Here is a 57,671-nt window from a genome sequence, read left to right as displayed (position 1 = left end):
TCCGACAAGGTAGCGAGGCCCATGGATTAGTTGCATGGCATGTCGATGAAAATGTACTATCACTCTATCAAACTGCCGGTTTCCGCCCAAATAACGTTGAAAACTGGATGAACAAACGATTCCAATATAACCAGACGCAAACAGCCAGCAACGGTACGGTTGTGACACATTACGGCTTATCTGTACTTCAGGCTGATGGAAAGTATGATCTTGAAAAGAACGTCAACCGCGGTGATGCCGGCGATTTCTTTAAAACTGGCAGCCAAATTACGCCGGTATCCGGAAACGTCCACTCAGGTTCCTATTATTTCTGGAAAGGCTTCAGCAGTGTACCGGCTGATTCGGGAATCCATGTAACGGATGTAAAGGAAAATTCAGACGGATCCATTACTGCGAAATTCTTCTATAATTTTAATGAATCACAAAAATAGCAAAAAACCCTGGGTTCGCTTCGGTGAATGCAGGGTTTTTTCATTTTCAGTACCAAAAAATTGTTAGCAAACCGAGGGCCAAGAAGTTTTTTTGTATAACAGAGGAAATGATTTATGAGAAGTCGTTGCCCAGTTCTTCATAACTGTTTAAGTATATTAAAGCTTTTTCCCCATAAGATGGTATAAAGGAGAGTGATAGGATGGCAGTTCATGTTGTGAGTGCTGGTGACACCTTATGGAAGATTTCCGCGACGTATGGTGTTTCAATTCAGACCATTATAGAAGTAAATGGGTTAACAGCTGCAGGTGCCCTTGTACCCGGGCTTGCACTATATATTCCAGATAACATGCTGCCACACCGCACTCATAAAATAAAAGCAGGTGATGTGATATGGAAATTGGCCCAGGAGTTTCAGATTGCTCCTTCAACAATTATCCAAGCCAATCCAGGCATTAAACCATCCCGGCTTTCGATAGGGCAGATTATTACAATTCCAACACCATTAAAATTAGCCATCCAAACGTTAGGTTTTATGATGCCCTCGACAGTCAGTGCAAATATTGCTACACTCAATTATCTTGGAAATCAACTGACATACTTAGCTGCTGTCGCCTATTCACTAACAGAGCAGGGCTGGGCATATAATCTTGTGGATGACAGTGCAATTGTCACTAGAAGCAGGCAATTAAATATTACGCCATTATTAGTCGTACAAAATATTACGTATGAAGGTTTTAGTGCAGAGCTTGTGGGCAGAGTGCTAGAAAATCCAACATTTCGTAAAAATTTAACTTCTAGTCTTGTTAATTTAGCGAGACAGCGAAGATTCGGCGGCGTAAGTGTAGATTTCGAATTTATCCCGCCGGCCAGACGTCATGATTTTATATTATTTTTAACAGAATTAAAAACGGCATTGGGAAACCTAATACTTCATGTGAACCTTCCCGCAAAAACACAGGATCTTCCAACCAATCGGATTATCGGTGCTTACGACTATGCGGCGATTGCAAAAATAGCTGACATTGTTGCAGTCATGACGATGGATTATGGGTACGCCGGAGGTCCGCCTGACCCGGTATCACCGATAAATTGGATGGAAAAGGTCATTCAATACTCAATTACCCAAATTCCTCATGCTAAAATGCAAATTGCCTTTCCGCTATATGGGCATGATAAAGTAGTTCCGTCTAACAAAACGATTGTACTGCCGGTTCTTCATGCTCAAAACCAGGCTATTTCTAAATGGGTGTCAATCCAATTTGATAACACCTCTAAAGCACCGTGGTATCGCTACTGGCTGGGAGGTGCAGAGCATACTGTTTGGTTTGAGGATATTCGAAGTTATATAGAAATGTATAAACTAGTCGATCTTTATCAACTAGCTGGAACCACCTATTGGGAACTAAGTTATCCAGCACCGCAAAATTGGGCATACTTAAGAAAGAATATATCTGTTAAGAAGCAATAGAGCCGCTTCGCTGTATAATGCGGAGCTGTTTTTATTTGGAAAGGGAGTTGGTTAACGAGTGTTTAAAAGGAGTAAATATTTCACGATAGTAATATTCATCATGCTGACTTCTATCGTGCCTTACACAAGTTCCCCCTTTGCAGAAGCTAAAGAAAGCGCGGGGGGTTGGACGCAGCAGCTGGATTATCTATTAAAGAATCAAGCGGAGCTACAAGGGGCGCTTGCCGGAATTAGTGTCCGGAATGCGGCGGACGGAAAATTACTTTATGAGCATCAGGGAGATATTCGTTTAAGACCCGCTTCAAATATGAAGCTTTTAACCGCGGCAGCTGCACTTAAAGTATTGGGGGAAGATTACACGTTTCCTACTGAACTGTATTCGGATGGTCCGGTGAAAAAGAAAGCACTAGCTGGCAATCTCTATTTGAAGGGGAAAGGCGACCCAACTTTACTGAAAGCTGACTTTGTTAAAATAGCATTGTCACTAAAAGAGCGAGGAATTAACAAAATCAAAGGGAACATAATTGGTGATGATTCTTGGTATGATGCTGTTCGCTATTCAGTAGATCTTCCATGGAGTGATGAGACCACATACTATGGGGCGCAGATTTCCGCTTTGACGGCTTCGCCAAACTCGGATTTTGACGCTGGAACTGTAAAGCTTGAGGTTAAGCCGGTGGACCGAAAAGGGGACCGGCCTAAGGTAGAGATAACCCCTGATACTGGCTATCTTGCTGTAATAAATCACGCTGTCACAGTTGATAAAGATGGAAAAAAGAAAATCACAGTGGAACGAGAACACGGCAAGAATACTATTGTGATAAAAGGAACCATACCAATTACAACAAAAAGCGTAACCGAATGGGCTGCTGTCTGGAATCCAACTCGTTATGCATTAACTCTTTTTAAAGAGGCTCTAGAAGATCAGGGGATCAAAGTTGAAGGGAAGATGAAGACCGGTTTGGTGCCTGACACCGCAACATTGATACATATTCACCGCTCCATGCCGTTATCTGAGCTGGTAGTTCCATTTATGAAATTAAGTAATAATACGCATGCTGAAATACTTACAAAGGAAATGGGAAAAGTAGTTGAAGGGGAGGGCTCATGGAAAACGGGTTTAACTGTACTAAAATCAGAGCTCTCTAAACTTGGAGTAAATCCTAATACAATGGTTTTGCGGGACGGGTCAGGAATCTCACATGTTACCAGCATCCAAGCGAACCAAATTTCACAGCTGCTATATGCAGTGCAGAAAGAAAAATGGTTTCCTGTTTACTTGAATTCGCTGCCAATTTCAGGGAAACCGAAAAAAATGACAGGCGGGTCGCTAAGATATCGCATGAAAACACAAGGTCTTCAGGGAAAGGTCCTGGCAAAAACGGGAACTCTTTCAACGGTGAGTTCACTATCGGGATATGTAGATACCAAAAGTGGACAAAGATTGATTTTTTCCATTATATTAAATAATTTGCTGGATGAAGAGAAGGGAAAGAAAGTAGAAGATCAGATGGTCTCCATCATCGCCAATCAATAGCGGAACAATAAGTTTTCATTTTCCTCTCAAAAAAATGGTTATATAATAAATATAAAACGCCGGCAGGAGAGGAAAATGAAAACAGTTAAAAATCAAGGCCAGCTGCTTTCGGAACGATTTGAAGTAGCGTACAATCAGGTACATGATTCGCTTAGGAATATAGTAAAAATTAATGATGATAGATTCGTAGTATTAGTAAAGGTCGGTGCGAAAAAATATCAGGTAATCGAAACCTTTAAGAAGGATCTTGAACAGTATGCAAGACTGCGAAATGCGATTGTCCATGAAAAAATGGAGGTCGGTTTTTATATCGCTGAGCCGAATGCAAAGGTCGTCAATCATATTGAAAAAATTGCTGGTATATTAAGCCGGCCAAACTATGCGCTGACAATTGCATCAAAAAAAGTTGTTTTCTTTGATGATCACGATAAGATTTTGAAGGTAACGGAAGCAATTAAAGAACACGGTTATTCTAAATTTCCTATTTACAAGAACAAAAAATGTATCGGTTTGTTAACATCCAGCTCGATTGTAAAGTGGATGTCGCAAAATATGGAAAATGGTTTGGTGAATTTAGCTGATATTCGTGTTTCCGATATCATGAAGTTTGAAAAAGATCATCCGATCGATTTTGTTTCTAAGGAAAGTAATATTTTTGAAGTAGAAAATATCTTCGAGAAATTTCATAGCAAAAAGCGGAAACTAGAATGTGTGATTATAACTGAAAATGGCAGTCCTGAGGAAAAGCCATTAGGGGTCGTGACACCTTGGGATTTAATTGAAATAGATTATACAATAGAATAGAAGGAAATGATTGGTTTTCCTCCTTGCATAGAACAAGATATTTTTATACAATAATAATATATTGTTTTTAAAAATTTTATTTATCAGCGGCAGAGTAACTTCTGCCGCTTTCTTAGAAGTTTTATAGTCTGAAAATTTAAAAGGTTGCAAAAAGGAGAAGAGGCATATGGTTACGTCAGAGCTGCTAACGGGGCTAAGCTCTATCATTCTAGAGGAACAGATACAAGGCGGCAGTCACAGCAGTCCTTTGTTGGGAAACAATGGCCGTATTACAGTTTTTCCTAAAACGGAACAGGAAATTGCGGACATCCTTCAATATGCCAATGAAAAGGCAATGAAAATAAACATAATAGCGGGCGGGACGAAGAGAGGCTTTGGCGGTATCGAAGAATCTGCCGATATCCTGCTGTCACTGGAACAATACAAAGGAGTAGTAGAGCATTCACCAGGTGATATGATTGTAACGGTTAAGTCCGGCACTACATATCAAGAGCTACAAGATTTTTTAGCAGAACATAAACAAAAAGTTCCACTTGATCCGGCTTTACCTAAGGAGGCCACGATTGGCGGCGTTATCGCTGCTAATGATTTCGGGCCCAAACGGCTCGGTTATGGTTCTGCCCGCGATATGGTGATTGGGCTTAGAATGGTTTATCCGGACGGCACCATCATCCGCTCTGGCGGCAAGACGGTGAAGAATGTTGCCGGATATGATATGAATAAATTATTTATCGGCTCAATGGGGACACTTGGAGTCATCTCAGAAATTACCATCAAACTACGTCCTCTACAACAATATGAAAGTTTAATTCTATTATCCTTCCCAGATGGAAACCTCGAAGATATTCACACATTTACCATCAGCTTATTAGATTCAGTTATGGAACCAGTAGCACTTGAATTATTAAATCCACCATTGGCAGAAATAGTAACAGGACATCGGGCTTTTACATTGGCGATCAGCTTTGAGGATGTCGAAAGCTCTGTACGTTATCAAGTCGATTATGTGAAGCAACACAAACCCTCTGATGCCTCTATTTCAATTTTAGAACAAAATGATGCACGGAGTTTTTGGGATAACTTAGCAGCGGTTTCACCTAATGGACAGCAAACGGTCTCCGAACAGACAACAAAAGCTGCTTTAAAAGTCGGTGTAAAAAATTTAGATGTAGTATCGGTAATCAAAGAAAGCCAGCTACTTCAAGATTCCCATCATCTAAAAGCGGAAGCACATGGAGGGCTTGGTACGGGCTTATGTAAAGTTTATTTGACAGGAACAAAAGATGATGTCGTTTCAGCCATTACTTCTTTACGGTCGTTTGCAGAGCACCTGGGTGGATATGCAGTTGCAACTCATCTGCCATTGGCACTTCGCCAGCAAATCAAAGTATGGGGTGAAAAACCGAGTCACTTTTTCTTATTAGACGGTATTAAAGCGAAAGTCGATTCAAAAAGAATCCTAAATAACGGACGTTTTGTGGGGGGGATTTAACGATGAGCATACCGAATATCGAACAGAAACCTGCCTGCACGACAGGAAGCTTAGGCAATTATTTATGGAGCGACCCGCCGAAGGAAAATAAATGGGCGGATTGTGTACATTGTGGTTTATGCTTGGAAGCCTGTCCCACATACGAACAATTAGGACAGGAGCAGCATTCACCGCGCGGCCGCGTCCATTTGATCAAATCGGTTGCGGAAGGAAAGTTGTTCGTAAATGAAGCATTTGCTGACCCGGTATTTCAATGCCTTGACTGCCGCGCCTGCACAACTGCGTGCCCAGCCAGTGTTGATGTAGGCGGCTTAATTGAAGAAGCACGAGGGCAAGTAAGACAGGCAATGCCGTTGACTGGCTGGAAATCAATGACGAGCAAATTTTTCCTTGAGACCTTATTTCCACACCCTGAACGGCTCCATGCTGCAGGAAGTTTACTGAAATTTTATCAAAAGAGCGGACTGCAGAAATTAGTGCGAAAAACCGGTCTAATTAATATCATGCCAGATCATTTGGTGGAAATGGAATCAATTATGCCTGAGGTGAAGACACCTGTAAGGAAAAAATATAAAAATGAAAAAGTGATCAAGGCTAAGGGTGAAACTAAGCGGGAAGTGGCGATGTTGTCGGGATGCATTATGGATGTCATGTTTAGTGATATCAATGAGTCTACCATTAATGTGTTAACCCGTAATGGAAATGACGTGGTGATTCCGAAAAATCAAACCTGCTGCGGTGCCCTGCATGTACACGCGGGTGACCGAGAGATGGGGCGGAAGCTGGCGAAGCAAAATATTGAAGCGTTTAAGGATGCTGAAAAGGTCATTGTCAATGCGGCAGGATGCGGCTGTATGCTGAAGGAATACTCGGAATTATTCCATGATGAACCGGAGTGGCAGGAAAAAGCAAAGGAATTCTCAGCAAAGGTCGAGGATATTTCAAAGTTTCTCTATGATATAGGCTACGAAACGCCTAAAGCTGAATTAAATAAGCGGATCACATATCATGACGCCTGTCATCTTGCCCATGGTCAGGGAATCCGCGAAGAACCGCGTGACCTTCTGCTCCATATTCCAGGTGTAGAAATGGTTCATATGCCGAATGCGGACCGCTGCTGCGGCAGTGCCGGGATTTATAACCTGACAAATCCGGAAATGGCTGGTGCTGTGCTGGAGAGTAAGATGGCCAATGTCCCAGATGATGTTGAAATGATCTCAATGGGTAACCCTGGCTGTATGCTGCAGATGGCGGTGGGTGTACAAAAGCACGGCAGGAATCAGAAAATTGTTCATACGGTACAATTGTTAGACTGGGCATATCAAAGAGAAGACGAATTAGGGGGCGGTGAGTGATGGTGAGAAATAAAGTCAAGACGAATGATATTCATATAATCAACCTCGCCAAACTCGTCTCAAGCCCTAATGCTATTCTTTATAAGGAAGAAGATTTGCTCGCCTATGACTGTGATGGTTTTACAATTGAACGGCATCTGCCAAGGGCAGTTGTTTTTCCAAAGAATACTGAGGAAGTTTCTCAGATTGTAAAATATTGTGCAGAGAACAATCTGCCGTTTCTAGCCCGCGGTGCAGGAACAGGGCTAAGCGGCGGAGCCATCCCACTAAATAATGAAGTAATTATTAGTCTGGTTCGTATGAAACGGCTCCTCGAAGTAGATTTAGAGAATCGGCGCGCGGTTGTGGAGCCTGGCTTTGTTAATTTAAAACTGACAAACTCGATTTCAGATAAAGGGTATTATTATGCTCCTGATCCGTCGAGCCAATATGCCTGTACGATTGGAGGGAATGTAGCTGAAAATGCCGGCGGTGCTCACTGTCTAAAATACGGGGTAACGACCAATCACATTTTAGGACTTGAGGTTGTCCTCCCAAATGGGGAGATCATTGAAATTGGCAATGGCGGCATTCCCGATTCTCCAGGCTATGATTTGCTTGGACTTTTAACCGGTTCGGAAGGCACGCTTGGGATTGTTACGAAAATAACAGTAAGGATTTTAAAAAATCCGGAAGCAAAGCAAACGGTGCTGGCTTATTTTGATAACATTGAAGATGGAAGCCAGGCGGTATCTGATATTATTTCAAGCGGCATTGTTCCTGCGGCGCTAGAGATGATGGATAAAACTGCGATTGAAGGTGTCGAAGCAGCCGCTTTCCCCGTCGGCCATCCAAAAGACATTGAAGCAGTATTGTTAATCGAGGTTGATGGCATTGCAGCCGGGATTGAAGGTCAAATTGAGATGATTTTGGACGTTTGCCGAAAGTGGAACGTCCGTGAAGTAAAGGCTGCCCGTGATGAAGCGGAAAGAGGACGATGGTGGGCGAATCGGAAAACTGGTTTTGGTGCAATGGGGGCCATATCTCCGGATTATTTAGTGCAGGATGGTGTGATTCCAAGGAGCAGGCTGCCTGAAGTGCTGGCGAAAATTAACCATATTAGTAAGGAGAGCGGGTTAAGGATCGCGAATATCTTTCACGCCGGTGATGGAAATCTACATCCTCTTGTTCTGTTTGATTCACGAATCCCAGGTGAAACCGAGAAGGCCATTGAGGCTGGAAGCGCGTGCTTAAAGGTTTGTGCGGATGTTGGCGGGTCGATTACTGGTGAACATGGGGTGGGAATCGAGAAGAAAGAGGAAATGCGCTTTGTGTTTAATGATGAGGAAATCATAGCGCAAACCAATATCCGCGATGTCTTTAATCCCGATCACTTGTTGAATGCAGGCAAGCTATTTCCAACCCCTGGCCGCTGTGCCGAGGTGAAACGGGAATTATCTTCTAAAAATTAAAATCATTCCACTGGCAAAGGCCAGTGGGATTTTTTTCTGATAGTTGTCTTTTAAAGACAATCAGCCAATGGTAATCCATCCCAACTTAAAAACTCCATGAAAAAACAGCGGAGGAAAGAAACCCCGCTGCCAATTATCTTCTGCGCCATTTATATACCCACATATTGCTGTCTTTCCAACAGCTCTTCGTTTGATGTCTGCCACGAGCTGTATTTCGCCATTCAGTACAACATAAATCCATCTGACGAGAAGTTCTTTTCCGAGAAGTTTTTTTCCGGGAAGTATGTCTGCTTGAAGTTCTAGGATGGGAAGTTTGCCGTGGACGGCTAGAAGTCCGTTTCCGCGTTGTTCTTCGGTTTCGGTTCGGATCCATGAACATGAAATCACCAAACCCGCCCATTCTTACCTCTTCTGCAGCCGATTGAATTTCTTCCGGGGAAAACTCTTTTTCTTCGTCCATTTTTTGCACCTCCATTTAAATTTGAAAAGGGAGTACGAAAAAGTGCCAAATTGCCTGACTGGAAAAACTCACTCTTCTTGTATCACTGTACGTATGTAAGCCGCTATTTGTATGGGCTGGAAGCCTATAAAAAGAAAAATTGCTGAAAAATCGTGACCGCTGCATTTTTCCAACATACGAATAAAAAGAGGGAGGGAGGAAAATGGACGAGACGGCCAATTTACCGCTATATAAACTGTTCATCAAACCAATCGATTTAAAGGAATTAAAGCGAAATATTTGGATTGATGAACCGCTTCCGGCCCAGTTAAGGATCGATGGGAAACGGCTCGAGATTGATGTAGCCTTCCGCGGCTCCCATATCCGTGACTTTCCGAAAAAGTCCTATCAGGTAACATTTTATAAACCGAAAAAATTTATGGGCTCACGACAGATTCATCTGAACGCTGAGTATAAGGACCCCTCTTTAATTCGAAATAAACTATCGTTTGATTTTTTTTCTGAAATTGGTGTGTTGGCGCCGCAGTCACGGCATGTATTCTTAACCATTAACGGGAAGGATGAAGGGGTTTATTTAGAAATTGAATCGGTTGATGAGAACTTTATCAGAAGAAGAGACCTTCCAGCTGGCAGTATTTTTTATGCGGTGGATGGGGATGCGAATTTTTCGCTGATGAGTGATTTGGAAAAAGAAACAAAGAAATCATTGAAGGCAGGCTATGAAACAAAATGGAAGGATTCGCAGTTAGCTGAGTTTCAATTACAGGAATTGATTTATAAAATCAATACCATTTCTCCGCTGGAGTTTGAAAGGGAAATTCCGAAGTATGTGAACGTTCAACAATATCTTCGCTGGGTAGCGGGAATTATTTTCACTTCAAATTATGACGGCTTTGTCCATAACTACGCCCTTTACCGAAATGGCGAATCAGGCTTGTTTGAGGTAGTCCCATGGGACTATGATGCGACATGGGGCCGGGATGTGAATGGAAAAATAATGGAGGCAGATTATGTTCCGATAACGGGGTTTAATACCTTGACAGCACGCTTGCTGGATGTTAACGAGTTTCGCAGACAATACCGCATGATGCTGCAGGAAATCATGAGTGATCAATTTACTCATGATTATATGATGCCAAGGGTAGAAAAACTGCTGGATTTGATACGCCCATTTCTGTCTGATGATCCTTATAAAAGGGATCACATAGATCTATTTGAAGGAGAACCGAAAGTGATCTCCGATTACATTGAAGAAAGAAGAAATTACTTGTTTAGCAAATTGCATAAGTTGGAATAGGGATAATTATGAGTGGAGTTTTCTTTGGACAATAGCCAGGAAAGTCTAACACATAGTCTTTAATAAGGCTTCTTGAGGACAAAACTAGTCTTGCAAACTTTTAAATTGTCTTTAATAAGCCTTCTTAAGGACAAAATTAGTCTCATGGGATCTTTAAACTGTCTTAAATTAGGATTCTTGATGACAAACTTACAGTAAAATCTCCTAAACTGTCTTTAATAATAGTAGGATTTATTCCATAATTAATCGAATTGTTATTTATAGCCAATCTATCAGGAGATGAGAATCTTATGAATATTTTTTTCGAACTACATAAAGACATTCCACGAGAAGGACCAGGAGACAATGAATCTACGAGGAAAGCCTATCAGATGATAGAAAAATTTGTCGATAAACCTTCTATATTAGATATCGGCTGTGGTCCAGGCATGCAAACTCTCGTACTTGCAGCAATAACAGATGGCACGATTGTAGCTACAGACATCACCGAAGGATTTCTAGAAGTTTTTATAAAAGAAAGTGGAAGATAATAAATTAACAGCTATAGTAAAAGTTGAAAAGGCAGATATGAAGGCACTTCCGTATGCAGAGGGACAATTTGATGTGGTTTGGTCAGAAGGTGCAATTTATATCATAGGCTTTGAAAACGGCTTAAAAGAATGGCGAAAGTTTCTTAAAGAAAAAGGTATTTTAGTAGTTACCGAGCTTACATGGATAAAAGAAAATCCGCCGCAAGAACCGCTGGACTTTTGGAATAATGCTTATCCCGAAGCCGATACAATTGAGGGGAATATTCGAAAAGCTGAAGAACACGGCTATAAAGTCATAGACACCTTTGTCCTGCCAGAATCCGGCTGGTGGCAGGATTACTATATTCCATTAGAGAATAGAATCCATATTTTACAAGAAAAATATCAACACGTTCAAGAAGCTTTAAACCAGTTAGCCGAAGCGCAAATGGAAATTGATTTATATAGAAACTACTCCGAGTATTATGGATATGTTTTCTATTTACTGCAGAAGAAGTCTTAAATGGAAGATATATATGTATCAAGATGGAAATTTAATAAAACGGCCTACTGCAAATCCAATATAAAAATATAAATGATACATAGTGGGGAAATGTCGCCTTGAATTATTTTTCAGGCGCCTTTTTGTTGTACTAATGTTGCTTTGTTTTTTATTTGTCAAAATCATACGGAATGTTTTCGAAAATAGCATTATTTTTTGTATAAATCAACCATAGAGTTGGAGTAGTAAAACCTTTAAATTTAAATATATGGAAATTGAATTTTCTGAAAGTAACTGCAATCCAAGTATTAAAGGCGGGTGAGCATATGAATTTTTCATCGGGCAGAGTAGGCCAAATTCCTCCTTATTTATTCGCAGAAATTAATAAGAAAAAGGCAGAAATGATAAATTCGGGAATTGATATTATTGACTTAGGGATTGGTGATCCTGATCTTCCTACGCCAAAACATATCGTTAAAAAATTAATGGAAGAAACGCAGGACCCTGGGAATTTAAAATACCCTAGCTTTGTCGGATGCGTAGAATTTAAACAGGCTGTTGCTGATTTTTATTTCCGTGAATATGGTGTTCACCTAGATCCAGATACCGAAGTCTTAGCGTTGATTGGTTCTAAAGAGGGGATAGCTCACATCGTTCCGACTCTGATTGACCCAGGCGATTACGTGCTGATACCAGATCCAAGCTACCCGGTTTACCGGATGGCAACGCTCCTGGCAAACGGTCAGTACCACAATATGCCATTAAAAAAGGAAAATAATTATCAGCCGGACTTTGACGAGATTCCAAAAGAAGTACTTGAGTGTTCTAAGTTAATGTTTTTAAATTATCCTGGGAACCCGACAGCAGCAACTGTAGATTTGCCTTTTTTTAAAGAGTCAATTCAATTTGCCCAAAAGCATAATATCCCGATTGCCCATGATTCTGCATACAATATGGTGACATTTGATGCCTACAAAGCTCCAAGTATTCTTCAGGTGGAAGGGGCAAAAGAAATTGCCGTAGAGTTTGGTTCGCTTTCCAAAACATATAGTATGACCGGTTTCAGAATTGGCTATGTAGCCGGCAACAGGGAAATTATTAAAGCGCTTTCGATACTGAAAAGCAACACTGATACCGGGCAGTTCACGCCGATTCAAAAAGCGGCTGCATATGCCCTTAATAGCGACCAAAGCTGTGTAACACAATACAATCAAGTTTATAAAAAACGGATGACGGCTTTGCTTGAAGGCCTTAAATCTATCGGTGTCGAAGTGGAGCCGCCAAAAGGAAGCTTTTTCATTTGGGCACCTGTCCCAAAAGGTTATACATCTGCTGAATTTGTTACAAGTGTTTTAGAGCAGACGGGAGTAATTATTACCCCTGGAAATGCTTTTGGTCCATCAGGAGAAGGATATTTTCGTGTATCACTTTCTGTTCCAACAGAAAGATTATATGAAGCAGTTAATAGAATTAAACAAAAGTTAAAAAGTGTTGTAGGTTAATATGTTTAAAACATTGGAGGATTATAGATGAAAAAGACCTTAAACTACATTAACGGTGAATGGTGTGAAGCTTCAACAGGTAAATTTATTCCGGTTTTAAACCCGGCAAACGGTCAAGTAATAGGTGAGGTTACTCAATCCTCGAAAGAAGATGTAGACCGAGCAGTACAAGCTGCTAAACAAGCACAAAAATCCTGGCGCTTAGTTCCTGCACCGGAACGTGCTGAGAAGTTATATAAAGTTGCTCATTTATTAAAGGAAAGAAAAGAGCATCTCGCCCAAGTCCTAACCAGCGAAATGGGTAAAGTCATTGCGGAAGGCAGAGGGGAAGTGCAGGAAGCGATTGATATGGCGTTTTATATGGCAGGGGAAGGACGCCGGTTATTTGGTGAAACAGTTCCCTCAGAACTTCGCAATAAATTTGCGATGAGCATTCGCGTTCCTATCGGGGTAGCAGGACTGATTACACCTTGGAACTTCCCAATTGCCATTGCCTCATGGAAGTCGCTCCCGGCGCTTGTTGCTGGTAACGCTGTTGTGTGGAAACCAGCAACTGAAACACCAATGGTTGCAGAGGAATTTGTGAAAATTTATGAAGAAGCTGGATTACCAAAAGGATTAATAAATCTTGTAAATGGATCTGGAAGTGAAGTTGGAAATGCGATGGTCGACCATCCAGGTATCGATTTAATTTCTTTTACAGGTTCCAATGAAGTTGGAGCCGCCATTAACGGCCGTGCCGGTACACTGTTAAAGAGAACCTCGCTTGAAATGGGCGGAAAGAATGCAATCACGGTCCTCGAAGATGCCGATCTTGACTTGGCAGCCGAAGGAATTTTATGGGGGGCGTTTGGTACAAGCGGGCAAAGATGTACAGCCACAAGCCGGGTTATTGTTCACGAGGCAGTGAAGGAAGCCCTAACAGAAAAACTGCTGTCCCGCATCGGTGAATTAAAGATGGGCAATGGTTTAGATGAATCTGTAAAAGTTGGTCCGGTCATCAATCGTTCTTCACTTGAGCGAATTGATGAATATGTGAAAATCGGTCAAGAAGAGGGGGCAAAACTTTTAACTGGCGGTAAAATTGCCACCGAAGACGGCCTAAGCAGTGGAAACTACTATTTACCTACCATTTTTACGGATGTAACGCCAAACATGAGAATTGCAAAAGAAGAAATTTTTGGCCCGGTTGTATCTATTATTTCCGTTAATAGTTTAGAAGAGGCCGTAGAGGTAAATAACAGTGTAGAATTTGGTCTTTCCAGCGCCATCTATACAGCTGATATTAATCGTGCCTTCCAGGCAATGCGGGATCTCGACACAGGGCTTGTTTATGTAAATGCCGGTACTACTGGTGCAGAAATTCATCTTCCATTCGGCGGCACAAAAGGCACTGGAAATGGACATAGAGATTCCGGCACCGCTTCGCTTGATGTCTTTACAGAATGGAAATCTATTTACGTCGATTACAGCGGAAAATTACAACGGGCGCAGATTGATAACTATTAATTTAAGCTGCAAATAAGAGAAGCAATTAACCTGTATTTCCTAACTAAGTTAACTCAAACGGAAAGGGAAGCAGGTTAATTGTTTATTTTTTAAAAGTTGAGGTGAATAACATGACTTCCCAAATGACTGGCGGACAATACATTGTAAAATGGATGGAACATGTAGAGATTGATCGCTTCTACTTCGTCCCCGGAGAGAGTTATCTCCATGTATTAGACGCATTACGGGACAGTGAAAAAATCCAGGCCATTACCACAAGACATGAATCTACCGCTTCCTTTGCGGCCGAAGCATACGGAAAACTAAAGGGGAAACCAGCAGTATGTATGGCTACGAGAGGACCCGGTGCAAGTAATTTGAGCATAGGGATTCAAACAGCCTTTTATGATCAAACTCCGATGATTGCCCTTATCGGTCAAGTCCCGACGACCATCATGCATAGCGGGGCATTCCAAGAAATAGACTTCGGCTCCTTTTTTAGACCAATCTCAAAAGAAGTTTTCTCAATAACAGCAAGTCATCAATTGCCGGCTATTTTAAATCAGGCATATTGGTTATCGATAAATGGGCGACCGGGTCCAGTTGTAATTACGCTCCCGACGGATATTCTTGGATCTGATATTACGGATACACTTTTGCCGAAGCCAGTCTCTTTAAAATATGGCAGAGAAGAAAATGCAATGGCACATGCGATATTAGAAAGATTAGAAAAGGCTGATAAACCCTTAATTGTATCAGCACTGCCAGCTATGAAAGGAGAAGAGGCCCAGCTGTTAACGGAATTCGCTGAAATGGTCGGGGTGCCTGTATGCGGTGCATGGAGAAGGTTTTCCTCATTCCCTAACGACCACAATAATTTTATTGGCTCAGTTGGTCTCGGTTCGCCTGGAGTGACAACTCAATCAATGAAAGAGGCGGATTGTATCATTGGCTTTGGTCCATCCATGGAAGATGTTGCGGTACAGGGGGGAGCGCTGATTAATCAGCAGGCCAACATTACCCAAGTTGCGAAAAATATTGACAGCGGCAGCGTTAGAAGGAGCGGCGGGGCAGCTTTTAACGGGTATATTGCTTCTGAAGTAGCAGTGCTATATTCTTTAGTACAAATCTGCAAGGCAAACAGCGCAATAGCTAATAAAATTCGGGAGAAAAATTTTACACGCACATTACTCTTAAGGGATTTATTTGAAAACAGGTTTACTAAAGAGGCGGGCAATGTTGAAAAGACAAGCTTGAATATCGTTTTTAATAAGCTGAATGAAGTAATTGAGAATAACGCTATTGTTACAAGTGACGCGGGGAATTTTTCCCACTGGCTGCTTCGTTATATTTCTTTTAAAGATGACCGCGTATACCTTGGGCCAGTTAATGGGGCAATGGGTTACGGCATTGCCTCGGCTCTTGGGGCGAAAACCTGCTTTCCAGCACGGCCTGTATGGGCTTTTGCTGGGGATGGGGGAGCGATGATGACAATTGGAGATTTAGAAACCTTTAAACGAAACAATGTGGACGCCGTCATCGTCGTCATCAATAACGGCATTTATGGAACGATTCGAGCCCATCAAGAAAAACAATTCCCCAACAGACCTTTCGGAACAGATTTAGGTGATGTGGATTTTGTAAAAGTAGCAGAAGGAATGGGTTTGAAAGCCTGGAAAATTGAACGTAATGAACAAATTGATCAAGTTTTAGCTGGGGCAGTAAATGAAAAAGGCCCTCGATTAATAGAAATTATCGCCCCTATTTACCCGATTTCCCTCACATAGAAAATGAAAACAGACCCCAATTTAATGCGCAGGGTCTGTTTTCATTTCCTCATAACATTGGATGGCTGTATAAAGAAGCATACAATGTTCGAACCTATTTGTTTGAAGGGAGGTAATTTCGCTGATTTTTTCAAGTCTGTAAATGATCGTGTTTCGATGGATGTACATATTTCTGGATGCTTCACTTAAATTCATATTGAATTTACAGAAGCCAATAAAGGTTGATGCTAAGATTTCGTAGTTATCGTGTTGGATTAAAGGGGCAATAAGCTTTAGTAGTTTATTCTGATAATGGGTGGTGAGCGCCTCAGGAAGCAGCCTAAATAAAGTTTCCCTTTCATTGTAAATATGAATTTTTTTATCTGGTTCAATTCGTGTTCCAATATTCAGTGTTTTTATAGCATTTTGGTAGGATTCCGTTACATCGCTAAGCTGGTTGCTGACATCTCCAGCCGCAATACTGGCCGATACACGGAATTTTGTATCTAAGAAGGTATTTATTTTTTCAAGCTTTTCTTCCAAACTTTCAATTAAAACGGTAAACGAACGCGGATAGGGAAGTGATTTAATTACAATAAATCGTTCAAGACTTAAAAATGAAATGATATCATCTTTATTTTCCTGAAAAATTAACTGTAAAAAACTTAAAACCTCACGTTGAAAGTATTGCAATGGAAAGTTTTTAAAAAAATTGTCAGCTGCTTTTTTGCATGAAATTTTTTTAGAAAAATGTTTTATATCGATAATTAGGCATATGCGCTTGGTATCGATGTCAAATCCAAGAAGTTTTGCAGATTGATAGATTTGGTTGTTTGTGTATTCTTCATTTTGGCTATAATGAATAAGCTGATGAACAAACATTTCCACCATTTTATCTTTTAGTTCCACCATTTCATTTCGAAAGGCCTCTTGGCACATCATTTCAACTTGATTCTTAACGAGCTGAACGTATTTTTCAACCTCTCTTGGTTCACCGACAATCCCAAGGACGCCAATCACTTTATTATTAAATTTTAAGGGAGCGGACACTCCTGGAAGGATTCTTTTTTCAATTTCATTTTTACAATCTATCATTATATTTTTCTTAATGACTTCAAGTGACGGTTGATGGAAAATTCCAATTCGACTTTTATCAGTAGAGCCTATTATAATTCCTTCATTGTCCGTAATGCTGATGGGATAGTGTAAAATTTCGCTTGTTTTTTCGACGATGTCTTGGGCGATATGCTCAAGGATTTTCATTTCGTCTGCTCCTTTCATAGTGCTTCTGTCTTTCTAACACTAATCATGGTGTTTATATTATGTCTTATTGTAGCGGCTTTATATAAATTGTTCAATGATTCAGAAAATTATTTAGTGAAAAAAGACTAAAACTTGGTTCTGCTGCTTCCATTTTTTTGTTTAAAATACACATATGTTTCTGAATTTTTTTAATTTATTATTAATTCATTGTTAAAGAAGTTTGTTCATCTTAAAAAGGAGGGTCCACCGAATGGAAAAAGAGGCAGTAAGAGTTAGTGAAAATCTAAGTGAAGCCCATACTCTACCATCTTGGCTATATACAAAACCGGAAGTTGTGGAAGTTGAAAAAAGAGTAATCTTTTGTAGGACGTGGCAATACGTAGGGCACGAGAGTCAGTTTAGGAAGCCTGGGGATTATATTACCACAGAAGTGGCGGATCGTCCGATTATCATTTGTCGCGGGCAAGATGGAGAAATACGAGCATTCTATAATGTTTGTACTCACCGTGCAGCAAAATTGGCAGAGGGTGAAGGCAATAAGTCTGTTTTTACCTGTCCTTACCATGCATGGAATTTTCGTATGGATGGATCCCTCTTAAGAGCTCCTAATATGGGCGGCTGTAAAAACTTTGACTATCAAGATTTCTGTTTAAAAACGATCCAGTTAGAAATTGTTCAATCTTTTGTTTTTGTAAATTTAGATCCTGAGGCTCCTCCTATAGCGATACAATATCCTGACCTTTTCCAACATGTAGAAAAGTATGATCTCAGTAAATTAAAAAGAATACGTGTTAAAGAAACAATTTGTCAATCCAATTGGAAGATTGGAATTGATAATTATCTTGAATGCGATCATTGCTCGATTGTTCATAAAACACTAGTTTCAAAGCTTGATATGAAACAATATGATATGACTATGCATGATTATTATTCATATCAAGGGACTCCTCTGAAAGGTCAGACTAGCGAATTTGGTCTTGGCCAAGGGGGCAGATACTACTGGCTTTATCCCAACACATGGTTCTCCTTTGATCCGGGACCAGCAAATCTATCCATTCACCAGTCCATCCCTATAGATCATAAAACTACAAAATATGTATATACAACATTTTTCATGACAGATGAAATGACGAAGGAAGAGGAAGAACTGCTGGCAATGGATGACCTAGTTAGAAAGGAGGATTTAGATATTTGCGAAGTAGTTCAAAAAGGAATAGAAACGGGTGCATATATACAAGGTCGCTTTTCAATAACGGAAAATTTAGTCCATCATTTTCATTTACTTCTTCAAAAAGATTTAGAACACGTTTTACCACTCCCTAAGAAAAATTCAACTACAGCATTATAAGAGATAGAATAGTATGTATTTGCAAGTTTTACATCTTACTGAAAGCGCTTTCTATTATGGGGAATATGGAGAAGGTTAGGTGAAGTGGATGTCGGTAACGCAAGGCAAGTCTACATTAAAACGGGCAATGAAGAGCAGACACTTATTTATGATGTCTTTAGGAGGCATTATTGGTACGGGGCTGTTTTTAGGCTCCGGTTATGCCATTGGGGAGGCAGGTCCTGCTGGAGCTATTTTGGCTTACTTAGTCGGAGGTTTACTCATGTACTTAGCCATGGTTTGTTTGGGCGAATTATCTGTGGTGATGCCGGTTTCTGGCTCCTTCCAAGCTCATGCAACTAAGTTTATCGGTCCCGCAACAGGTTTTGTTGTCGGCTGGATCTATTGGCTAAGCTGGGCACTGTATGTCGGACTTGAATTTGTAGCAGCGGGACTGCTTATGAAAAGATGGTTTCCAGATGTACCTACCTGGATTTGGTGTGCGATTTTCGTGATTTTATTATTTTCAATCAACTCTCTTACGACAAAGGCATTTGCTGAAACAGAGTATTGGTTTGCTGGCATTAAGGTTATTGCAGTTATAGTGTTTATCATTATTGGGCTAGGTTCAGTATTCGGCTTAATTAGTCTGCAAAATGAACCAACACCATATCTATCTAATTTTATTGGTGATGGTTTATTCCCGGCCGGAATGGTGGGTGTCTTTATTTCAATGATGACGGTCATCTATGCCTTTCAGGGCTCAGAAATAATGGGTGTAGCAGCAGGGGAAACAGAAGAACCGGAAAAAAATATTCCTAAAGCTATTCGGACAATTGTATTTCGGATTCTTATTTTCTACGTTTTAGCTATTTTTGTCCTATCAGCCCTTGTTCCTTATAAAAAGGCTGGTGTGTTGGAAAGTCCGTTTGTGACTGTGTTTGATATGGTTGGGATTCCATTTGCTGCGGACATCATGAATTTTGTCATTTTAACAGCGATTCTTTCAGTTGGAAACACCGGCTTATTTGCCTGTACACGTATTATGTATTCTCTTTCTGAAACGGGAATGGCACCGAAAGTGTTAGGAAAGTTGAATAAACGTGGTGTCCCATCTAATGCTTTATTAGTTACATTGGGCTTTGCCTTGCTTTCTCTATTAACAAGTGTAATAGCTGAGGATACTCTTTTCGTTGTATTACTTGCCATTAGCGGTATCGGCGGAACTCTTACATGGCTGGCCATCGCAGCAGCACAAATCGGTTTTCGCAGACAATTTATAAAAAATGGCGGCAGACTTGAAGACTTAAAATATAAAGTACCACTCTATCCGTTTATTCCTATTTTATGTATCGTAATGTGTCTATTTATCTTTGCGTTTACTGCTTATGATGAGACTCAGCGGACATCACTTTACTGGGGGGGTGGATTTGTAGCAGCCTGCTATTTATACTATTACTTTAAATTTAAGCGAAAAAAAATAACTCTTCCATTAGAAACTCAAGCTTCTAAGGTTGAAACAGAAGATTATTAATTTCAAAATTCAATAGGTTGAACACTAATCTAGGGGGGAATCATGAGTAATTATGACGTCATTATTGTCGGTGCTGGTTTTTCGGGTTTAACAGCTGCAAGAGAGCTGCGGTTATTGGGGCACAAAGTCTTGGTGTTAGAAGCTCGTGACCGTCTAGGTGGACGTACTTGGGTGGATTATCGTCTTGGTATAGAACTTGAAATGGGTGGTACGTATGTCCATTGGCATCAACCTCATGTTTGGGCAGAGATTACTCGTTATGGGCTTGAACTTATTACTGCACCAAGAACAGAAAAAGTATTTTGGATTGCGGATGGAAAATCCTTTTCAGCCCCTGTAATTGAATTTAAGAATAAACTAAGAAATACAGTCGAACGTTTAATAAGGGAAGGGGGTAAACATATCCCGCTGCCTTTTCAGCCTTTACATTCTGAGAGCTTTAGAGAGTTTGATGGAATAACAGCTGAGCAATTTATGAAGGATTTCGAATTAACAAAAGAAGAATATGATATTATCCATGGCTGGATTGCTTCCGACTACTGTGGTGATCCAAACGAAGGAGCTGTTACCCAAATCTTTCGCTGGTGGGCATTCTCTCAAGGGAAATGGGAAACTCATAGTGCCATGGTTTCTAGCTTTCGGTTAAAAAAAGGTACAAGAGCGTTAATAGAGGGAATTGCAGAAGATTCAGCAGCGGAAATCAAACTTACAGCCATTGTAAAAAGGGTGGAACAAACTAAGGATGGTGTAACGGTCTTTTTAGAAGATGGAACTACATTTAAAGGGAATGCTGTAATTATAACCGTTCCTTTAACAACTTTACAGGATATTGAATTTAATCCGGAGCTCTCTATCGAGAAACAGGCTTCCTCAAAAGAAGGGCAAACATCTAAAGGAATTAAAGTCTGGGCACGAGTGAAAGGGGAATTAGAACCTTTTGATGCTATAGCACCCGGCTGGTATCCACTAAATTCCGTTCATTTGGATCGATATGTTGATGGTGACAGTATCATCGTTGGCTTTGGACCTAGTGCAGCAATGTTGAGTCCTGTCGATCGGGATGGGGTGGAAAACGCATTACGGCGGTGGATTCCGGATATACAAGTAATCGAAAGTACGGGACATGACTGGATAAACGATCCGTTTTCAAGAGAAACATGGCCAATGCTGAAACCAAATCAGCTAACTACTTATCATCAGGAATGGAATACTTCGGAGCATGCAGTATTTTTAGCAGGAACCACCTATGCAAATGGCTGGGCTGGATTTATTGATGGGGCAATAGAGAATGGGATATCTGTAAGTCGAAAGGTTCATAAATTTCTTTCTGATAAAGCGGCTTACAAGAATTTCATTCCTTCGAATCAATAATTTATTAGAAAAGACCAAGTGCATAATATTCAGCACTTGGTCTTTTCTTTCGCGTATTATTTTCCCGCAGCCGCTGCATCATTCGTAAATTCCTGCTGTTCCTTCTCTTCAGGAATAATAAAATTCAAAATTAGCGTTGCCAGCGCTCCAATAGTCATACTAGAAGAAAGAAGATAGTTAGCCCACTCTGGTGCACCTGCGAGTACATCCTTCGGTAAAATCGTTACCGCGATTGTTAAAAGAATTGGTAGGCCAATAATCATCATGTTACGGTCATTAATATAAATTGGTTGGATAACTTTCATCCCGTTTGTGACAATCGCAACACAGACGATTCCGAAAATTCCATTAATAACTGGTTCAGGAATACAAGTAATCAGTGTAGATAATTTTGGTACTAATCCAAGGCAGATCAAGATTCCTCCGCCAGCCATAATCGCCATTCTGCTGGCAACCCCGGTAATTGCAAGTAAGCCGGCGTTTGAGGAATAGCCGGTCATTGGAGTACTTCCAAAAAGTGCACCAACAAAACAACCGAGTCCTTCACCAAATGAAGCACGATTTAAACGAGTTTCGTCTAACTCTTTACCGGTTACTGAAGAAACCACAAACCATGTGCCAGTTGTTTCGATTAAGATAATGAAATAAACAAATGTAACCGTCAGAATAGCATTTAGGTCAAACACAGGTTTTCCAAAAGGGAATAAGGATGGCAGTGAGAACCATGCCGCATTTTTTACAGGAGAAAAATCTACAGTCCCTAAAAAGCTGGCAGCAATTGTTCCAACAGCTATGGCAAGCAAAACCGAAACCAAGCGGAAGAAGGTTCCTAGTCCGTGCATTTTTCGACCAAAAAGCATACATAAAACAAGCACCCCGGCAGAAATAGCCGCGATTAAAATGTTCTTACTAACATTTCCTTCAGCGTAATAAATGTTATTCATCCCAATTGGCATCAAAGAAATACCGACAATAATAATAACGGTTCCGCCAACAAGCGGTGGAATGAACTTTCTAACAGCTTTTGCAAACCACTTTAATGGATAGCCTAAAAGAGAAATAATGATTGCACCAGGAATCAGGCTTCCTGCAATGGCTCCTAATCCAAGTTTACCGCCAATAGCTGCGATGGCGCCGACCGGAACATAGGAAGGACCTTGCACGACCGGCAGTTTAATGCCAATCCCCGTTTGAATTAATGTGGCAATCCCCGTAGCCAAAAAGCACATTTGGATAAAAAATGAGGTGTTTTCTGTACTTAAGGAAAGCAATCCAGCAATAATAATTGGCGCAATATATAAGTCCATTGCCAATACATGCTGTGCTCCCAAAAGCAGGGCTTTTCCGAAACTAATTTTGTCGTCTACCCCGATTAGGATATTATTCTTATTATTCAACGCTTGCAACCCCTTCGTTCGCATTTAAATTATTTTCACTAGGATTATAATAGAAATTCAAAGAAATGTACACAAAAACCGAATATTATATTAAAAAAATAAAATTATATTCGTGAATAGAGTTGACCTTTTTCAAATAGATAAATAAAATGAAGAAAGATTAGTTTAGGAGGCAATATTAAATGATTGAAGATAAAGTGTTAGTAGAAGATTGGCTTGTTGCCTGTCCTTCAAGTGAAGTGGGAGAAAAGCCAATTCAAGTGATGCTAATGGGCGAGAGAATCGTCATTTTTAGAACGAGTGAAGGAGTACACGCCTTTAGAGATCTTTGTATTCACAGGGGGGCAGCTCTTTCTTTAGGTGAAGTGAAAAATGACTGCCTTGTTTGCCCATACCATGCTTGGGAGTACAATCCAAACGGAGAATGTGTGACGATTCCACAGCTGCCTGAGGATAGGGCTATTCCGAAAAAGGCGAAGGCCTATAAATTCTCTTGCATGGAAAAGTACGGTTTTATTTGGGTAAATCTAGCAGGAAATGAGCCGGAAATCTTCTCCTATCCGGAATTTGAAGCAGAAGGATACCGCAATATTATGTGGGGGCCCCAAGATGTGAATGCAAAGCCGCCAAGAATTATTGAAAATTTCCTTGATGTAGGTCACTTAGCAATTGTTCATGAGGGATCATTAGGGACAAGCAGTCATCGGGAAATTGCTGATTATCATATGAATTGGGAGGATGGCCGTATTTATTCTGACGAAATTCCAATTTTCCAGCCAGATCCTGATGGCTCTGGAGAATCTAAATATGTGTACTATACCTATGAAATCCTACGACCATTCACGGTCCGCTTTACAAAAAAAGACAAGGAAAAAGATCAATATTTTACGATTTTATTAACCATTCGTCCAGTAGATGAAAACAAGTCCGTTGCTTATGGCATTATGTCCTTCAGCTATCATACTGACAACACGGATGAAGAAATTATTGCTTATCAAGATGCTATTTTTGCTCAGGATAAACCGGTGGTGGAGAATCAAAAGCCTGAGGAGCTGCCGCTTGATTTGCAAATCGAACTCTCCCTTGTATGTGACCGCGTAAGTATCGCTTACCGTCAATACCTAAAAGAACTAGGGGTAAAGCTAGGTACTGCATAATTTCAATTAAACATTAAACCTATGAAAGAGGCACTGTCTAAACAGATAGTGCCTTTTTCATATTACATCGTCGTAACTTAATAGACTTTATGCATCAGTTGAAATTGTAATATTTTTAACATTTCATAGTAATAAAGGGTTCAAGATGCCAGTAAAGATAGGATAAGTGTACAAAACCACTTCATGTTTTCTGTTCAATGTAATCAGCCTGAAAATAGGAGGGGAAAAGGTGAAAGTTGAATACACCTATTCATTTCATTTACCGCGAAACATTGTTTGGAAGTACATACAGGATGCACAAGTCCTTAGAAGTGCTCTTCCAGGCTGTCAATCCTTCGAAGAAAGGTCGGACGGGGTATATTTGGCTGAAATGGGGGTGAATGTTGGACCCATTAAAGGTCTATTTACAACAGAGGTGCAGCAAACCAACCAAATACCGCCATCTTCCTACCGTCTAATGGTAAAAGGAAAGGGGAAACCAGGAGAGATTGATGCTATAGCTGATATGTTCATAAAAGAAGTAAAGGATAGTTCACAAGTTACTTGTGTCGCTGATGTTGAAGTAACTGGTGTTTTAGCTTCAGTCGGTCAAAGGGTAATGGGAGGAGTCGCCAAAATTATTTTAAGCCAATTTTTCAAAGCAGCCGAGAAAGAAATGAAAAAGGAAATTAATAAAGTTTAAGGGGCTGTTGAAGTGGCGAAAAAATATCCTGTTCAGGTGAATGTAAATGGAAAGTGAGATCCGCGTAAGTAGAGTGGCATCTTTTGCTTGTCCACCTTTTACGTGATGAATTTGATTTAACTGGAACACATATTGGCTGTGACACAAGCAAATGCGGTGCCTGCACGGTTATAATTGAGTGAAAAATTTAAGAAGCTAACTTACAGGAGCTAAACCACCAAGAAAAAGCAATGTTGCCTGCATGGTGGTTTGGCTTTTTCTAATTTTAATATCCAAGAAAGTAGGTAAGATCATGGAATCGATCCAGCAGATAACAAAATTGTTATCAGGCATGATTAAAAACAATGACACAGGGGTTTTGGCCACGGTGGTCTCAGTTCAGGGTTCTGCCTATAAACGGGAAGGCGCAAAAATGATCATTGAAGCGGACGGAGCTTATCATGGGATGATTTCTGGCGGCTGCTTGGAATCTGATGTTGCGTCGAGTGCCGAATATATCTACAGAACCGGAAAAACCATGGTGAAAAAATATGAACTAGATGAGGAGCTTGTCTGGGGTCTTGGGTTGGGCTGCCCTGGAACAGTTGAAATTTTAATGGAACCGATTGATTCTTCAGATTTATGGCAACGGATAGCGGACATTTATGCGAAACAAGAGGCAATGGTAGTGTGCAAAATTCTTACGGATGAAGAATCTGCATGCCTCCCATTTGTTGTCACCAAAGAGAAGGTGATTGGAAGCTTTTCTGATGAATATTTGCAGGAACATGTAGTCACGATTGCCAGACAGAAGTTGAACCGGCTGACCGCCCAATCTGAAAGCATTTGTTTTGAAACAAGAACTAGCAAAGAAGAAATTGTCTTTTTTGATGTGTATTTGCCTCCACCAAGGTTATTTATTTTCGGTGCCGGACATGATGCCGTTCCGCTGGCAAGGATTAGTACGATCGCCGGCTTTGAAACGACTGTCATTGACCCGAGACCAGCTTATAACACGAAGGAACGCTTTCCAACGGCACATTTACTTGCAGAAGATGCAAGCCAGGTTAACGTTGATCCCCAGACGTATATCGTTATTATGAATCATCATTTGGAACGTGATGCAGCGTCACTTGCCTTTGCAATAAAATCCAATGCACCATATATCGGTGTTTTAGGGCCTAGAACAAGAACCCAAAGGCTGCTACGCAGCCTCAAAGATGAGGGGGTTGTTTTTTCACCAAAGCAATTAACTAAATTATTCAGCCCGATTGGCCTTGATATTGGGGCAGAAACACCGGAAGAGATCAGCGTGAGTATACTATCAGAAATTACTGCCTACCGTACAGGACATCAAGGCGGATTTTTAAAAAATCGCCCGTTTATTCATAAAAAATCACAAATGGCAGTAGAGAATCCAAGTTAATTGGCGCAAGTCAAGAGAAATGAAAAAGTGAAATTTGTTGCTGTAATTTAATTGGTTTTTTAAAAACAAAAGCTGGTTTTTAGACTTAAATATTGAATGCGAGAAAAGTCAAAAAACAACTTGAACTATTCAGAAAATTCATGTAAAATTAAGAGTATCTTCATCCTATCCGACTCCCAGCGGAAGGAAGTGAAGTTTCGAAGTAATGTAAATATTTTTGACTGATAAGTTTCCACTACCAGCTTTAGCCGGCTGGGTTAAATGGATCGTGTAGCCAGTCCAATCCACTTTAAAAGTGTGTTTGGGCTGGCTTTTTATGTTTTATCAAAAAAACCTAATTGGAGGAGGTTATATGGCTGGAGCATTAGGAGGAATTAAAGTATTAGATTTAACAAGGGTACTTGCTGGTCCGCATTGTACGATGATTCTCGCAGACCTTGGCGCAGATGTTATTAAAGTCGAGGCCCCGGGGGGCAGTGATGAGACGCGTTGCTGGGGTCCGCCTTTTCAAAACGGTGTCAGTGCTTATTATTTATGCGCCAACCGCAATAAGCGAAGCATCACGGTGAACCTGAAATCTGAAGAAGGCCGGGAAATCATTAGAAAAATCGCCAAAGAAGCGGATGTCCTGATTCACAATTTTAAAACTGGTTCCATGGAGAAATGGCAGTTAGACTACGAGTTTTTGAAAATAACCAATCCCCGGCTGGTCTATTGTTCTATCACCGGCTTCGGAGAAACTGGCCCATACCGCCATCTCCCTGGGTATGATTATATTATCCAAGGAATGAGCGGAATGATGAGCATTACCGGGAGTGAAGAGAGCGGACCGATGAAAATCGGAGTGGCCATGGTTGATATTTTAACAGGATTGTATTCAGCCATTTCAATTCAGGCAGCATTGTTAGAAAGAGAACGCTCCGGGCAGGGACAAAGAATCGATATGTCCTTGATGGATACAGCGGTCAGCTCACTTGCCAATGTCGCAAGCAATTATCTGATTTCGGGGAAAATCCCAAAAAGGCTTGGAAACGACCATCCAAACATCGTACCATATTCAAAATTTAAGGCATTAGATGGAGAAATGATTATCGCTGTGGGGAATAACCGCCAGTTTGCGAAATTATGTGAAGTGATGGGAATCAGTGAAATGGCTTTGGACGAAAAGTTTCACACCAATGAAGATCGAGTGAAAAATAAGCTGGAGCTCACGGAGATTTTGGAAAACCAGCTTCATATGAAACCAATCCACGAATGGATTGAATTATTTTCTCAGCATAATATTCCATGCGGCCCGATTGCGACAATGGATCAAGTATTCGACCATCCGCAGGTAGTCGCCAGAGATATGGTCGTTCAAGTGGATCACCCGGAGGCGGGGACGGTTAAGCTAGTTGGCTCCCCTATAAAACTATCAAGGACAAAAACAAGAATTGAACGACATCCGCCAATCGCTGGGGAACACACAAATGAAATTCTGCAAGAAGCGGGCTATTCATTCGAGGCAATCGAAAAATTAAAACAAACTAAAATAATATAAATTTTACTAGGAGGCGTTTTAAAAATGAATTTTGATTTTTCAGAAGAACAAGTGATGTTACGAAAAATGGTGAGAAGTTTCGTGGATAAGGAAATTATTCCAAATATGCGTGAGTGGGATGAACAGGGTGCATTTGACCCGGTTATTTGGAAGCGGTTAAAAGAACTCGATTTAATGGGAGTATGTATCCCGGAGGAGTACGGCGGCAGCGGTATGGATTACAACTCACTTGCGATTGTGTGCGAGGAGCTGGAGCGAGGAGATACAGCATTCCGGACAGCAGTATCGGTGCATATAGGCTTAAACAGCCTGACATTATTGCAGTGGGGAACAGAGGAACAGAAGCAAAAATATCTTGTACCACAGGCAAAGGGTGAAAAAATTGCCGCCTTTGGCTTAACAGAACCAGGGGCTGGTTCAGATGTGGCATCCTTACAGACAACGGCCGTTCGCGACGGAGATGACTATATTTTAAATGGATCGAAGACATGGATTTCCCTCTGTGATGTTGCCGACCATTTCATCGTTTTCGCGTATACGGATAAATCGAAAAAGCATCATGGGATTTCAGCCTTTATCGTTGAGCGTACAATGCCTGGCTTTTCATCGAAAGCGATTAAAGGGAAGCTTGGCATCCGTTCTGGAAATACGGGTGAATTATTCTTTGATCAAGTTAGGATTCCAAAGGAAAATTTATTAGGCCAAGAAGGTGAAGGCTTCAAAATTGCCATGTCTGCCCTTGATAACGGCCGCTTTACTGTGGCTGCCGGTGCAGTTGGCTTGATTATGGCCAGCTTGGAAGAAAGCGTGAAGTATTGTCATGAGCGAAAAACCTTTGGTAAAGAGATCGGCCGCCACCAGCTTGTGCAGCAAATGCTAGCCAATATGGAGGCTGGGCTGCAAATGAGCCGTCTCTTGGTGTATCGTGTCGGCGAGCTGAAAAATAAAGGAGTACGCAATACCAGGGAAACATCTCTTGCCAAATGGCAGGCATGTGATTTTGCCAACAAAGCAGCAGACGACGCTGTACAGATTCATGGTGCATATGGTTATTCCAGTGAATACCCTGTTGAGCGCTTCCTAAGAAACTCCAAAGCCCCGGTTATTTATGAAGGAACGAGAGAAATCCACACTGTTATGCAGGCAGAATATGTCCTTGGCTATCGTGAAGATAAACCATTAAATAATATGCTGCCAGGATGGCCATTTGAAAAAGAAGCGATAAAAAATAGTTAAAGGAATATGAAACTAGTCATAGAATAGAAAGGGACGGTAAAGGTGTCAGGCACCGCTTTTAGTGTGCCTGACACCAATTGAAATATTCAGTGAAGGAGCGTCAGTATGAGTGAAAACCAAGTGCAAAGTACTCTGAAAGACACCTTAGTAGAGTTGGATAAGAAGCATTTTATCCATCCTACCTCCTCTTTGAAGCAGCAGCAGGAATCGGGACCACCATTTATTTTTACAGAAGGAAAAGGAGTTTATCTCACAGACATCAGCGGAAAAAAAGTTCTCGAAGGGATGTCCTCATTATGGAATGTCAATGTCGGTTACGGCAGAAAGGAATTGGCAGAGGCAGCCCGCGATCAGATGGAAAAACTGGCATTCACCAACTCCTTTTCTTCATTTAGTAACGAACCGGCGATTCGTCTGGCTGCAAAGCTCGCGGAAATCACTCCCTGCGACTTAAATGCAGTATTCTTTACTTCTGGTGGTTCCGAATCAAATGACACTGCTTATAAACTAGTGAGGCATTATTGGAAATTGAAAGGTTCTCCCCAAAAGACAAAGATTATTTCACGGAAAAAAGGGTACCATGGGGTCAATATTGGTGCAACAAGTGCGACTGGAATTTCGCCTTTCCACCAAATGACCTCCTCGTTAGCACCGGATTTTCTGCATGTTGATACTTTTTCGACTGATGCTTTAAGAGACTGTATTGCCAAGGAAGGAGCGGATACCATCGCCGCCTTTATTTCTGAACCTGTCCAAGGGGCTGGCGGTGTCAACATTGCTCCTGATGGTTATTTCCAAGAGGTAAGAAAAATTTGCGATGAAAATAATATTTTATTCATTGCTGATGAGGTCATTACCGGCTTTGGGCGGACTGGAAAATTATTTGCGTGCGAGCATTACAATGTCGTCCCAGACGTTCTCCTTCTAGCCAAAGGAATCACTAGCGGCTATATCCAGCTTGGTGCTGTGGTTCTAACTGAACGGATCCATAAAGAACTGATAGCATTATCTGATGGTGTATTACTTCATGGGTATACGTACAGCGGGCACGCTACAGCTTGTGCGGTTGCTTTGAAAAATCTCGAAATCATTGAAAAAGAAAATCTAGTGGAAAATTCTCGTTTAATGGGCGAGAAACTGTTAAACGGTTTTAAAAAAATTCAAGCAGAGGTCGACATCGTTGGTGAAGTCAGGGCATTGGGATTAATTGGTGCTGTGGAGATCATAGATCCCGTTACGAATAACAGATTTCCAACACTTATTTCCCCAAAAGTAAGCGCGGAGTGTGCTAAACGGGGTCTAATCGTTAGAACGGTAGGTTTCGAGGGGATGGATACGGTTGTATTTTCACCACCGCTTGTCATTAATAAACAGGAAATAGATGAACTTATCTCAATTCTGCGAGATTCATTGCTAGCCGTTCAAAATAGTTTATAAGATTTATTATAATGGAAGGATCCCGCTGGTATAAATATCCCAGGGACCTTCCTTTTTTTATTGGTTAATTGCCTCATATTGCTTATATAAATCTTTTAATGCAGCTATCAAGGCATGATTAGCCTTTCCTAAATAGCCCTTTTTCAGCTCGTCAAGAGGTGCTTCAATGCCGTTTCGTAAGCTATGCCCTTTTAACAGCCTGGTGATATAATCCCTTCCATGTTCAGTAGCAAGTGTACACGATGCATCTACAATGACACCAAAATATTTATCAATTTCTGCAGTGATCGTTAAAGTTTCATAAACACTTCTCGCAGCCATACCTGTTGGCAGCTTCGCATGGCCGGCTATAAAAATCGTATTCATTCAATCACTCTCCTAGATATGCTCTATTTTTAGAATAATATAAAAAGTCCCAAAAAGTAAGGGGAAACTTTAAAAGATATCTAGTTTCATTAAATAGGTAGTACATATTGGATTTATTTTGGCTGTGTTAAAGGTCATTGTTGATTTTTTAACTCTGTTGATTGGAGCGAAAGGCGCGAAGACTCCTGCGGGAGTACGGGGCAGGGGGAGACCCCACAGGCGCCTACGCGCCGAGGAGGCTCGCCGGAACGCCCGCGGAAAGCGAAGCGCCTGTAGCGTAAATCAACAGCCTAGTTTAACACAGCCATTTTTTCAAGAAATTAAGCGAATAAATTAGGCTATTATTTTGCTTTTTGATCTTTCTGTTAGCGGAGTTAGAACTGTTTTGCTTTTTTGAATTGTTTTTCTAAAATAATATTTTTCGGTGGTAATTAGAAATAAATTCTCTATGATAATCCTTTTTTTAAAAAAAAGCTAGTGAATAGCCGCCCTTTTTTCAAATGTCGAATTCTTTTTGAACATTTAGTGACATATCTCCTGAATGGGTGTCCTTTAAATGTGAACGGTATTAAGATAATAAATAAAGATGTGATACAAATCACATACTCAAAAAATATTTTTCAAACATGGAACTGTTTAAATAAAAGAAAGGGGTACTAGCATGAAAGTAAAATCGGCTTTATTAATGCTTGTTTTCACTATTGCCACAGTGCTTACAGGGTGTGAACCGCTCATGGTTCTGGATCCTAAAGGGCCGCAAGCCGAGAGGCAAGCCCATGATATTATTTTATCAATCGGAATCATGTCATTTATTGTGATTGTGGTTTTCGCTATTTTGATTTATGTGTTAATTAAGTATCGTGCTTCAAAGGCAAGTCCTGACTATGAACCGCCTCACATCGAGGGTAATAAATGGGTTGAGTTAATTTGTGTCGGTATTCCAATCGTCATTGTTACGTACTTTTCAATTGTATCAGTACAAAGTAACTACATTGTAGAAGCTAAGCCGCAAGCATATGCAGATAAAGAACCTTTAATAATTTATGCTTCATCATCTGACTGGAAATGGCATTTTAGCTACCCAGAAGAAAATATTGAAACAGTTAACTATTTGTATATTCCAACAGACCGTCCGATTGAATTTAAGCTTTATTCATATGGACCGATTACAAGCTTCTGGATACCGCAGCTTGGCGGACAAAAATATGCAATGTCTGATATGACCACGACATTACACTTAGCAGCTGATGAGCCTGGTGAAATGATGGGCCGAAACGCAAACTTCAGCGGTAAAGGATTTGCTGAGAATATGTTTAATGTTACGGCAATGTCACAAAAAGATTTTGATAAATGGGTAAAAGATGTTAAGAAAACGGCAAAACCTCTTACGAAGGAAGAATTTAATAAACTTTTAAAACCAGGGCATCTTGGACAAATGACATTTACTGGCACACATTTAGGCTTTAATCCTCCTCCGGAACATCATCAAATGGGAGCACCTGGAGAGAAGGAAGGCCATTCTGACGATTCACATATGGAAATGAACATGGATATGTCAGATCACCAAGATCATAATTAGTTATTGAACGGTTTAAGAGATGAATAGAAAAAAATTGATTTCTTGAAAGGAGTTAATCAAGAATGGATTTCTTTGATCGGTTTGCCATACCAAATCCAAGTATTGCTATATATGCCTCAATGGTTGCCATCGGTCTGACAGTAGTCGCCATTATTGCAGGCTTAACCTATTTTAAAAAATGGGGCTACTTATGGCGTGAATGGTTAACAACGGTTGACCATAAACGGATTGGTATTATGTATTTAATCTCTGCTTTAATTATGTTATTTCGAGGCGGCGTTGACGCAATTATGCTGCGCGCCCAGCTAGCGGTACCTGATAATAAATTGCTTGATCCACAGCATTATAATGAAGTTTTCTCAACACACGGGGTTATCATGGTCATGTTCATGGCAATGCCATTCATCTTTGCTTTTATGAACTATGTTGTTCCATTACAAATTGGCGCTCGTGATGTGGCATTCCCAAGATTAAACGCATTAAGCTTCTGGTTATTTTTCTTCGGTGCGATGCTGTTTAATATTTCCTTTGTTATCGGTGGATCACCTGACGCAGGATGGACTTCGTATTTCCCGCTTGCAGGAAATGATTTAAGCCCGCATGTAGGGACGAACTATTATATGATGGCCATTCAAATATCCGGTATTGGATCGCTTATGACCGGTATTAACATGATTACAACCATTTTTAAAATGAGAGCACCTGGCATGACATTAATGAAAATGCCAATGTTTACATGGTCCGTTTTAGTTACGAACCTTATCATTGTTACGGTTTTCCCAGTCATTACAGTAGCACTTGCAATGGGAACCATGGACAGATTATTTGGAACCCACTTCTTCGCCACAACCAATGGCGGGATGGATATGCTTTGGGCCAACCTGTTCTGGGTATGGGGACACCCTGAAGTATATATTTTAATCTTACCTGCGTTTGGATTATACAGTGAAATTATTTCAACATTCTCTGGTCGAAATCTTTACGGCTATAAATCAATGGTTGCTTCTATGGTTATTATTTCAGCTCTTTCCTGTATGGTTTGGGCACACCATTTCTTTACAATGGGTCAAGGAGCACTTGCAAACAGCTTTTTCTCCATAACAACCATGATGATTGCTGTACCAACGGGGGTTAAGATTTTTAACTGGTTATTTACATTGTGGAAAGGGAAGATTCGATTTACCGTTCCAATGCTTTATTCACTAGGGTTTATCCCGCTTTTCGTTATCGGCGGGGTGACAGGTGTTATGCTTGCGATGTCAGCTGCTGACTACCAGTACCATAACACAATGTTCTTAGTGGCACACTTCCATAATACGATTATCCCTGGTGTAGTATTTGCCATGCTTGCTGGTCTTACGTATTATTGGCCAAAAATGTTTGGTTTTATGTTAAATGAAAGAATTGGGAAATGGGCATTCTGGCTTCTCTCCATCGGATTCTGCTTAGCGTTTTTCCCAATGTATATTACTGGTTTAGATGGTCAGGCACGTCGTATGTACACTTACTCTGAAGCTACCGGCTATGGACCATTAAACATGCTTTCGTTTGTTGGCGCAGGTGTAATGGCTATCAGCTTTGCTTTAATCGTCTATAACGTTTATTACAGTGTACGTTATTCACCAAGAAATATTGGTGCGGATCCGTGGGATGCACGCTCACTTGAATGGGCTACACATACTCCTGTACCGGAATATAATTTTGCAATTGAGCCGCATGTAGCTTCAAGTGAAGCATTCTGGGATGCTAAGAAAAAAGGTCACGAGCTGTTCCCTGGTAAAGTGGAAAAAATCCATATGCCAAATAGCAGCGGAGTTCCATTTATTATGAGCGCAATCTTCTTTGTATTTGGATTCTCAATGATCTTCTCTCTGTGGATTCCAGCTATCATTTCATTGATTGGAATCTTTGCATGTATGGCACACCGTTCATTTGAAAACGATCATGGTCGATATATTTCTGTTAAGGAAATAGAAGAAACTGAAACGAAATTGCGGGGTGTTAACTAATGAAAGTCGATCACACGCTGCCATTGGAATATAGTACAAAACAAAATGGAATGAATATTTTTGGCTTTTGGGTTTTCCTTGCCGCTGAAATTATGCTGTTTGCGACACTTTTTACTTCTTATTTTACGTTAGAGCATAGAACTGGCAGTGGTCCAAGCGGTGCTGAAATTTTTGAAATTGCTCCTGTCTTAATTGAAACGTTTGTTTTATTAACAAGTAGTTTTACGATTGGCCTTGGAGTTCATGCTATGCGGATTGGCCGCAAAAAAGCGATGATGACATTCTTTGTGATTACACTTCTACTTGGTCTAGTTTTCCTAGGCTTTGAAATTGATGAGTTTATAACATATATCCATGAAGGGGCGACATTGCAAACAAGCGCATTTACCGCCATGCTTATGACAACATTGGGGACACATGGGCTGCACGTTACCTTTGGATTGTTCTGGGGAACAGCTATTCTTCTTCAGGTCAAAAAACGCGGCTTAACTCCGGAAACAGCAAATAAATCATTTATCTTTTCATTATATTGGCATTTCTTAGATGTAGTTTGGATCTTTATCTTCAGCTTCATCTATTTGAAAGGAATGATGTAAGATGAGCGAATTATTTCCGCGTAAGCAAATAATGGGCTTTGTCTTTTCATTAGTTCTGACGGCAGCAGCCCTTACTGTTTATTTCCTGCACTTGTCGTTTGCACAAGGCATGGCAGTATTATTGATTACGGCATTCGTTCAAGCACTGCTTCAGCTGGTCGTGTTCATGCATGCTGGTGAAACGAAAGATAAATGGATTATTTACGGCAAAGTATATTTTATGATTGCTATGGCCTTAATTACCGTTTTCGGTACACTACTCATTTTCCTTTGGGATATGTAATGAAACTCATTTTGTTACAAAAAATGGAAATGGCTCAGTTTAACTGAGTCATTTTTTTGGTTTATACAGGGTTAAGTTTTTTAAAAAAAGGAACTTTTATTTATTTAAGAAGATAGTACCTATAACAATTAGGAAGAGACCAATTATGGAATATACCGAAATCTTCTGCTGTAAAACCAAAATAGATAAAAATGTAACAAGAACTGCGTAAACCCCAGTTTGAATCCCGCCAAGCATTACCGTATTTCCGAATGTTTTGCTGCCTTGAATGAAACCCCAGGATAGTACAATGTTTCCTAAAAAAGAAAGGGGAAGGAAATACACATTAAATTTAACGCTGTCTTTTAATGTCGGTTGGAAAAAATAAGCAGATAAAATGGGTAATAATGAAAAAACTATGGAACCAAATATAATTGCACCAAGTACAAGGAATTTCATATAACACCTCTTTTGGTAATGGTTAATTCTAAGTAGGATAGCATGTTCTTCTTCTATAGTAAAATTAGTCATTAAACTCCTTTAAATCCCTAGTTTTGTCCAACATAAAAATTCAAGAAACATGTAGTACAAAAAAGAGTGTCAATTGATATCGACACTCTTTTTTAATGTTTTCGATAAGGAACAGAAACTGTCACAATTTCGATGCTTTTTTCCGTTATCTTTTTACTAAATATAATCCATTTTTTGGTTTTATTGGCGTAATTTCGATACCCTTATCAGTGTTTTCTATCATTTCCTCCGTAGCGATAAAAAACATACCCATTAGAAAAAACATAACGGCACCCACAATGGCACCGATACCAATACCAGTCACTGGCATTACGTCGCTAATAATCCCGTATAAGAAGATCATCATACCTGCCAATAATGTCATACCGCCGGCCCATCTTGACGCATGTAAAATTTTTGTACGTGAATTCATCATAACGACCTCCCTTAAATCCCCTTATACTACTATTATTCACTTTGTTCACAAAATTGTCAAAAGTTTGTTCACAAAATTGTCAAATTTAAATACTGCACAGGGATATTTCTTATGCTTTATCGCTATTTCTTAGTCTAGATTTTAGAAGAAAAAGGATTTTTATCCATTCTTATTGAATTAATACTAAAATGTTAAGGTGATGATTGAAAGGGTATTTAGGTTTACGTGCCTATAATTCCTAAAAAGATGTTGGAGAGTAAATCTTAAGGAAAATTGAAAAAAACAACTTTTTGAAAAAAGGAGAGCCTGTAGTGAACGAACAAAAATTCAGCATCATTCAATATATTCCTAAATACGCAGAAGAAACAGTGGTGATGTGGCGGGACAGCAAGGAACAGGCTATTGGTCAAAAAGAAATTCATAGTTTTGAAAACCATGTTGATTTTTTAATGCATGTGCTATCTAAGCAGTTTCAAATAGATTTAGTGTTAGTGGATGATAAGGTGGTCGGAATGATTGCCTATAATGACAAGGAAATCAACCAGCTTTATATTCATATTGATTATCAGGGACTGGGAATAGGTCAAACATTATTAGATAAAGTAAAAGGACAATGTAGCGGGAGATTAACATTATATACATTTGAAGTAAACGAAAAAGCACAACGTTTTTATGAAAAAAATGGTTTTAACATAATTGCCAGAGGGCATAAAAATGAGGAAAATTTACCAGATATTCTATATGAATGGGAATCACAACAAATTGAATCATAGGAGGGATTTCATTATGAAAAATATTTTAGTTTTGGGCGGTTCACGTTTTTTTGGTCGTAAATTGGTAGAGTTATTAATTGCAGACGGACATCATGTTGTCATGATGACGCGGGGGCAATCGGGCAATCCATTCGGTGATCAGGTTGAACATCTTATCGCGGATCGTTTAAATAAGGAAGACCTGGCAAAAAAGGTTGAAGGCCGTACGTTCGATATTGTCTATGATAATATTTGCTATTCCCCTAATGAAGCCTTAGCCTTTTGTGAAATATTCAACGGGAAAATTGGCAAGCTTGTCTTTACATCAACATTATCTACGTATGAAGCCGATGGAAACGAGAAAAGCGAAGAGGACTTTGATCCCTATCATTATGAAATTCAAATGGGGGACATTGCAGACTTTACTTACGGAGAAGGTAAACGCCAGGCTGAAGCGGTTTTCTTTAAATATGCCCAATTTCCGGTCGTAGCTGTCCGTTTCCCCATAGTGATGGGGGAGGATGATTATACGTGCCGGCTGCATTTCCATGTGGGACGTATTGCTAATGGGGAACCAATAGGATTCTTAAATATGGATGCGGAAATGTCTTATATTCAAGGTGGTGAAGCAGCTCAGTTTTTAAAATGGGCCGGCATGACAGATGTAGAAGGACCCTATAATGCAACAGCAAACGGGAAAATTTCGATATCTAATTTAATTAAATTAATCGAAGCAGTAACTGGGAAATCTGCAAAAATTGCTTTGGTTGGAAATGATGAAATTCGCTCGCCATATGCAATACCTTTTTCCTGGTACATGTCAAATGAAAAAGCAACAAATAGCGGCTTTCAATTTACTAATTTAGATGACTGGTTAAAACCATTAATCGAAGAAATTCTAGACAATAAGGAATAAAGGAAGGGAATATTTGAAAAATTATATATTTGTATTATTATATCTTTTGATAATTATTTTAAGTGGGTGTTCAAATAACGGTATGTCAGGAGAAAAACCTCCAAAAGCATTTTTAGAGATTGGCAATAATAAATATGAAACAACACTTGGCACTTATTGTTGGACTACAGGAAATAATGGTGAATGTGTTGATACGGCCGGGCCAGTTGAACTTTTAGAAGGCAAAAAACCAATAGAAGTAAAACCAGGTGAAAAAATAGCGTTTGTTATGGATTATGAACCAAAACCTAATGAATTCCATGTTACTCAGATTAATAATAATGAAGAAACCGAAGTCTTTGTTAGAGATAATCGTTTTTCCGTCCCAACACAAAAAGGCATTTATTACTATTCTTATGGTGTATGGTGGATGGATGAAAAAGAAGAGCATTTATCTCATGGCGACGCTTTTTACGCATTTGTTTTAGAAGTGAAATAGGTTTTAAGTATAGGATTAATATTGTTCTTTGCCTGAAATTTGAAAAATTGCTAAACTGTGTGGGTTAATAGAATGCGGAATAATCAATAGTCTAGATTCAAAAATTGGAGGACAGAATTAAATGAAAATTGCCCAAAGGGAATATCTTGTAAAAGATTTATCGTATATTATCAGATCTGCAACAGCGGAGGATGCTAAAATTCTGTCCGAAGTAAGATTGCGGTGTGACGGTGAAACCGAAAATCTAGACCGGGAACAAGGCGAGGCATACATAGATGAATCAGGATTCAAGCGGATTATTAAGGATGATACAGAAAGCAGCAGCAACCTTTTTTTAGTTGCTGATGTTAATGATAAAATTGTTGGTTTTTCAAGATGTCAAGGAAACATATTAAAAAGAATGTCCCATAAGGTAGAATTTGGAGTGTGTGTATTAAAAGAATATTGGGGATACGGTATCGGAAAAAATTTTTTAATAGAATCGATTAATTGGGCAGATTCAAATGAAATTAAGAAAATGACCTTGAGTGTTCTTGAAACTAATGAGAAAGCTATAAACCTCTATAAAAAATATGGTTTTGAAGTAGAGGGAATTTTAAAAAAGGACAAAATTCTTTCTGATGGAAATTATTATAATACAATATTGATGGGCAGATTTAATGATTAGTGGATATGAGGTGCAGCTGTGTTCAAGGTAAAAGGTATAAATCATTTGTTGTATTCGGTGTCTAATTTAGAGGATTCGATTGAGTTTTATAGAAAGGTGTTTGGTGCAAAGTTGCTGGTTAAGGGCAAAACCACGGCCTATTTTGATTTAAATGGATTATGGCTGGCACTAAATGAAGAAAAAGATATTCCCCGTAATGAAATCAGTCAGTCGTATACCCATACAGCTTTTTCAATCGATGAATCGGATTTTGATCATCTTTTACATAAACTAATGGAATTAGATGTAGACATTCAAGAAGGCCGTCCGAGAGACATACAAGATAAAAAGTCTATTTACTTCACTGACCCCGATGGACATAAATTTGAATTTCATACAGGAACATTAAAAGATAGAATGGATTATTACAAAAAAGAAAAAACATATATGAAGTTTTATGATTAATGAATTTTTTTAAAAATATGGTTACGCCGTAGGGGGTGTCTACTTGGCAGATTATCTTCAATTTATTAAAAATTATAAGGAAAACGATCAGTATAGAGAAAGCTTTTTCGAACTAGCGAACAGTGTATTCGGATTGAATTTTGCGAGCTGGTATGAAAATGGTTTTTGGGGAGATCGTTATGTCCCGTTTTCCTATGCAGATGGTAAAAAGATAGTGGCTAACGTCTCTGTTAATATTCTTGATATGATTATTGATGGTAAGCAGCATCACGCCTTGCAGATTGGAACGGTTATGACTCATCCTGATTATCGCGATCAAGGTCTTTCGAAAAGGCTAATGAATAAAGTGTTAGAGGACTATAAAGATTCTAATGATTTTATGTACTTATTTGCTAATGATAGTGTATTAGATTTTTATCCGAAGTTCGGTTTCGAAAAAGTGCCGGAGTATCAATATTGGACAACCTTTTTATCGAGCGAAAGACCGATAGAGGTGTTGCGAAAACTGGATGTCTCTAACAGGGATGATCTTCTGTTCATTTATTCATTTGCACTTGATAGGATCCCCGTTTCCAACCATTTTGCTACTAGTAATTCACAAGGAATTCTAATGTACCATTGCTTAAATGTTTTTCCTAATGAGGTTTATTACCATAATTCAGAGAATGCTATTGTGATTTTTAATAAGAGCGGAAATGAAATTGAAATTTTTGATATTATTAGCAAAGCTCCAGTGAACATTCAAAATATATTTGTAGATTTGGCAGGGGAAGGAAGGAGTAAGGTTATTTTTCATTACACTCCTGATTATGAAGGATTGGTCTATGAAAGAAACAGGATACAGGGTGGGGGAACATTGTTTGTAAAAACAAATGGTGATTATTGTTACCCTGAGGGGCTGAAGCATCCTGTTACATCGGAAGCTTAGGGATATTTTTTAAATACTTAGAAAAAATGAGGTGCGTTCGGTGCTTTTAGATGATAGTTTTCAGATTCGTATTGCAACTAGTGATGATCGTAATAGTATCATTCATCTGTTAAAGCAGCTGGCTCAATGGATGAAAGATAATGAAATCAACCAATGGCAATTTCTGCTAGCTGGCGGGGATGATGCCGAAATTGCGCAGGCTATTGAAAATAATGAAACATATGTGGTGATGAAGGACAATGATTTGGCAGCTACATTTACGGTTTCAACGATACAAAGCGATTGGGACCGAGAGCTTTGGGGCGAGGATAATTCATCCAATTCTCTATATCTGCATCGCTTAGGCATTGATCTGAATTATATGAAAATAGGGGTTGGAAGAGCTATTTTGTCCTGGATTGAAAGTAATTTTCAAGGCGAAGTTGAGTATGTGAAATTGGATTGTGTAGCTGATAATATGAAATTAAATCATTTTTATAAAAATAATGGCTTTGAATTGGTTGGGGTGACGGATGGCTTTAATAAATATCAAAAAAAATTAGATCCATAAAAGTCATATGTGTCCGGAAAAGGAGAGACAAGGTCACGTAAAAGGTTCTACGCGACAGAAGTGGGTGAAAAAAGAGAAGTTAGGTCACGTAGAGAGGTTCTACGCGACCGAAGTGGATGAAAAAAGAGAAGTAGGGTCACGTATAGAGGTTCTACGCGACCGAAGTGGGTGAAAAAAGAGAAGTTAGGGCACGTATAGAGGTTCAACGCGACCGAAGTGGGTGAAAAAAGAGAAGTTAGGTCACGTATAGAGGTTCAACGCGACCGAAGTGGGTGAAAAAAGAGAAGTAGGGTCACGTATAGAGGTTCTACGCGACCGAAATGGATGAAGAAAGGTAATTGGGTCTCTTATAGAGTTTTAGGAAAAATTAAGTAACCTTTATTTATAATGCTGAGTTCTCATAACCGCTTCATGAGGACAACTCCCCCACAAATACAACGTCCCCAGTTCACATAAATAGAAAGTTACCCGCGATCAATTACCTTCTTCCCTTGATAATACACCTTCTTAATCTGCTCTACGTCAGTAATATCGAGTCCGGGAACTCCGTTCGTAACCAGGAAATTGGCATCTAAACCTGGCTCGAGCCTTCCAAAGCAATCTTCCTTCCCTAAAATCTTAGCCGGATTCGCAGTGAGCAGCGCTAAAATTTGATTTTCATCAAGGCCATTCTCCCGTAAAAGCTGCATAGGTGCGAAAGAAATTAGCATTAAAGAATCTGGTCCTTTTAAGGACTGGTCATTAAAAGGGAGCCACTCAGCATTCGGATGAGGTGGAAGATAGGCATCAGTTGAAAGGGAAACAGAAATGCCCTTTTCAAAAGCTTTCAGAATGTCTTCCGGCGAATTCGGCTCTAAATGAGTACCGCCCATTGGCGTAGCTACTATATCCACTCCCTGCAATACCGCTAAGTCTAATTGTTCTTCCGTGATTCCGTGGGCATGGTGCAGCACATCAAATCCGGCGTCAAGCGCCATTTGGATTCCTTCTTCGCCAGCAACATGACAGCCAATCCGCTTTCCAAGTCCATGGTAAGCAGCTGCAATCCCTTTCAGCTCTTCCAACGAATAAATAATTTCTCCTGCGCGCGGCACTTCCTTTTCTGTAAAGTTCGCCGGCGTAGCATTAATAAAGACATTTTCACCAGGATAATCACTGTTTTTGGCAATTTCACGAACAATGAATGGGAGGGACAGCTCCTTTTGACCCACACCCCTTGAACCGGTTACTGAAGTGAAATGGGCTAATTTTTCAAAGCCAATCGAGATACTTGTTGCTGCAAACGAAATATCTAGAGGTAAATCGACAACAGCCTTCCGAAAATTTTCAATCGAAAAATCACAAAGCGGGTGGCCGCAGACTTGCTCGCCTAACGCTGTAATTCCACAAGAAAGGGCATAGAATAGGATGGAACGCCCTGCAAAAAAATGACTTTCCGGCGTAACAGGATAAAGAGAAGAAGGAGCGTATTCAAGTAAATGGGTATGACAATCGACTAAGGAAGGGGTAATGACCTTGTCTGAACAGTCAATCACTTCAACCTCCGGAAATTGTTTTTGCAAAGACCCCCAATTCCCAACAGCAGCGATTTTTCCGTTCAAAACAACCATAGCACCATTCATAATTGTCCCAGGACCGCTGACAGTTACCAGCTTTTTAGCACGAATTATATAATTTATCATTTATCACACCAAAAATGGAGTTAAGAAATAACCAAGTACACATGCTGTCATAAAACGCAGCACCATACCAATGACAGCAGCTTCTAATACTTCTCTCTCATTTAAACTTGATGTTTCCGCCCAGGTAACAGGGATCTGACCGAAGATCACGGATAAGGGTAGCCCTGAGTTTGCCAAAACAAATGAACCGACAATTAATCGCGGATCAATTGTCCCAGCTAGTTCGGCAAGCTGAGCAACTGCTAGGGTGGGAGCGGCCAATATGGAAACAATTCCTGTACTTGGTTCAATACTTAAGAAGGTCAGAATCGAGGACAGACCAGATTCAATTGGTCCCCAGATACCAAAGAATTTCAATGCACCAATAAAGAAAAATACAGCCGCAACAGCTGGAATAATGATTAGGAATAAAAGTTCAGCACCCTCTTTAGCTGAGGCAAAAATAGTATGAAGGAAGCGGGTATTCGGAGTAAAACGAGGCAATTCCTCGAGCTCCACCCGCCTTGTATCGCGATAAATTGTTCTTGATAACAGAAACGGAACTACAATAATTGGAACAAAAATCGATAAGATGACGAGCGGAAAAGCGCTAATTCCAAAAGCGGTTAAGGCAATTAGACCAAGCACAAAAGTGGCGAATGACTGCGGCGATTGAACCATCGTTGCTACAGCAATTTTCTGCTCTGCTTTGGTGGCATTGGCTTTAACCAGTATTGGTCCTGAGATTTTTCCGGCGGCATTAATATCGCCAAGGATATTGTAAGCACTAGGAATAATAACAGAAGGGTTAATTTTAAACCATTTCATAATTGGAACAAAAATACGAATCAACCCATCAGTAAAACCTATCCGTTCTAGAATTCGACCGACGATAACACTAACAATAATAGCGATTCCAACTTCACTTGTTAGAAAAATATCAACGACAATCGGTTTGACTTCTTTAATAATCGTGTCAAATAAGGATGATAGAGAATTTGGAGCAAATAAAAGCAGCAGGAGTGACCCAAAGACGAGAATAATCCCTAAAATTTCATATAGATGCCACTTCGTTCTTGCGGATTTGGGAAAAGGGGCTTGTTTATTTTCCATTCAGATTGACCTCCAAACATTTTAGAATACAATATTCAAATCGAGGAAATGTGTGTTTGTCTAATTCAGATGGAAATGAGTCTTTTTAACAAAGGAAAAGCTGCCCCTTGAAATAGGGCAGCTGATCATGTGAAGCCGAATACTCAATTAATCGTTCCCCTTCATTGCACCAATAAACATTTCCTTGAAGGCGTCGCTGGCCGGGGATAAAACTTGTTTCCGATGAATAAGATAAAAAAAGCGTTTTAACGGGATGCCTTTAATCCTAGTTTGTTTTAAAAGTCCAAGGTTCAATTCTTTCTGAATGGTCGTTTTAGAAATAATCCCAACTCCCAGCCCCGACTCTACTGCTGATTTAATAGATTCAGTATTTTCAAGCTCCATAATAATATTTAAATGTTCAAACTCCAGCTGATGTTTTAACAAATTGGTTTCCAATACCTGCCTGGTGCCTGAGCCATGTTCTCTAGCGATAAATGGCAGGGTAAACAGCATTTCGGGTTCAATTTCTTCTTCCTCAAGACAAGGATGTGGGACACCTACCCGTGTGGAAGATATAATAACGAGCTCATCCTCTAAAAATGGAAGACTATCAATTTCTTTACGAGGAATAGACGCCTCAATAAACCCTAAATCAATTTTCCCATCCATAAGTTTTTCAATAATTTGAAAGGAATTATCTACTTTCAGGCTTAAATTAACCTCAGGATACTGTTTGATAAAGTCGCCTAGATAATAAGGGAGTAAATATTCTCCAATGGTAAGGCTGGCACCTAAACGCAGATCGCCATGGATCGTTTCCGAAAGAAGGGAAATATCCTTTTCTACTTGATTCACTAGCTGGATTAACTGTTCAGCATAACTAAAAAGAATGGTGCCGGCATGTGTCAGCTCCATTTTTTTCGTAGAGCGGTCGAATAATGTTGTGTTTAAGTATTCCTCTAAATGTTTGATATGTAAACTGACAGATGGCTGTGAGAGGTGCAGTACTTTTGCTGTTTCAGAGAAGTTCTTTTTCGTAGCTGCGGTGAAAAATACTTTAAGATGTTCTAGATTCATATATTATCCAACTCCTATTTGCTGAAACTTCTAAATTTATTAACTATTATAAAGGAAACTAATGACAAGCGCGATATAAATTAGTAACATATAAATAATCATTACAATTTGGTAAATATAAGGAGGGAAAGAAAAGATGAATTTAGATCCAAAAGATCCGATGCCGCTTCACATTCAATTAAGAAATATGCTTGAGAAATTAATTAAGGAAGGGTTTTATCAAGAAAAGATCCCCAGTGAAAGGGAGCTCATGGAAGCGTTTAAAGTAAGCAGAAGTACGGTGAGGGAAGCGGTTTCCCATTTAGTTAGGGACGGCATTTTAGAAAAGGTCCACGGCAAAGGGACATTTATTTCCCTTAAGCCGATTCAAGACTGGCTTGGGAGCCTTAGCAGCACGACTGAAATTATTAAACGAATGGGTATGAAACCTGATGCAAGGTTAATCACACATGGTGTTGTAAAAACATCGGATGAAATAAAAGAAGTGACCGGCTTTCAGGAAGCATATTATATCAAAAGAATTCGCTATGCCAATGAAATACCCATTGCTATTGAAATACAATACTATCCTGTTGAAATCGGAAAAAAGTTAGCTCAATTTGATATTGAAAAAGGAACTTTATTCGATTTCCTTGAAGAAGATCTGCAAATAAAATTTTCTGAAGCGGAGCAGATCATTACAGGCGGTCAATTAACCAAAGAGGATGCAAACCTCTTAGAAATTCCAGAATCCTTAAATGTATTGGCAACGGAACGTTTGTTAATGGACCAAGAAGGTGATCTAATTGAATATTACGTTGCCTATTTCCGCTCAGATATGTACTCGTTTCGGATTAAACTATCACGTAAGTATAATTAATGAAGCTGTATCATCAGAATGCAATCATTAAGAAACTTAATAAGTGTTATTAAAAACTCTAAATGTTTTTTATAATTAGAATATATTGAAAATTGTTTTTGTATGTGGTTTAATTTGATTAACGGTTAGTTTGTTATCCAAACTGGTACGGATGACCTGACGTCCGGATAAAATAAACCTATCTGTAAACGCTGTCATCCAATGCAGATAACTTTTGACCAATTAAATGAATGAAAGGATGTGTAGGTTATGATTATCGGTGTACCAAAAGAAATAAAGAATAACGAAAATCGAGTTTCTATGGTCCCAGCAAGTGTTGCTTCTTATGTAAAGGCAGGACATCAAGTCCTGGTAGAAAAAGATGCCGGTCTTGGCAGTGGAATTCCAAATGAAGAGTATGAAAAAGCGGGTGCTACGATCGTCCCGACTGCTGCTGATGCTTGGGCGGCAGACATGGTCGTCAAAGTAAAAGAACCTCAAGTTGAGGAGTTCAAATACTTGCGAAAAGATTTAATACTCTTTACCTACCTCCATTTGGCTGCAGAGCCTGAATTGACAAAAGCGTTACTAGATAACGAGGTAACAGCAGTTGCATACGAAACGATTCAGCTTGAAAATCGTTCTCTGCCTCTATTAACACCAATGAGTGAAGTGGCTGGCAGAATGTCCGTTCAGCTGGGGGCACAATTTTTAGAAAAAATTCATGGTGGTAAAGGGGTCCTTTTAGGAGGAGTACCTGGAGTCAGACCTGGTAAAGTGGTCGTTATCGGCGGCGGGGTTGTAGGAACAAATGCCGCGAAAATGGCAGTCGGCTTAGGCGCTGATGTAACCATTATTGACATAAGCGCTGAACGTCTTCGTCAATTAGATGACCAATTTGGCGGAAGAGTAAAGACTGTTATGTCAAATCCATATAACATCGCTGAAGAAGTAAAGGGAGCTGACTTGCTCATTGGCGCCGTTTTAATTCCAGGTGCCAAAGCGCCACAGCTTGTCTCAGAAGAAATGGTTAAACAAATGGAAGCAAATTCCGTTATTATAGATGTTGCTGTTGACCAAGGTGGCTCAATCGCAACGGTAGACCATATTACATCTCATGATTCCCCTACATTTATCAAACATGGTGTACTACATTATGCTGTACCAAACATTCCAGGGGCTGTATCTAAAACATCAACCTACGCCCTGGCCAATGTGACAACCCCATATGGTTTGCAGCTTGCGAACAAAGGGATTGAACAATCTGTCAAGTCAAATCAGGCATTAGCAAAAGGCTTAAACACCTATAAGGGTAAAATAACTTATCCAGCTGTTGCCGCAACATATAATCTTCCATGTACAACATTAGATGAAATTTTAGAAAAAACACCAACTACAGCTTCATAAAAAATAAATTAGGAGGTTCCGAGAATGACTAAACTAGAAGTTCAAGATACACAGCTTCTTGAGGCTCAAGACCAAGAACATTTATGGCATGCTATGAGCCGTCATGTAGAAGGCAGCAATCCAACAATTGCGGATTCAGGCGAAGGCGCTTGGTTCACAGATGTTAACGGTAAACGTTATTTGGATGGTGTCTCTGGGTTATGGTGTTTAAATTTAGGGCATGGCAGAAAGGAAATTGTCGATGCGGCAGCGGAACAAATGATGAAGCTCTCGTATTTTCCGCTAACTCTCAGCCATATACCAGCTATTAAACTATCAGCTAAAATCAGCGAGCTTTTAGGCGCTTCATATAAAACATTCTTTTCCAACAGTGGATCTGAATCCAATGAAACAGCGTTTAAAATTGCAAGACAATATCATATTCAAACTGGTAATCCAGGAAAATATAAAATTATTTCCAGATACCGTGCCTATCATGGTTCAACACTTGGGGCATTAAGTGCAACCGCACAGGCAAACCGCCGGGTAAAATACGATCCAGGTGTGCCAGGTTTCCTACATGTTCCACCGCCATACAGCTATCGCTGTCCATTTGGCGAAGAGGTGACGAATTGCGATAAAGTAGCTGCTGATATGATTGATCAAATGATTAATTGGGAAGGAGCTGAATCAGTCTCAGCCGTAATCATGGAGCCATTTATTTCCGGCGGCGGTGTGATTGTTCCTTCAGCTGAATATATGCAGCGTGTACAAGAAATTTGTAAGAAACATAATGTCCTGCTCATTTGTGATGAAGTTGTTTCGGGATTTGGCAGAACTGGTAAAATGTTCGGATTCATGCATTCCGAAGGTGTACAGCCTGATATCGTAACAATGGCGAAGGGACTTACAAGCGGATATTTGCCGCTAGGAGCAACATCAGTTAAATCTGAAATCTTTGAAACCTTTAAAGAAGCAGGGGCAGACAAACATCTTCGTCACGTCTCTACTTACGGAGGACATCCGGCAAGCTGTGCAGTAGCATTGAAAAATATTGAAATCATTGAAAAAGAAAATATCGTTAGCCGCGTTGCCACATTAGGTGAATCGATTTTAGGCAGATTAAAAGATTTAATCGAGCATCCAAATGTTGGTGAAGTTCGCCATAAAGGATTCTTATATGGGATTGAATTAGTGAAAGATAAACAGTCTAAAGAACCAGCTGAAGATGCAATGCTGGCAAAAGTAATTGGCTTATGTAAAGAAAAGGGCTTGATTATTGGCAGAAATGGTGACACCGTACCAGGTTTTAATAATGTCCTGATCATCGCTCCTCCGCTTTCTTCAACGGAAGAGGATCTGAATTTCCTGGTAGAAACTGTAGAAAATGCATTTAACCAAATTAATTAATTTATTTATAGAAGGGTAGTGTTTATAAATGGCAAAAGTAGAAAAAGAATTACAACAAATCCAAACAAAAAAAGTGAAAATGACTCCAAGTGAGGCAATTGTAGAGACTCTAGTAGCAGAAGGCGTAAAACATATTTCCGGTATCCTAGGATCAGCTTTCATGGATATGCTTGACCTATTACCAGAGGCTGGAATCCGCTTTATTGGGGTTCGTCATGAACAAAGTGCAGCCCATATGGCAGATGCCTATACAAGAGTCAGCGGGGTAGCAGGTGTAGTTATTGGTCAAAATGGCCCTGGTATTACAAACATGGTTACTTCTGTTGCTGCAGCTAACCAAGCGCACACACCAATGGTCGTAATCTCTCCATCTGCAGGAACACCAACTGTAGGCTGGGACGGTTTCCAAGAGTGTGACCAAGTATCTGTATTTAAAGCGATTACAAAAGAAACAGTTCGCGTAACACATCCAAGCCGTGTAGCAGATTGCTTAAGAACAGCATTCCGTATTGCTTATGCTGAGCGCGGACCAGTATTATTCGATATCCCGCGTGACTACTTCTATGGCGAATTAGAAGATGTTATTTTAGAGCCGCACCAATATCGTGTTGATAACCGTGGCTGTGGATCTTTAGAGTTAATTGACAAGGCTGTTGAATTATTAGCAAATGCTAAAAATCCTGTTATCATTGCAGGCCGTGGTGTTGTTGATTCTGACGGTATTGAAGCTGTAAAAGAAATCGCAGAACACCTTACTACACCTGTGGCTGTTTCTTACATGCATAATGATGCATTCCCAGCTAATCATGCGTTAGCAGTGGGACCAATTGGTTATATGGGATCAAAAGCTGCTATGTACTCACTTAAAGATGCAGACGTAGTGTTAGCAATTGGTACTCGTTTATCCGTATTTGGAACACTTCCTTGCTATGACATTGATTACTTCCCGAAACAAGCAAAGATTATTCAAGTGGATATTAACCCACGTAATATTGCTCGTACACATCCAGTAGAAGTAGGGATTATCGGTGATGCGAATGCTGCTTCCGTTGAAATTGCTAAGCGTTTGAAAGAAAAAACGCCAAATTTAGCTCCAAATCAAGAAACACTGCGCCAAGTAGCAGAACTAAAAGCACAATGGGAAAAAGAATTAGTTGATCTAGCTATGGTAGACGGCAATCCAATTAACCCACGCCGTGCATTATTAGAGCTGACAAAAGCATTGCCTGAAAATACAATCGTTACAACTGATATTGGTAACGTATCTTCAACTGCTAATGCGTACTTGAAATTTAATAATGGCCGCCAGCATATTGCTGCTTTAACTTTCGGTAATACTGGATTTGCTTATCCATCTGCATTAGGTGCGAAGCTTGCTAATCCAAATAGTCCAGTAGTTGCGATTGTGGGTGACGGTGCATGGGGTATGAGCTTGCATGAAGTAAGCACGGCTGTTGAAGAAAATATTCCAGTAGTTGCTTGTGTATTTAATAACCATGCATGGTGTGCAGAGAAGAAAAACCAAGTTGATTTCTACAACAACCGTTTTGTAGGTGCAGATATTGAAAACCCTGATTTTGCAGAAGTTGCAAGATCAATGGGTGCAGTAGGAGTAAGTGTTGATCGACCTGAAGATTTAGGGCCTGCTGTTCAAAAGGCTATTGAATCTGGCAAACCAACTGTTATTGACATCCATGTAGATGGAACACAATTGGCACCTCCATTCAGAAAAGATGCATTGAAAATGCCAGTACGTTTACTTCCTAAATATGCTCATTTAGATCACCGTAACTGGTAAGATAAAGCTAAGAAAAGGGGCGAGGCACCAGTCTAAGCCCCTTTTTCTTTAGACTTAAATCAAAGTATTATGATAAAAATAGGGGTAATTACAATTTGTGAAAAAGGTATATTTTTGCAAATGATAGATTAATTGTGATAGCAAGATAATAATAGGAAATATGGAGGGACATGCTTTTGGAAAAAAGGGTGGAACTTGAAAAGAGTTTTAAACCAAGTTGGATTTGGGCGATCGCATTAGGGTCAGCAATCGGCTGGGGATGTTTTATTCTCCCTACAGATTGGATGGCAAAGGCAGGCCCATTGGGAGTGATTATCGGTTTACTGCTTGGCGGATTGATTATGATGTTAATCGCCGTAAGTTATGGAATATTAATCGAAAAGCTGCCGGTTTCCGGCGGAGAATTTGCCTACGCTTATGTTGGTTTCGGCAGAACCCATGCGTATATTTGCGGCTGGTTCTTAACGTTAGGGTATATTAGTATTGTTGCCTTAAACGCCTCAGCTCTTGCATTACTAGGAAAGTTTGTAGTTCCTTCGATTTCAAATATTGTCTATTTATATGAAATGAATGGCTGGCAAGTCTATCTTGGCGAAGTTCTAATTGCTAGTATTGCCATTATCTTGTTTGCCTATTTTAATGTCAAAGGTAGTTCCCTCTCAGGTCAAATTCAATTCATCTTTTGTGTCATTCTCGTCGCGGGAGTTTTATTATTAACAATCAGTATGCTGCTCCATCCTAGTACAAGCCTAGAAAACTTAAAACCTCTAATGAAACCGGGAATACCAGCAATTACGGGTATACTAGCAATATTAGCGATTGCACCTTGGGCCTATGTAGGGTTTGATAATGTTCCTCAAGCAGCAGAAGAGTTCAACTTTCCACCTAAGAAAGCTTTTTCCTTAATCATTTATTCCCTTATTTTTGCTGCGATCCTTTATTCGTTAATGGTTATTACAACTGCAGTGGCCAACCCTTGGCAGCAATTAGTTGAAGGGAAACCAATTTGGGGGACAGCAGATGTCATCACAAACACATTAGGAACAGCTGGTATGATTTTACTCTGTATTTCCTTGCTTATGGGTGTTTTTACAGGGTTAAATGGTTTTTATGTATCCTCCAGCCGTTTAATGTTTGCAATGGGGAGGGCTAAAATACTGCCTGCAGCCTTTGGAAAACTGCATCCTAAATATAAAACCCCTTATGTTGGGATTATTTTCACAGCCGTATTTTGTCTCTTCGCACCTTGGTTCGGACGGCCAGCCTTGCTTTGGGTAGTGGATATGTCTGCAACTGGGGTTACTATCGCCTATTTATATACATGTTGTACCGCATATAAACTTTTTAAATGGAATGAAAATGGAAAGAGTTTAGAAATTGGTGAGGAAAATTCAAAAGACCTTGTATCGCCGCTTAAGAAATTTATTTGTCTAATAGGGATCATTTCTAGTATCAGCTTCTTAGGATTACTTCTTATTCCTAGCTCACCGTCTGCCTTAGGAACTCCATCACTTATTGCGTTAGTAGTTTGGATTGCGATTGGACTGGTCTTCTACCTTATAAAAAGGAAGGAATATCAACAGATTCCAAAAGAGACGCTTGATTTTTACATTACAGGGAAAACACTTTCAGCAGGGACCTCGACACCAAAGGCGCCCAAAACTCCAGTAAATATAGAAATTTAGGATTAGTAGATTCTCTCTTTCAAGTGTTTGGAAATAAAATCCCTAATCCATCGCGGTTAGAGGATTTTATTTTTTAATAGATACTATATGAATATTAAATATTCCACATAGTTAGAAAATATTGAACACTTAGAAAATGTATGGTTTAATTTTAATAAGGGTATATAACTGGTAAGGATGACCTGACATCATGATTTAATCCTTTAAGGGGGTGCACGAATGATGGCGGACATAGAAATAGAATTACAACCTCTCGAATTGGTATTCCTTTGAGGAGTTGGGCTTTATATTTGCAAAGGCCCTATTTTTAAATCTCTCAATCAAAGATAATACTTCGGAATGTAAGCGCATCCAGTTGGTGATTTAAAAATACATAATCCTCGGGAGTCCTTAGAAGAAAATTCAAGTCATAATATTTATCCACAATAAGGCAGGAGGACGATTAAATGAAAGCAGACAATAACCATTCAAAGTTGGATCGTAGTTTAAAAGATCGGCATATTCAGTTCTTAGCATTAGGCGGAGTAATAGGAGTAGGGTTATTCTATGGAGCTTCCGAGGCTGTCAGACTTGCTGGTCCCGGAATTATAGTTGCTTATATTATTGCTGGAATTATTGTAGCGATTGTGATGAGGTCCTTAGGAGAGATGACAGTTGAAAAACCGATTGCTGGTTCTTTCAGCAGCTACGCTCATGAGTTTTTAGGACCGCGGATGGGCTTTATAACCGGTGGAATGTGGTGGTTTTTCTGGGTGGCAACGGTTATGTCAGAGCTTGCAGCTATCGGGAAGTTAATCCAATTTTGGTATCCTAATTTTCCGGCGTGGATCCCTGGACTGGTTGCACTAGCATTGTTTACCCTATGTAATTTGATGGTTGTAAAGGTTTTTGGAGAAATCGAATTCATATTTGCTATTTTAAAAGTTATGACGATCATTGGTTTTATGATATTTGGCGCCCTAATGATCTTAACGGGTGTTTTCAACGATGGAAAAGTAGTTGGTTTAACGAACCTTTGGGCTCACGGCGGGTTCCTTCCTTTTGGCTGGGTAGGTGTGATTTCCGTTATCTCCCTTGTTATACAGGGTTATAGCGGCATTGAAACACTTGCTGTAGAAGCAGGCGAGTCTGAAGAACCTTCTAAATCACTCCCGAAAGCGTTTAGAACTGTTACATTCCGAATATCATTTTTTTACATCGGTTCTATTTTAATCATGCTTGCTGCTTATCCATGGAATGAGCTTTTGAATGCGGGAGAAAGCCCATATATCTTAATTTTCATGAAGGCCGGCATTCCTTTAGTTGCTACAGTTATGAATCTATTAATTATCTTCTCAGCACTCTCTTCTTGTAATACCGGTGTATACGGAGCAAGCCGAATTCTTTATAGTATGGCAGAAGATAAAAATATGCCAGCTCCATTAACGAAAATTAATAAAAATAAAATTCCATACTTGGCTACCTATGCTACTGCAGCGGCGATGTCTATTGGAACCATTATCACGTACCTGTCTCCGGACTATGTATATATTTGGATTACTAGTGCCTCTGCCTTTGCTTCTTTGTTTACATGGATCGTAATATTAGTATTAGAGCTTTTGTTTAGAAGTAAGATGGAAAAGAGCGGGGTCAAGCTTCAGTACCCAATGCCGTTATGGCCGGTTCTTCCGATTCTTGGGATTATCATGCTGGTGGGTGCACTTGCAGCGATAGTGTACTCCCCATTAACTAGGGTTTCTGTCTTTTCAGGCATCGGCTGGCTTGTGATTCTATTAGTTTATTATCAACTTAAGCTTGCCCCTAGATATAATAATGAACCAACTGAAATGCAAAAAGGTGCATAAGATATCTTTATAAAAAAGTAAGAGGCTTTTATTTGAAAGAATAAAAGCCTCTTACTTTTTTAAGCTGTATTGATAATGGAGGGGTTTTGAACAGAAAACCACTTGATAATCCTGTCATTGAATACTTGTCTTTTTTGTTAAAGTAAAGCTACAATAATACATGGACGAAAGACAAATAATATAAAAGCAGGGATAAACAATGATTATAAAAACAGAAGAAGATATCAATGGATTGAAGGAAATTGGCAGGATTTGCGGTGCCATCCGTGATGAACTAGTGAGAAGGGCAGTTCCAGGGATTACGACAAAAGAACTTGATGAAATAGCCGGTGCAATGTTTGAAAAAGAAGGAGCTGTTTCCGCACCAAAAGGCGAATACGATTTTCCCGGTTATACTTGTATAAGTGTAAATGAAGAAGTGGCCCATGGTATTCCTGGTGACCGTGTGATTCAAGAAGGAGACTTGGTAAATATTGATGTTTCCGGTTCTAAAAATGGCTATTTTGCTGATACTGGAATCTCTATCGTTGTAGGTGATGGGGATGAGGTATTGAAGAAGCTATGCGAGGTTGCCAAATTAGCCTTTGAAGCAGGCTTGAAAAAAGCAAAGCCGGGATCGAAAAAAACTGGACTTGGTAAAGTGGTTCACCAAACGGCAAGAAACAATGGGTTTACGGTTATTACAAACCTGACAGGGCATGGAATTGGCCGCACCATTCATGAATCGCCTGAGTACGTTTACAATTACTACGAGCCGTCGGATAGTGAAATTCTTAAAGAAGGAATGGTTATTGCCTTTGAACCATTTATTTCGACTGATGAAGAAGAGGTGTTTGAAAAAGGGGACGGCTGGACCTATATTACGGAGGAAAGCTATGTCGCTCAGTATGAACACACCATCATCTTAACGAAAAACGGACCGATTATTACGACACTTTAAAAATGGATAAAGCAGAATCCTGATGGTTCTGCTTTTTTTGTTGCACCCTATTATAAATATCTGTATAGTGGTTCTATAAATGAAAATTCGAAATACTTTGGGATGTTAGGAGCGAAGTTTTACATGATAAAGGCTATTTTCTTTGACTTAGATGATACACTGCTTTGGGATCAAAAAAGCGTAAAGGAAGCATTTCATGCAACTTGCAAAGTGGCTGAGGAACGTTATGGATTAGACCCTAACGCACTAGAAGAAGCTGTTCGCGAGGCAGCAAGAAATATTTATTCAAATTACGACTTTTACTCCTTTACGCAAATGATCGGCATCAATCCTTTTGAAGGATTATGGGGCAATTTTCCGGACGAGCATCTTGAAGACTTCAAGAAAATGAAAGAAACCGTTCCGGGTTATCGAAAAGATGCGTGGACAGCGGGTCTTGAAGCCTTGGGAGTGAAGGACGCTGAGTTTGGCTATGAATTAGCAGAAAGATTCCCAGAGGAACGCAGAAAGGCACCGTTTGTCTATGAAGATACATTTAATACTCTTGATCTGTTAAAGGAACAGTACCAGCTTCTTCTCTTAACAAATGGTTCACCTGACTTGCAAAATACGAAACTAACGATTACACCGGAAATTAGTCCATATTTTGACCATATTGTCATTTCTGGAGCGTTTGGACGAGGAAAACCAGATCCAACAATTTTTGAACATGCTTTATCACTTTTATCTATTGATAAAGACGAAGCGATCATGGTTGGGGATAACTTAATGACAGATATTTTAGGCGCAAATCGTGCTGGAATTAAATCAGTTTGGATTAACCGTCATGAGAAAGAGCGGAATGAAGTGATTCCAACCTATGAAATTAAACAGTTAAGTGAGCTATTCCCAATTTTAGAGAAATTAAAATAATTCCAAGTCAGGCTCATAATTGTGTAACGATTCCCCACTGTAAATCGACTAATTTAATGAACCGGTTTAATTTAATTAAAGGGGATTAGAGAGAATGGTAAATAAAAAATTTTCTTATTTCGTTTGTTCTGCACTTGCTATCGGACTTTTGTCAGGATGCGGGAGCAGTGCAAATGTCGATAAACAAGGGAGTTCCGGTTCTTCTAGCAAAACGGAAACTCCTGCCAAAAATGAAGTTGCGGCTAAATTCCAAGCTAAAGTTGAAATAAAAGAAGAGAATGATGATGTTGCCGTCCTATATAAAGTCAAGAATCTATCTGGTGCAGCAAAAAAGCTTAGCTTTTCAAGCGGTCTGGAGGCGGATTTCATCTTGTATGATCACAATGGTCATATTCTAAAAAGATATTCCGAGGAAATTCTGTCAACACAGGCATTAAAAGAAGTAATGCTAGAAAATAATCAAGAGATTGATAGAGTTTTTAAAATTCCTGGTCTTGTAAACGGCAGCTACAAAATTGAAGTCTTTTTATTAGCGAAAGAAGAACAAGCCAAAGCTGTTACGGAGTTTCAAGTTAGAAATTCAATCTATAAACAAGGGAACGGGCAGCTAGTTGGGCTGATGGATCCTCACACTATTGAGGTTAATATGGATGGAGAGGCGATTGCCTTTCAGTTATCAGATCAAGCCCGTGAGGAAATAACGTCTTTTAATGACGGTGACCCAGTTTCTTTCATTTATATTGAAAATGATAAAGGGCAAAAAGTGATAGAGTGGTTTAACAAAAATAATTGAAGTAAATAGAAAAAGAGGCAAACTTAGTTGTCTCTTTTTCTATTTTTTTACATATAAGAATTTTTAATATGGTAATTTAAAAATATTGATAGAAATATTTTTTAGAATATATTGAAAATTAAGTACTTAGATGTTTAAATAAATTTAACCAGTTTTTTCAAATGGTTCTTTAGTAGTGATGCTTTAGTCAAAGTGGTCTAATTTTAAAGCTTTCAAAAAGCGGGAAAAAGTAGGAGGTATAGGATGAATGAAGGTTGATCTATTATTTAAAAATGCAAATGTATTGACGTTAGACCATCAAAATCGCCGTGCAGGTTCTGTTGCAGTTGAAGGGGGGAAAATTGTTGGGATATGGGACATGCCGGAACCTCCAAACGATGCTATTGAGATTTCACCAAAGACGAATGTCGTTGATCTTAACGGTGCGGCGTTATTGCCGGGATTTATCGATACGCATAATCACATTTTAATGTATGGTCAAACATTAAACATGGTAAATTGCAGTTCAGCAGCCAATGAAACGATCAAGGATGTCCTTGTGGCAATCGGCTCGAAGTCGAAAGTGACTAAGGAGGGTGAATGGATTCAGGGCTTCGGATATGATGATACCTTAATCCATGAAAAACGTCATATTACACGTGATGATTTAGATCAAGTTTCTCCCAATAACCCCGTTATCATTTCACATGCTTCCGGTCATTTGTCCTACGTAAATTCGCTGGCAATCAAAATGGCAGGATTAACAGATGATATATCTAATCCACAGGGAGGTCATTATGGAAGAGACGAAAAAGGCAGGCTTAATGGCGTCCTGTATGAGTCAGCTGCGATGGAGCCCATCAGCAAAATAATACCGCAAATGACAGTTGAAGACATGATAAAAGCCATTAGTATTGCATCAAAAGAATATGTTGAACAGGGAATCACAACGAATTCAGATGCCGCCATCTTTGGGCTTGAAGACTTTGAAGCCCATCTCACAGCCTCTAAACTTGGAGCAAATCCAATGCGCACTCAGTTAATGATCATGCACCATCTTCTTAGGGAGGGAATGCCATATGGAGGTTATACGCCAGAACAGATAGATAAAGAAATAAAGGTTCGATCTGGCGGCAGGGCTAAATTAGACAGTGCCAAAATGTTTCAGGACGGCTCCATCCAAGGCTTAACCGGGGCGTTAAGAGAACCGTATTATAATAGCCCGGAAACGTATGGGGAGTTTATTCATCCACAGGAGGCATTTAATGAAGAAGTGTTAGATTTGCATCGCCGCGGGTTTCGAATTGCCACACATGGAAATGGGGACAGGGCAATTGGTTCTATTTTG

General features: G+C 39.8%; 52 protein-coding genes (2 of these 52 running past the window's edge). 43 read left to right on the top strand and 9 right to left on the bottom strand.

Translation table 11 applies throughout. From position 1 onward, the window contains the following. The 7 genes from IE222_RS14450 to IE222_RS14420 form a co-directional block, all read left to right on the top strand. Positions 1-431, top strand: the end of a protein-coding gene (locus tag IE222_RS14450; RefSeq protein ID WP_223282711.1) for a M6 family metalloprotease domain-containing protein. The gene continues 1,408 nt to the left of window position 1, outside the view; 431 of the gene's 1,839 nt are visible here — the last part of the coding sequence; its start codon lies off the left edge, out of view; its stop codon occupies positions 429-431. A gap of 200 nt (positions 432-631) precedes the next feature. Continuing rightward, the gene (locus IE222_RS14445) at positions 632-1,900 is read left to right on the top strand and encodes a LysM peptidoglycan-binding domain-containing protein (protein WP_191273980.1); all 1,269 of its coding nucleotides are present in this window, start codon (positions 632-634) and stop codon (positions 1,898-1,900) included. Between the two features lie 100 nt (positions 1,901-2,000). Further along, positions 2,001-3,437, top strand: coding sequence for a D-alanyl-D-alanine carboxypeptidase/D-alanyl-D-alanine endopeptidase (dacB, locus tag IE222_RS14440; RefSeq protein WP_191274005.1), 1,437 nt, complete (start codon positions 2,001-2,003; stop codon positions 3,435-3,437). Between the two features lie 75 nt (positions 3,438-3,512). Beyond that, positions 3,513-4,241: a CBS domain-containing protein gene (locus IE222_RS14435; protein WP_191273979.1), complete on the top strand. Its 729-nt coding sequence runs from the start codon at positions 3,513-3,515 to the stop codon at positions 4,239-4,241. Positions 4,242-4,407: 166 nt separating this feature from the next. Beyond that, positions 4,408-5,733 (top strand): FAD-binding oxidoreductase, encoded by a 1,326-nt coding sequence (locus tag IE222_RS14430; protein WP_191273977.1) that lies wholly within the window; start codon positions 4,408-4,410, stop codon positions 5,731-5,733. A 2-nt stretch (positions 5,734-5,735) separates the two neighbouring features. Continuing rightward, complete coding sequence (locus IE222_RS14425) at positions 5,736-7,088, top strand: (Fe-S)-binding protein (RefSeq protein ID WP_191273976.1); 1,353 nt, start codon at positions 5,736-5,738, stop codon at positions 7,086-7,088. Then, positions 7,088-8,539, top strand: coding sequence for an FAD-linked oxidase C-terminal domain-containing protein (locus IE222_RS14420; protein ID WP_191273974.1), 1,452 nt, complete (start codon positions 7,088-7,090; stop codon positions 8,537-8,539). The genes IE222_RS14425 and IE222_RS14420 overlap by 1 nt, the downstream gene beginning before the upstream one ends. A gap of 133 nt (positions 8,540-8,672) precedes the next feature. Here IE222_RS14420 and IE222_RS14415 read toward each other — a convergent pair whose 3' ends face one another. Beyond that, on the bottom strand, positions 8,673-8,999 hold the full coding sequence (locus IE222_RS14415) for a CotG/ExsB N-terminal domain-containing protein (protein WP_191273972.1): 327 nt from the start codon (positions 8,997-8,999) through the stop codon (positions 8,673-8,675). A 202-nt stretch (positions 9,000-9,201) separates the two neighbouring features. Between IE222_RS14415 and IE222_RS14410 the strand changes: the two genes are divergently transcribed. The 6 genes from IE222_RS14410 (at position 9,202) to IE222_RS14390 (ending at position 16,084) form a co-directional block, all read left to right on the top strand. Further along, positions 9,202-10,296, top strand: coding sequence for a CotH kinase family protein (locus tag IE222_RS14410; protein ID WP_191273970.1), 1,095 nt, complete (start codon positions 9,202-9,204; stop codon positions 10,294-10,296). A gap of 290 nt (positions 10,297-10,586) precedes the next feature. Further along, entirely contained in the window at positions 10,587-10,826 is a 240-nt protein-coding gene (locus IE222_RS26395) for a class I SAM-dependent methyltransferase (protein ID WP_223282709.1), read from the top strand. Next, positions 10,816-11,328: a methyltransferase domain-containing protein gene (locus IE222_RS14405; RefSeq protein WP_223282708.1), complete on the top strand. Its 513-nt coding sequence runs from the start codon at positions 10,816-10,818 to the stop codon at positions 11,326-11,328. The genes IE222_RS26395 and IE222_RS14405 overlap by 11 nt, the downstream gene beginning before the upstream one ends. Positions 11,329-11,633: 305 nt before the next feature. Beyond that, positions 11,634-12,809, top strand: coding sequence for an LL-diaminopimelate aminotransferase (locus IE222_RS14400; protein WP_191273967.1), 1,176 nt, complete (start codon positions 11,634-11,636; stop codon positions 12,807-12,809). A 27-nt stretch (positions 12,810-12,836) separates the two neighbouring features. Then, positions 12,837-14,318 carry an aldehyde dehydrogenase family protein gene (locus tag IE222_RS14395; RefSeq protein WP_191273966.1) on the top strand — a complete coding sequence of 494 codons (1,482 nt, stop codon included), beginning with the start codon at positions 12,837-12,839 and terminating at the stop codon, positions 14,316-14,318. Positions 14,319-14,428: 110 nt separating this feature from the next. After that, positions 14,429-16,084, top strand: coding sequence for a thiamine pyrophosphate-binding protein (locus IE222_RS14390; protein WP_191273964.1), 1,656 nt, complete (start codon positions 14,429-14,431; stop codon positions 16,082-16,084). A gap of 21 nt (positions 16,085-16,105) precedes the next feature. Here the strand turns inward: IE222_RS14390 and IE222_RS14385 are convergent, their stop codons facing one another. Further along, positions 16,106-17,326 carry a CdaR family transcriptional regulator gene (locus tag IE222_RS14385; RefSeq protein ID WP_191273962.1) on the bottom strand — a complete coding sequence of 407 codons (1,221 nt, stop codon included), beginning with the start codon at positions 17,324-17,326 and terminating at the stop codon, positions 16,106-16,108. Between the two features lie 250 nt (positions 17,327-17,576). Between IE222_RS14385 and IE222_RS14380 the strand changes: the two genes are divergently transcribed. From IE222_RS14380 to IE222_RS14370, 3 genes are all read left to right on the top strand, one after another. Beyond that, positions 17,577-18,674, top strand: coding sequence for an aromatic ring-hydroxylating oxygenase subunit alpha (locus IE222_RS14380; RefSeq protein ID WP_191273944.1), 1,098 nt, complete (start codon positions 17,577-17,579; stop codon positions 18,672-18,674). Positions 18,675-18,762: 88 nt separating this feature from the next. Next, positions 18,763-20,187 (top strand): amino acid permease, encoded by a 1,425-nt coding sequence (locus IE222_RS14375; RefSeq protein WP_191273942.1) that lies wholly within the window; start codon positions 18,763-18,765, stop codon positions 20,185-20,187. A gap of 42 nt (positions 20,188-20,229) precedes the next feature. Next, on the top strand, positions 20,230-21,558 hold the full coding sequence (locus IE222_RS14370; protein ID WP_191273939.1) for a flavin monoamine oxidase family protein: 1,329 nt from the start codon (positions 20,230-20,232) through the stop codon (positions 21,556-21,558). A 56-nt stretch (positions 21,559-21,614) separates the two neighbouring features. Here IE222_RS14370 and IE222_RS14365 read toward each other — a convergent pair whose 3' ends face one another. Continuing rightward, positions 21,615-22,979, bottom strand: coding sequence for a uracil-xanthine permease family protein (locus IE222_RS14365; RefSeq protein ID WP_191273938.1), 1,365 nt, complete (start codon positions 22,977-22,979; stop codon positions 21,615-21,617). Between the two features lie 158 nt (positions 22,980-23,137). Here IE222_RS14365 and IE222_RS14360 point away from each other — a divergent pair, with 158 nt between their 5' ends. The 6 genes from IE222_RS14360 (at position 23,138) to IE222_RS14335 (ending at position 30,412) form a co-directional block, all read left to right on the top strand. Beyond that, positions 23,138-24,112 carry a Rieske 2Fe-2S domain-containing protein gene (locus IE222_RS14360; RefSeq protein ID WP_191273936.1) on the top strand — a complete coding sequence of 325 codons (975 nt, stop codon included), beginning with the start codon at positions 23,138-23,140 and terminating at the stop codon, positions 24,110-24,112. 229 nt (positions 24,113-24,341) lie between these two features. Next, entirely contained in the window at positions 24,342-24,794 is a 453-nt protein-coding gene (locus IE222_RS14355; RefSeq protein WP_191273934.1) for an SRPBCC family protein, read from the top strand. 292 nt (positions 24,795-25,086) lie between these two features. Continuing rightward, positions 25,087-26,199, top strand: coding sequence for an XdhC family protein (locus IE222_RS14350; RefSeq protein ID WP_191273932.1), 1,113 nt, complete (start codon positions 25,087-25,089; stop codon positions 26,197-26,199). Positions 26,200-26,551: 352 nt separating this feature from the next. Further along, on the top strand, positions 26,552-27,739 hold the full coding sequence (locus tag IE222_RS14345; RefSeq protein WP_191273930.1) for a CaiB/BaiF CoA transferase family protein: 1,188 nt from the start codon (positions 26,552-26,554) through the stop codon (positions 27,737-27,739). Positions 27,740-27,763: 24 nt separating this feature from the next. Beyond that, on the top strand, positions 27,764-28,975 hold the full coding sequence (locus tag IE222_RS14340) for an acyl-CoA dehydrogenase family protein (RefSeq protein WP_191273928.1): 1,212 nt from the start codon (positions 27,764-27,766) through the stop codon (positions 28,973-28,975). A 105-nt stretch (positions 28,976-29,080) separates the two neighbouring features. Next, positions 29,081-30,412, top strand: a complete 1,332-nt coding sequence (locus IE222_RS14335; protein WP_191273926.1) for an aminotransferase family protein — start codon at positions 29,081-29,083, stop codon at positions 30,410-30,412. Positions 30,413-30,469: 57 nt separating this feature from the next. Here the strand turns inward: IE222_RS14335 and IE222_RS14330 are convergent, their stop codons facing one another. Next, the gene (locus IE222_RS14330) at positions 30,470-30,778 is read right to left on the bottom strand and encodes a DUF3870 domain-containing protein (protein ID WP_191273924.1); all 309 of its coding nucleotides are present in this window, start codon (positions 30,776-30,778) and stop codon (positions 30,470-30,472) included. A gap of 661 nt (positions 30,779-31,439) precedes the next feature. On the opposite strand from IE222_RS14330, the gene qoxA reads away from it, so the two are divergent. The 4 genes from qoxA (at position 31,440) to qoxD (ending at position 35,245) form a co-directional block, all read left to right on the top strand. Beyond that, positions 31,440-32,357, top strand: a complete 918-nt coding sequence (gene qoxA / locus IE222_RS14325) for a cytochrome aa3 quinol oxidase subunit II (protein WP_191273922.1) — start codon at positions 31,440-31,442, stop codon at positions 32,355-32,357. 62 nt (positions 32,358-32,419) lie between these two features. After that, positions 32,420-34,366: a cytochrome aa3 quinol oxidase subunit I gene (qoxB, locus tag IE222_RS14320; protein WP_191273921.1), complete on the top strand. Its 1,947-nt coding sequence runs from the start codon at positions 32,420-32,422 to the stop codon at positions 34,364-34,366. Next, positions 34,366-34,962: a cytochrome aa3 quinol oxidase subunit III gene (gene qoxC / locus IE222_RS14315; protein ID WP_066383928.1), complete on the top strand. Its 597-nt coding sequence runs from the start codon at positions 34,366-34,368 to the stop codon at positions 34,960-34,962. The genes qoxB and qoxC overlap by 1 nt, the downstream gene beginning before the upstream one ends. Position 34,963: 1 nt before the next feature. Next, positions 34,964-35,245 carry a cytochrome aa3 quinol oxidase subunit IV gene (gene qoxD, locus IE222_RS14310; RefSeq protein ID WP_066383927.1) on the top strand — a complete coding sequence of 94 codons (282 nt, stop codon included), beginning with the start codon at positions 34,964-34,966 and terminating at the stop codon, positions 35,243-35,245. 96 nt (positions 35,246-35,341) lie between these two features. On the opposite strand, the gene IE222_RS14305 is transcribed toward qoxD, so the two are convergent. Together IE222_RS14305 and IE222_RS14300 are read right to left on the bottom strand one after the other, a co-directional pair. Beyond that, positions 35,342-35,755 (bottom strand): hypothetical protein, encoded by a 414-nt coding sequence (locus tag IE222_RS14305; RefSeq protein ID WP_191273919.1) that lies wholly within the window; start codon positions 35,753-35,755, stop codon positions 35,342-35,344. Positions 35,756-35,900: 145 nt separating this feature from the next. Next, positions 35,901-36,170: a hypothetical protein gene (locus IE222_RS14300; protein ID WP_223282706.1), complete on the bottom strand. Its 270-nt coding sequence runs from the start codon at positions 36,168-36,170 to the stop codon at positions 35,901-35,903. A 374-nt stretch (positions 36,171-36,544) separates the two neighbouring features. Here IE222_RS14300 and IE222_RS14295 point away from each other — a divergent pair, with 374 nt between their 5' ends. From IE222_RS14295 to IE222_RS14265, 7 genes are all read left to right on the top strand, one after another. Further along, positions 36,545-36,943: a GNAT family N-acetyltransferase gene (locus tag IE222_RS14295; RefSeq protein ID WP_191274003.1), complete on the top strand. Its 399-nt coding sequence runs from the start codon at positions 36,545-36,547 to the stop codon at positions 36,941-36,943. Between the two features lie 13 nt (positions 36,944-36,956). Next, positions 36,957-37,838 (top strand): NAD-dependent epimerase/dehydratase family protein, encoded by an 882-nt coding sequence (locus IE222_RS14290; protein WP_191273917.1) that lies wholly within the window; start codon positions 36,957-36,959, stop codon positions 37,836-37,838. A 13-nt stretch (positions 37,839-37,851) separates the two neighbouring features. After that, entirely contained in the window at positions 37,852-38,316 is a 465-nt protein-coding gene (locus IE222_RS14285; RefSeq protein ID WP_191273916.1) for a hypothetical protein, read from the top strand. A 121-nt stretch (positions 38,317-38,437) separates the two neighbouring features. Beyond that, entirely contained in the window at positions 38,438-38,983 is a 546-nt protein-coding gene (locus tag IE222_RS14280) for a GNAT family N-acetyltransferase (RefSeq protein WP_191273915.1), read from the top strand. Positions 38,984-39,001: 18 nt separating this feature from the next. Further along, a complete protein-coding gene (gene fosB, locus IE222_RS14275; protein WP_191273914.1) occupies positions 39,002-39,427 on the top strand; it encodes a metallothiol transferase FosB in 426 nt (141 codons plus the stop codon). A 43-nt stretch (positions 39,428-39,470) separates the two neighbouring features. Next, a complete protein-coding gene (locus tag IE222_RS14270; protein WP_191273913.1) occupies positions 39,471-40,355 on the top strand; it encodes a GNAT family N-acetyltransferase in 885 nt (294 codons plus the stop codon). Between the two features lie 40 nt (positions 40,356-40,395). Then, on the top strand, positions 40,396-40,905 hold the full coding sequence (locus tag IE222_RS14265; protein WP_223282704.1) for a GNAT family N-acetyltransferase: 510 nt from the start codon (positions 40,396-40,398) through the stop codon (positions 40,903-40,905). 464 nt (positions 40,906-41,369) lie between these two features. Here IE222_RS14265 and IE222_RS14260 read toward each other — a convergent pair whose 3' ends face one another. The 3 genes from IE222_RS14260 to IE222_RS14250 form a co-directional block, all read right to left on the bottom strand. Then, on the bottom strand, positions 41,370-42,587 hold the full coding sequence (locus IE222_RS14260) for an amidohydrolase family protein (protein WP_191273912.1): 1,218 nt from the start codon (positions 42,585-42,587) through the stop codon (positions 41,370-41,372). 3 nt (positions 42,588-42,590) lie between these two features. Next, complete coding sequence (locus tag IE222_RS14255; RefSeq protein WP_191273910.1) at positions 42,591-43,679, bottom strand: hypothetical protein; 1,089 nt, start codon at positions 43,677-43,679, stop codon at positions 42,591-42,593. A gap of 147 nt (positions 43,680-43,826) precedes the next feature. After that, on the bottom strand, positions 43,827-44,738 hold the full coding sequence (locus IE222_RS14250; RefSeq protein WP_191273909.1) for a selenium metabolism-associated LysR family transcriptional regulator: 912 nt from the start codon (positions 44,736-44,738) through the stop codon (positions 43,827-43,829). Between the two features lie 136 nt (positions 44,739-44,874). On the opposite strand from IE222_RS14250, the gene IE222_RS14245 reads away from it, so the two are divergent. The 10 genes from IE222_RS14245 to IE222_RS14200 form a co-directional block, all read left to right on the top strand. Further along, complete coding sequence (locus IE222_RS14245) at positions 44,875-45,597, top strand: GntR family transcriptional regulator (protein ID WP_191273908.1); 723 nt, start codon at positions 44,875-44,877, stop codon at positions 45,595-45,597. Positions 45,598-45,846: 249 nt separating this feature from the next. After that, positions 45,847-46,983: an alanine dehydrogenase gene (gene ald, locus IE222_RS14240; RefSeq protein WP_191273907.1), complete on the top strand. Its 1,137-nt coding sequence runs from the start codon at positions 45,847-45,849 to the stop codon at positions 46,981-46,983. Between the two features lie 24 nt (positions 46,984-47,007). Then, on the top strand, positions 47,008-48,372 hold the full coding sequence (locus IE222_RS14235; RefSeq protein WP_191273906.1) for an aspartate aminotransferase family protein: 1,365 nt from the start codon (positions 47,008-47,010) through the stop codon (positions 48,370-48,372). A 28-nt stretch (positions 48,373-48,400) separates the two neighbouring features. Continuing rightward, positions 48,401-50,170, top strand: coding sequence for a sulfoacetaldehyde acetyltransferase (gene xsc, locus IE222_RS14230; RefSeq protein ID WP_191273905.1), 1,770 nt, complete (start codon positions 48,401-48,403; stop codon positions 50,168-50,170). A 176-nt stretch (positions 50,171-50,346) separates the two neighbouring features. Next, the gene (locus IE222_RS14225) at positions 50,347-51,855 is read left to right on the top strand and encodes an APC family permease (RefSeq protein ID WP_191273904.1); all 1,509 of its coding nucleotides are present in this window, start codon (positions 50,347-50,349) and stop codon (positions 51,853-51,855) included. Positions 51,856-52,301: 446 nt separating this feature from the next. Next, a complete protein-coding gene (locus IE222_RS14220) occupies positions 52,302-53,699 on the top strand; it encodes an amino acid permease (RefSeq protein WP_191273903.1) in 1,398 nt (465 codons plus the stop codon). 199 nt (positions 53,700-53,898) lie between these two features. Continuing rightward, a complete protein-coding gene (map, locus tag IE222_RS14215) occupies positions 53,899-54,639 on the top strand; it encodes a type I methionyl aminopeptidase (protein WP_191273901.1) in 741 nt (246 codons plus the stop codon). A 123-nt stretch (positions 54,640-54,762) separates the two neighbouring features. After that, a complete protein-coding gene (locus IE222_RS14210; protein WP_191273900.1) occupies positions 54,763-55,551 on the top strand; it encodes an HAD family hydrolase in 789 nt (262 codons plus the stop codon). Between the two features lie 94 nt (positions 55,552-55,645). Continuing rightward, complete coding sequence (locus tag IE222_RS14205; RefSeq protein WP_191273898.1) at positions 55,646-56,344, top strand: LytA/YqiH family protein; 699 nt, start codon at positions 55,646-55,648, stop codon at positions 56,342-56,344. Positions 56,345-56,591: 247 nt separating this feature from the next. Next, positions 56,592-57,671, top strand: partial view of an amidohydrolase gene (locus IE222_RS14200; RefSeq protein ID WP_191273896.1) — the 5' portion only. It continues 573 nt past the right edge of the window; the window shows 1,080 of its 1,653 coding nt (coding positions 1-1,080); it begins with the start codon at positions 56,592-56,594; its stop codon lies beyond the right edge, outside the window.

Origin of the sequence: Neobacillus kokaensis, assembly GCF_014656545.1 — a bacterium.
GTDB lineage: Bacteria > Bacillota > Bacilli > Bacillales > Cytobacillaceae > Neobacillus > Neobacillus kokaensis.
The sequence above is the reverse complement of the archived record's forward strand: the minus strand, read 5'-3'. Positions and strand labels throughout refer to the sequence as shown.

Bases quoted from the DNA above. Each gene is read 5' to 3' on its own strand.
- IE222_RS14305 (WP_191273919.1), bottom strand. From the start codon at position 35,755: ATGACTAATTTTACTATAGAAGAAGAACATGCTATCCTACTTAGAATT.
- IE222_RS14280 (WP_191273915.1), top strand. From the start codon at position 38,438: ATGAAAATTGCCCAAAGGGAATATCTTGTAAAAGATTTATCGTATATT.
- IE222_RS26395 (WP_223282709.1), top strand. From the start codon at position 10,587: ATGAATATTTTTTTCGAACTACATAAAGACATTCCACGAGAAGGACCA.
- IE222_RS14385 (WP_191273962.1), bottom strand. From the start codon at position 17,326: ATGAAAATCCTTGAGCATATCGCCCAAGACATCGTCGAAAAAACAAGC.
- IE222_RS14235 (WP_191273906.1), top strand. From the start codon at position 47,008: ATGACTAAACTAGAAGTTCAAGATACACAGCTTCTTGAGGCTCAAGAC.
- IE222_RS14415 (WP_191273972.1), bottom strand. From the start codon at position 8,999: ATGGACGAAGAAAAAGAGTTTTCCCCGGAAGAAATTCAATCGGCTGCA.
- IE222_RS14395 (WP_191273966.1), top strand. From the start codon at position 12,837: ATGAAAAAGACCTTAAACTACATTAACGGTGAATGGTGTGAAGCTTCA.
- map (WP_191273901.1), top strand. From the start codon at position 53,899: ATGATTATAAAAACAGAAGAAGATATCAATGGATTGAAGGAAATTGGC.
- xsc (WP_191273905.1), top strand. From the start codon at position 48,401: ATGGCAAAAGTAGAAAAAGAATTACAACAAATCCAAACAAAAAAAGTG.
- IE222_RS14350 (WP_191273932.1), top strand. From the start codon at position 25,087: ATGGAATCGATCCAGCAGATAACAAAATTGTTATCAGGCATGATTAAA.
- IE222_RS14410 (WP_191273970.1), top strand. From the start codon at position 9,202: ATGGACGAGACGGCCAATTTACCGCTATATAAACTGTTCATCAAACCA.
- IE222_RS14210 (WP_191273900.1), top strand. From the start codon at position 54,763: ATGATAAAGGCTATTTTCTTTGACTTAGATGATACACTGCTTTGGGAT.
- IE222_RS14220 (WP_191273903.1), top strand. From the start codon at position 52,302: ATGAAAGCAGACAATAACCATTCAAAGTTGGATCGTAGTTTAAAAGAT.
- IE222_RS14330 (WP_191273924.1), bottom strand. From the start codon at position 30,778: ATGAATACGATTTTTATAGCCGGCCATGCGAAGCTGCCAACAGGTATG.
- qoxB (WP_191273921.1), top strand. From the start codon at position 32,420: ATGGATTTCTTTGATCGGTTTGCCATACCAAATCCAAGTATTGCTATA.
- qoxC (WP_066383928.1), top strand. From the start codon at position 34,366: ATGAAAGTCGATCACACGCTGCCATTGGAATATAGTACAAAACAAAAT.
- IE222_RS14260 (WP_191273912.1), bottom strand. From the start codon at position 42,587: ATGATAAATTATATAATTCGTGCTAAAAAGCTGGTAACTGTCAGCGGT.
- IE222_RS14300 (WP_223282706.1), bottom strand. From the start codon at position 36,170: ATGATGAATTCACGTACAAAAATTTTACATGCGTCAAGATGGGCCGGC.
- qoxD (WP_066383927.1), top strand. From the start codon at position 34,964: ATGAGCGAATTATTTCCGCGTAAGCAAATAATGGGCTTTGTCTTTTCA.
- IE222_RS14335 (WP_191273926.1), top strand. From the start codon at position 29,081: ATGAGTGAAAACCAAGTGCAAAGTACTCTGAAAGACACCTTAGTAGAG.
- IE222_RS14430 (WP_191273977.1), top strand. From the start codon at position 4,408: ATGGTTACGTCAGAGCTGCTAACGGGGCTAAGCTCTATCATTCTAGAG.
- IE222_RS14340 (WP_191273928.1), top strand. From the start codon at position 27,764: ATGAATTTTGATTTTTCAGAAGAACAAGTGATGTTACGAAAAATGGTG.
- IE222_RS14255 (WP_191273910.1), bottom strand. From the start codon at position 43,679: ATGGAAAATAAACAAGCCCCTTTTCCCAAATCCGCAAGAACGAAGTGG.
- IE222_RS14390 (WP_191273964.1), top strand. From the start codon at position 14,429: ATGACTTCCCAAATGACTGGCGGACAATACATTGTAAAATGGATGGAA.
- IE222_RS14365 (WP_191273938.1), bottom strand. From the start codon at position 22,979: ATGCGAACGAAGGGGTTGCAAGCGTTGAATAATAAGAATAATATCCTA.
- IE222_RS14375 (WP_191273942.1), top strand. From the start codon at position 18,763: ATGTCGGTAACGCAAGGCAAGTCTACATTAAAACGGGCAATGAAGAGC.
- IE222_RS14360 (WP_191273936.1), top strand. From the start codon at position 23,138: ATGATTGAAGATAAAGTGTTAGTAGAAGATTGGCTTGTTGCCTGTCCT.
- IE222_RS14435 (WP_191273979.1), top strand. From the start codon at position 3,513: ATGAAAACAGTTAAAAATCAAGGCCAGCTGCTTTCGGAACGATTTGAA.
- IE222_RS14295 (WP_191274003.1), top strand. From the start codon at position 36,545: ATGTGGCGGGACAGCAAGGAACAGGCTATTGGTCAAAAAGAAATTCAT.
- IE222_RS14420 (WP_191273974.1), top strand. From the start codon at position 7,088: ATGGTGAGAAATAAAGTCAAGACGAATGATATTCATATAATCAACCTC.
- IE222_RS14370 (WP_191273939.1), top strand. From the start codon at position 20,230: ATGAGTAATTATGACGTCATTATTGTCGGTGCTGGTTTTTCGGGTTTA.
- IE222_RS14290 (WP_191273917.1), top strand. From the start codon at position 36,957: ATGAAAAATATTTTAGTTTTGGGCGGTTCACGTTTTTTTGGTCGTAAA.
- qoxA (WP_191273922.1), top strand. From the start codon at position 31,440: ATGAAAGTAAAATCGGCTTTATTAATGCTTGTTTTCACTATTGCCACA.
- IE222_RS14425 (WP_191273976.1), top strand. From the start codon at position 5,736: ATGAGCATACCGAATATCGAACAGAAACCTGCCTGCACGACAGGAAGC.
- IE222_RS14245 (WP_191273908.1), top strand. From the start codon at position 44,875: ATGAATTTAGATCCAAAAGATCCGATGCCGCTTCACATTCAATTAAGA.
- IE222_RS14445 (WP_191273980.1), top strand. From the start codon at position 632: ATGGCAGTTCATGTTGTGAGTGCTGGTGACACCTTATGGAAGATTTCC.
- dacB (WP_191274005.1), top strand. From the start codon at position 2,001: ATGCTGACTTCTATCGTGCCTTACACAAGTTCCCCCTTTGCAGAAGCT.
- IE222_RS14250 (WP_191273909.1), bottom strand. From the start codon at position 44,738: ATGAATCTAGAACATCTTAAAGTATTTTTCACCGCAGCTACGAAAAAG.
- IE222_RS14205 (WP_191273898.1), top strand. From the start codon at position 55,646: ATGGTAAATAAAAAATTTTCTTATTTCGTTTGTTCTGCACTTGCTATC.
- ald (WP_191273907.1), top strand. From the start codon at position 45,847: ATGATTATCGGTGTACCAAAAGAAATAAAGAATAACGAAAATCGAGTT.
- IE222_RS14380 (WP_191273944.1), top strand. From the start codon at position 17,577: ATGGAAAAAGAGGCAGTAAGAGTTAGTGAAAATCTAAGTGAAGCCCAT.
- IE222_RS14400 (WP_191273967.1), top strand. From the start codon at position 11,634: ATGAATTTTTCATCGGGCAGAGTAGGCCAAATTCCTCCTTATTTATTC.
- IE222_RS14345 (WP_191273930.1), top strand. From the start codon at position 26,552: ATGGCTGGAGCATTAGGAGGAATTAAAGTATTAGATTTAACAAGGGTA.